Genomic DNA, 50,920 nt, shown 5'->3' with positions numbered 1-50,920 from the left:
TGGCTAAGAAACCGATTGCGGTACTGTATATGGCACCATTGGAAGAAACCAGAACGGAAGCGGAAAAACCTAATCCGTTTAGGTGTAAACCATAACACCGCCTATGCTTGGAGTCGCACAAGAATGGGAGGATGGGCAGTAGCTCAAAGCCCTATTTTAGGGACTACAATTACCATTAAAAGGTTGAGAATGAGAGGGTATGTTAGTTTAATCGAGTACTACAAACGAGATGTATAATTATTGAACCGCCGTATACGAGACCCGTATGTACGGTGGTGTGAGAGGCGCACTCCGTTCCTAATTAGGGGCGGAGCCGTCTACTCGATTAGCACCTGGCTATTTTGTACTTGTCACTTAATTTATTAGTTAATTCCTCAATATCTTTTTTTCTTGCAATTTTACCAATCCATTCTTTAGGTATTGAGTTAATGCCATAAAAAAGTCCAGCTAATCCACCAACTACGGCTCCAGTTGTATCTGTATCTTCTCCTAGGTTTATTGCTTTCAAAACAGCTTCTTTATATGATTTTGTTGTCAATAAACACCAAATTGAAGCCTCAAGTGTATGAATTACATAACCCGAAGATTGAATAGAGTTTTCTTGCAATTCTGCTAAATTACCTCCCGTTATTCTATCAAATAATTCTATTTCTTTAGGATTTATATCCATTTCTTCTGTTAGTTTTAGTAGAGAATGGTTTGCAACTTTGTAAGCATCTGTTATTGGGTATTTAATCTGAGAACTCAGAAAAGAGGCAATTTCAAGGTAATAAAAACAAGCTAAGCAAGACCTAATATGTCCGTGGGTAATACTTGAAACCTTTTTAATTAATTCATATTTTTCTTTTCGGCCTTTAATTTTCTGCACTTCAAAAAGTAACGGTAGAATTCTCATTAATGAGCCATTCCCATTTGAATTTTCTTCCCAACTTCCCGCTAATTCAGCTTTTTCTCCTTTTTTTAACCTAATTATGGCTTCTCTTGTTGAAATACCAATATCGAATACTTTTCCGTGAGGTGTCCAATGATTTTCATAAAACCATCTAACAAAACTATTCCCGATTTCTTGAAGGTTTAGTTCTTTTGTTAATTCATCTGCAAGGCAAAATGCCAAAGAGCTATCATCAGACCAAGTCCCTTCTGGTTGATTGTAAGTTCCAAACCCAATCATATCGGTTAATGGATTTTGTTTTAGATAATCTCTGCTTTTGAATTCTACAGGAACGCCAAGTGCATCTCCAATAACTAAACCCCAAAGTCCATTCTTTACAGGGTTATTTATTTCTCTGTTTGAGAGATATTCAATGTGATTTTTGAAGCTGTAAATATTTCTTTCATCATCTGCTTCTTTGTACTTCTCAAGATTTTGTTCAACGCTAAATTCATTTATTTCACAACCACTTTCATTAAGATTCAGTTTTGCTTTAAAAATTTCGTAACCTGTCCAAGAACGGTTAAAATAGATAGTATCATTATTGAAATAAACAAACCATTTATCTTCCATTTGGTTTGGAACTAACCCTAATTTTAGTTTATTTAATTGCTCAAAATTTAAAAACATAGATACATCCAGCCTTTTTGGATTATCCATTGGAATAGTTTTCCATTTGTCTTTAGTTGCTATTTCCATTTTTTTTCTGCTTGGTGCTAGCGATACGGCTATGGCAAGTAGGGCAGGTGATAAGCACTTATCTTTCCGCCAAGCCCGTAGCCAAAGCTTTTGCATTTTGTTTTTATTTTATCTACTCTAAAAGCCAAATCAAAAGATTTGGCGGACTTCGCAAACACTCCCAAGCCTTTAAAATATAACGCTTTATGCTCTATTTGCTATAGGCATTGTTGGCATTTCGTTTTTCTACTTTTCACTATTAATTCATCTATCAATTCGGTAAGTTTTTTTATCAGCGCCAACACCTTTTATGGTTAATGATTTCCATTCTTTTGGAAGAATAGGATTTTTTTGAATAATTCCATCATCGGTGATATCTAAACCAGCAAATCCAAAGAGAACACTTTGTAACATTCCACCTGCACCCGTTGCAAAATATGAAAAATTAGAAGTTGCTACCTCAGATAAGGCACCAAAAGGAGCTTGTTGATTAGGCACGTAACTTTCCTTAAATAGGCGGTAGGCATTCGTTACATCACCTTGTCTTGCATATAATACTGAAAAAATTGACTTACCCATTGCAGGACCTTCTTTTGATAATTTTGGCTCGTAATATTTCAAGTCTTTTAGTATAGATGCTTTATCATTAATTATATTTAGAGGAAAAGAAAGCAAGTTTACATCTGCCTGTTTAATGATATCCCCATTATAATTTTCATGTTCTTTAGTAGTACCGTCTTTAAGTTTCAGAATTTTAATTTTTTCTGAAACCAATTGCCACTCTGGGTTTGGTATTTCTTCAATTTCTATAGCGGCTTTTATTGCAAATTCTAAAGCAGTAATTGCCGCCCCATTTGTGAAAGCATTGTCGTTAACATTGGGTGCGAATTCATTGGCTCCAACAACATTATTAATAGAGTAACTGCCGTCATTGTTTTCAGTAACTCTACTTACCCAAAAATCTGCTACTTCTTTCATTAAAGGATATCCTTTTTGGGTAAGCCACTTTTTATTTTGAGTAACCCGATAATAGTTCCAAAATGCAATTGCTATGTCTGCAGTAATATGATGTTCAAATGGACCGGTAAGTGCAAAAGGTGGCGTTGCCTCTTCACCAGTATCATCACTCTCCCAAGGAAACATTGCCCCTTGGTAACCATAATTTAATGCTCTCTTTTTTGCAGGCTCAAGTCGGTCAGAACGATAATTAACTAAAGAGCGGGCAATATCTTGATTAAACATTAATAACGGCGGAAACATCCAAAGCTCGGTGTCCCAAAAAATATGACCATTATAAGGTGTTTGTAACGAGAGACCCATTGGTGCGATGCTTAAATCTGAATCTCCACGACCAAAAGCATACAAATGATATAATGCTAAACGCACGTCTTGTTGCGATTGCAAATCTCCCTCAATAATAATATCTCCATCCCATAATTCATTCCATTGTGCTTTATGCTGAGCAAGTAATACTTCTTTTGAATTCAATAAATTGAAGATGACCATTCTTTCCGATTCTGATTTTGGGTCAGAAAAATCTTTGGTAGTGCATTGAGCACCAGTCCATGCGAAATCTAAACTTTCATTTTTCTTAATACTATAATGAAATGATAACGAGTTTTCATAGTCTGATATAACGTTGTGAGTTAATTCTGGTCGTTCATGTTCTCTAGAAAAATTTATGTTGTGCCATATGAATGTGCCTGATGTACTGACGAGATGTTTTTCAAATGGACTTTTAGCAACAGATTGCAAAATTGGCATGGTGGTTTCAACATCTTTTAATATTTGGAATGTGTTTTTTGGACTTTGATACTCTTTAGGTGTTATTATTTTTCCAGTAACCTTTACGTCAATTTTTTTAGTAGCCTGAACACTAATATCTATATAACCAGTATACTGTAAATTGCGAAGGGCATACACCGTACAAGAAATTTTTGCTTTATCTTTAAAGTTGAAATTTGTAGTTAAGGCAGCACTTTTCATATCCATTGTTTGTTGCCAATTGGAGATATTATCTTCTGCGATTTTTTCGCCATCAATGTACATGTCAAGATTGCCAAAATTCATTCCATGAAGAATCTGGCTAACTTTTAAGTTTGGGTCAACATCATAGACATTGTTTAGTACAACGTGCTGTATTTGAAGAGGCTTAGAGGAGCTAAGCATTCCTATTCTACCATTTGCAATGGCAATACCTGTATAGTCTGAATTTTCATTTGTACTTATATGCCAGCCGTCATTTTGAGCAGTTATTATTGAACTTGAAATAATTAATACTATAAAAAATATTTTTTTCATTACTGTTTGTTTTTTAAATGAATGCCAACAATTGTATAATGAACATATGTTCATTATACCGCCAATTTAAGATATAATGAACATATGTTTTATATATCTTTTATATTTTTCTAAGAATCAAGAGGGTTTTTTAATTATTATAATTGTTGTCAATAATTGGATATACATTATTGCATATATCGGCCCTGTGTGCCTAAGATAATACTAAGGCGTTAAATTTTCTATTAATTAGATATAAATTATTGGGGTATAGACTGTAAATGCTATGTGTAAATGAAAAATTGCTCTAATCTAAAAGCAACCACAAACGTTTACAAACGTTTGTAAACGAAAGTAACTATTTCCAAACCGAATCAAATCCTACGAGCTTTTTAAGTTTGCAGTGTCAGAACAATAGGGTTCCGATAGTCTTAACTGTTAACCATTCCTGAGCTTGTATCAGGAGCTAAAAATTAAAATTATGAACGCACTTAGAAATTCAGTACAGTTGATTGGTAATTTAGGAAATGATCCAGAAATCGTAAATTTAGAGAGCGGCACCAAGCTCGCTAAGTTTACCATTGCTACCAGCGATTCTTATAAGAATGCTCAAGGCGAAAAAGTAGAAGATACCCAGTGGCACAACATTGTTGCGTGGGGGAAAACAGCAGAAATTGCCGAAAACTTTTTGGTCAAAGGAAAACAAGTAGCGGTAGAAGGTAAATTAATGCACCGGTCTTACGAAACCAAAGAAGGGGAGAAGCGCTACTTCACAGAGATTAGATGTAATGAACTATTAATGTTGGGGAAGTAATTGCCCAATAGTGTAAAAGTAAAAAGCCTTGCGTAATGCAAGGCTTTTTTTGTTATTTAGGTCCGTCGCTAGTACGATTTCTATTGCGGTTCCTATTTTTATTTCTGTTGTTAGAATTACTTGGTTTCTGACCACTGTTTCTAGAACGGCTCTGCTGTCCTTGTCTCTTTGGTCTATCATCGGTATCTGCTTCAACAGGTCTGCTACCATCATCTTTAAAAGGATGATCTGTAATGGTAGGAATAGTTTGTTTAATAAGCTTTTGGATGTCTTTTAAATACGCTCTTTCTTCTCTATCACAGAAAGATAAAGCTACCCCACTAGCATTTGCTCTACCCGTTCTACCAATACGGTGTACATAAGTTTCAGGTACATTTGGTAAATCATAATTTACCACTAATGATAAATCATCAATATCAATACCACGGGCAGCAATATCGGTAGCTACTAGAACCGTTAATTTACCGTCTTTAAAATCTTTTAAGGCATTTTGTCTTGCCGTTTGTGATTTATTACCGTGTATAGCCGCAGCATGGATGTCTGCCTTGTCTAGTAGTTTAACAATTTTATTTGCACCATGTTTTGTTCTAGAAAAAACTAAAACTGCTTTGGCATCTTTTTCTTCAATTAAATGAATTAAAAGTTTAGCCTTATCGCCTTTAGGAACAAAATAAATAGCTTGCTCTACTTTTTCAGCAGTAGCTTGTTCTGGTTTAATGGTTACCTGCTCAAATTCTCCCAATATTTTTTGAGACAATTCTACAATGGTTTTAGGCATGGTAGCCGAAAAGAAAAGCGACTGACGCTTTGCGGGTAATTTGGCGATGATTTTTTTTACATCGTGTATAAATCCCATATCAAGCATTTGATCTGCTTCATCTAAAACTACGTGTTCCAAATCTCGTAAGGAAATAAACCCTTGGTTCATTAAATCTAACAATCGACCTGGAGTCGCAATTAATACTTCTACACCTTTCCGTAAGGCATCTGTTTGCTTTCCTTGCTTTACACCGCCAAAAATTACGGTGTTTTTAATACCTGTAAAACGGGCATATGCTGTAAAACTTTCACCAATTTGGATGGCTAACTCTCGTGTTGGAGTAACAACTAAGGCTTTTATCTTTCGTTTACCTACGCCGCTATTGTTCGTGTATAAGTGATGTAAAATGGGAATACCGAAGGCTGCTGTTTTTCCAGTTCCTGTTTGTGCAACGCCTAAAAGGTCTTTACCTTTAAGTAATATTGGAATTGATTTTTCTTGTATTGGAGTAGGATTTTCGTAACCTTCTGAAGCTAAAGCTTTCAAAATAGGTTCTGCAATCCCTAATTCTTTAAATGTCATGTATTTTATAATAAGCCACAAAGGTAGGGGAATAGTTCGGATTTATAAGTTTTTAAGAGTTTGATCTATAGTATTCGTCTACCATGAGCTGTAGGAAGCACGTAGTATATGGTGCAAAGCGGAATATAGACGTGTGCCGATACGTATTTGCAGGCAGTGAAAAGGAGTAGGAGTAGGGTTGCTTAGAAGCAACTCAGTGCGGTACTCGTATCATCGTGAACTAAGCACACATGAGCTTGTACCCGTACCGCACTGGAATACTATTAATATTATGATGCAGCCGAAATTGCTGCTATACTTTAATTGTGGCTAATGATAAAATAATCAGCTTGTAATAATGGCGTTCTATTGTCAAATTCAAAATCTATAAATTGAGCGTCGTCTTCCTCAAGTTTTGTTTTTACAGTACTTCTTCCAATTTCTCTATCGGTAGCATCAAAAGCTTTTAGCTTAAGCTTTTTATCAAAAGCTTTGTCCGCGATAAGATATACGGTAACCTTTTTTATATGGGTAGTATCATTATAGAACTTTTCTGTTCTTCCAATTTCAAATGTTTTCAAAAATGTTGTGTCCGATAGTACTTTGGCTTGATTGATACTTTTATCATACCCAGAAGTTAAACCTTTAAAAGCTTCTCCAAGACCTTCACTTGCAGATTCTAAAGCTTCCTTACCATCAGTCTTCAGGGCATCTCCTGCGCCTTTTAGTAATTTAGATTTTATAGAAACAAGGGCATTACCTTCCTCTTCTGCTTTTATTTTTTTCTCTTCAGTACTCAAGCAAGAGGCTAGTAGTAAGGTCAGGCATGCTGTAATAGCAGTAAGTTTTAGGTTTCTCATTTTAGTTTGGTTTTTTGTTTGTAATCGGTTTTTATATGCTTGTCAACAAGGGTATTAACGTAATAATAGGATTACTATTTTATAAAATTAGGTATAAATTCCATAGTATTAGGGGTAACACCGCATAGTTGTGAGGCTATAGGTGCTAAACTAATCGTGCGTTTTGGCAGATTCTGCTACCAAGCGGTTAATTTCAGAGAGCTCAGCTTCTGTAAGGTCGCGGTATTTCCCAACTTCCAGATCTAACTCTACATTCATAATCCGCACACGCTGCAAACGCTTAACGCGATAGTCTAAATGATCACACATTCTTCTAATCTGTCGGTTTAGTCCTTGTGTCAAAATAATACTAAAGGTATATTTATCTATGCGCTCTACTTTACAAGGTCTGGTAACCGTGTCTAGTATAGGTACTCCGCTACTCATTTGGCGTAAGAAATCAGAATTTATAGGTTTATTGACCGATACAATATATTCTTTCTCGTGATTGTTACGGGCACGGAGAATCTTATTGACAATATCGCCATCATCCGTTAGGAAAATTAATCCTTCCGAAGGTTTATCCAAACGTCCTATTGGGAAAATACGTTTTGGGTAGTTTATAAAATCGATAATATTATCTTTTTCTACACCTGTATCTGTAGTACACACAATACCTACAGGTTTATTAAAAGCAAGGTAGGTGTGTTTACCTTTAGGCTTTCCTATCAGTTCTCCATCTACTCTAATTTCATCAGCAATAGTTATTTTGGTTCCCATTTCAGGAACTTTACCATTGATGGTGACTCTGCCTTGATCAATAAGCTTATCGGCTGCTCGTCTAGAGCAATAGCCAACTTCGCTTAAATATTTATTTATTCGGGTGGGAGTAGTCTCTGCCATTATTTTTTTGTCTGATGCGAAATTACGAGAATAAAGTCAAAGTGAAAATGATTTGATAATTTCATCTTTGAAATTACAAATTCTTTTAAAATTTTTATTATTATCTTACTATTAGAAGATCGTCAGAACTTTCAGGTTGATAATACATATTAAGAGATATTCTACCATAATTTAAATTCCTCTCAAAATTATCACCACTAAACTGAAGCATATCAGTATAGTCTTTTATTTTGGTTATAACTACTTTACCGTTCGCTCCAAATTCAATTTCGAAATCTTTGTTGACTTCATACCTAGTGCTTTTTTTTTGGATAGTAAGTATGTTTTCCCAATTATCTCGAGCAGTTTGGTTACTATTGTCGTTTTCTATTTGTTGCACCTCGAAATGCTGTTGGTAAAGTATTTCATTGATTACTTTTTGATCGTTGGATAAGATGGCTTTGCCTAATTTATCATATAATGCAATTATTTTTTCTTTTAAATCAGATTCATTTCTTAAATCTTTACCCTTACTCCAAGCCTTTGGGTAATAGGGAAGAGTAGAGTCAAAATCTAATTTAAACTCGAGAGGTTCTATTCCTGAAATTTCTGTAAATTTTATTTTTTTTAAAGTTTCTCGTGTATTAGAATCTTCTATTTCTATTATAATTTTTGCGTCTTCCTGAAACTTCTTTCCTGCTTTACCGTTTTTTAGAGGAGCAGGCCTTGCTACTATTTTGAGCATTGAAAGTTTTTTAGTAATCCAATAATTTAAAGAAAAAGTACCATATCCAACTGATTTACCCATGTAAATATCATCAATAGAGACATCGGTAACGCAACCGTATGCAAAGACTCTCAAGATGTAATTTGTTTGATTTTCAAATTTGGTTATATCTTTTTGGATGTTTGCAAGTGGTACATCATATATTGGGGCGTAGGATACCGTGATATACGCCATGTCATCGCTTCCCAAATCTGAAGCACTAACTCCATTTACTAGCACAATATCTAGTTCTGCCTCTTGGTTTTCTATGTCCCATTTAAAACGAATTCCGTCACCAAAATTTCTAGTCAATTTTGCTAGACCATACTTTTTTTCTGCAACCGCTAAAAATTCTTTTGCGGCATAATTCAAAGTATCGGAGATTATCTTTACTGTATTTCCTGAAAGTACTACAGAATAAAGAGGTACACCACCGTAATGCATACCTTCTTCTCTGATTATACCATTATGATCTTTGTGTAAATCACCTGATTCAAAATCTAAATCATCACTAGCTTCTTTTTCGATAGTTTTTACGAAATCCTCATTGTATTTATCTCTATTTTCAAGAATAACTCTAGTAAATAGTTCGTGTAATTCCGTACGAGAGTTCACTTTAGAAAAATCATATCTCTGTTCTTGACCGTAAAAAGAAAATGAATTATAAAGTGCAAAGAAAAGTAATAAAATAGTATTCTTCATAGTTAATGCTTTTTCGTACATAATAACATAGGTGTTAGAGGTTGGTAATTAATACCTATACAATTACAACCATTTTCAAATGATCACTTGTCAAGCTTATTACAAACTCTCCAAAGTATGTTTTCAATTTTAAACACACCTTAATTATTTTATTGAATAAGTCGTGGATAAATGATTTAGAGGGCACAAATATTTTAATACGATAAGTTCATAAATGCTATATTTTTTAAAAGGAATATACTGGTTATACTTAAAGTCCGGCAATAGCGGCTTCTGCGCAACGCTCGCCATCCATAGCGGCAGAAACAATTCCGCCAGCATAACCACCACCTTCACCACAAGGAAAAAGACCTTGGATTTCTGGGTGCTCTAAATTTTCTTTTCTTGGGATGTTTACCGGAGAAGATGTTCTAGATTCTACCCCAACAATATTGGCTTCTGCGGTATAGTATCCTTTCATTTTTTCACCAAAAGCAGCGAAACCACCACGTAATCTACTACCAATTAGTTTTGGTAAGAGGGAGTGCATAGGAACCGATTTTAATCCTGGTTGATAGGATGTAGCATTTAAATCTGCCGATAGTTTTCCTTCCACGAAATCCGTCATACGTTGTGCAGGGGCGGCTTGTGTTCTACCGCCAGCGGTAAATGCCAAACGCTCTAAATCTTTCTGAAATTCTAAGCCTTTTAGAACGCCATGTTTTTCATACTTGCGCAAATCTTCATCGGCATTAATTTCTACCACAATACCCGAGTTGGCATAGAGGTTGTTTCGTTTTGAAGGAGACATCCCATTGACCACAACTTCTCCCGGTGCGGTAGCTGCCGGAACAATAAATCCACCAGGACACATACAGAAAGAGTAGACGCCTCTATTTTTTACTTGCGCTACTAAACTATAAGATGCTGCAGGTAGCAATTCATTTCTGCTGCCGGAGCAATGGTATTGAATGCTATCTATAATATGCTGCGGATGCTCTACCCGAACCCCCATAGCAAATGATTTTGCTTCTAGTGCAATTTCTTTTTTATGTAACAGGTAATAAATATCTCTAGCGGAATGGCCTGTAGCAAGAATGACACGGTTTACCGCCATTTCTATTCCGTTTTGAAGCTGAATGGCTTTTATTTTGTTATTCTGAAGGGTAAAATCTACCACGCGGGTATCAAAATGAATTTCGCCACCGTGGCTAAGAATAGCTTCTCGAATATTTTGAACAATCTTAGGAAGCTTATTGGTGCCGATATGTGGATGCGCATCTATTAAAATCTGCTCCGTAGCACCATGGTGTACTAAACTTTCAAAAATTCTACGAACATCGCCTCGTTTAATACTACGGGTATACAGCTTTCCGTCGGAATACGTGCCTGCACCACCTTCTCCAAAGCAGTAGTTAGAATCTTCGCCAACAATATGCTCTTGGTTAATGGCTTTTAAATCACGACGCCTGTCTTTTACATTTTTTCCACGTTCTAGAACAATTGGTTTAAACCCTAATTCTAAACAACGAAGGGCTGCCCACATTCCTGCAGGACCAAAACCTATAATATGTACTTCTTTAGCTTTAGAGACATCTTTATAATCAAAAACGTATTCTGGAATTTCAGAAGGCTTTTCATTGATATATACTTGAAGCTTGTAATTAATATAAATTCTAGGCTTACGGGCATCAATAGATTTACGTAACACTTTTACGACGATATCTTTTTCGTCTGCACCAACATGTTTTGCTGCTTTTTTAGTAAGGATACCTTCTATAGTTTCTTCTTTTAAAGAAACGCGAAGCTGAAATGTTCTAACCATGCCACAAAATTAGTTCAATTTCTATTAAAAAGAGCACAAATATGAGCTAGGCTGTTATTGTATTGATTTTTAAAGGCCTGTTTACAATTTAAAACAAATTTTTTTAAGGGCATTATATAAGTCGGTTTAGATAATCAGGAAACAAAAAAGTCGCTTCTTAATTTCTTAAGAAGCGACTAAAAACTAAACTATACTCGATCTAATCTAATAGGAAACAGCTACGTTTTCTCTGCATTCTTGTGCAGCCGCTACCATTTCTATTAATGCTTTTTTGGTTTCCTCCCAGTGTCTTGTTTTTAAGCCACAATCCGGATTAATCCATAAGTGCTCTGGAGCAATATATTCTTTAGCTTTTGCAATCAATGCTACCATTTCTGAGCGGTCTGGAACCCTTGGTGAGTGAATGTCATAAACTCCAGGTCCAATATCATTAGGGTATTTAAACTCTCTGAAGACATCTAAAAGCTCCATCTGTGATCTGGAACATTCAATCGTAATTACATCTGCATCCATCGCTGCAATATGCGCTATGATATCATTAAATTCAGAATAACACATATGTGTATGTATCTGTGTGTCATTTTTCACGCCTCTAGCCGCAATTCTAAATGCTTTTACAGCCCAATCTAAGTACGCCTTCCAATCAGCCTTACGTAAAGGTAAGCCTTCGCGTATGGCAGGTTCATCTATCTGAATAATAGAGAGTCCTGCTTTTTCCAAGTCTACTACTTCATCACGGATGGCTAAGGCTATTTGCGTGCAAGTTTCTGCTCTTGGTTGGTCATTGCGAACAAAAGACCATTGTAATATGGTAACCGGCCCTGTAAGCATTCCTTTTACAGGTTTTTTAGTGATAGATTGTGCAAAAGAAGACCAATATACGGTCATTGGATGTTCTCTAGAAACATCGCCATAGATAATTGGTGGTTTTACACATCTACTACCATAACTCTGTACCCATCCAAAACTAGTAAAGGCAAAACCGTCTAACTGTTCTCCAAAATATTCTACCATGTCATTACGTTCAAACTCACCATGAACTAAAACATCTAAGCCTATTTTTTCTTGAAATTCTATAGTCTCTCTGGTTTCTTTCTCTATAAAGCTATGGTAGGCTTCTGGAGTGGTATTTCCTTTTTTGAAATTAGCACGTTGACTACGTACTTCTTTTGTTTGAGGAAAAGAACCAATAGTGGTGGTAGGATATAGAGGTAAATTCAGTGCTTTTTGCTGAATGACTTTACGCTGTGTAAAACCAATTAATCGTTGATCATCTGTTTTCGTTAATCCCTTTACGCGCTCTTTAACGGCTGGGTTATGAATACTTTTTGAAACTTTACGTTCTGCATTGGCAGCACTGTTTTCAGAAACCTTCTGTAAGGTTTCTGTTAAGTTTACTTTCGTAATAAAATTTCTTATAGTATTTATTTCCTCTAATTTCTGTTTAGCAAAGGCAAGCCATTGTTTTACATTGGCACTTAAGTTCACTTCATTGGTTTCTAAGTCTAAATCGCAAGGCGAATGCAGTAAAGAACAAGAAGGCGCAATATAGAGTCTTTCTTCACCTACATGTGCAATTGCTTTTTGGATTAAAGCTAACGAGTCTTCAAAATTGTTCTTCCAAATATTTCTACCGTCAATGACTCCTAAGGATAAATGTGTGTTCTTACGTAATTTTTTTGAAGCTAAAATATCATCTAACTGCAAAGAACATCGTACTAAATCTAAATGCAAGGTGTGTACAGGAAGTTCTAATACCATATCTAGATTTTCCCCAAAACAATCAAAGTAATTAGCCAGAACAATTTTTAGGTCAGGAAATTTATCGGCGATAGTTTGGTACGTGTACCGTATAGCTTCACGGTCTCTATTCGTTAAATCTGTCGCAAGAAAAGGCTCGTCAAACTGAATATATTCAACATGTAAGGCCGTTAATTCTTCTATGATTTTTAAATAGGTAGGAAGCAGATTCGCTAAAAGATCAATACGATCAAAAGTGCTTTCTTTTTCTTTACCTAATAATAAGAATGATACCGGGCCAATAAGTACCGGTTTTGTGGTGATCCCTAAAGCCAATGCTTCTTTATATTCTTTTACAATTTTAGAATTTGCATAAGAGAATGTTTGGTGGTCATAAAATTCAGGAACAATGTAATGGTAATTGGTGTCAAACCATTTTGTCATTTCCATGGCGGTAAGGTCTATCCCATCTTTTTGGATACCTCTAGCCATCGCAAAATATAAATCTTGAGGGGTAGCATTGTTTTTTTGTAACTGTTCATAACGCTTAGGAATAGCGTTTACGGTCATACACATATCTAATACTTGATCGTATAAAGAAAAGTCATTGGAAGGGATAATGTCAATGCCTTTTTCTTGTTGAAGCAGCCAATTTTCAGTTCGGATGTTTTTTGCAGTTTCTTCTAACTCGGTCAATGTTGCTTTGCCAGACCAATAGTTTTCTAATGCCTTTTTAAGCGCTCTGTTGCTACCAATTCTTGGGTAACCTAAATTTGTTGTTTTCATTACTACCTGTTTTGCGTATTAGATATTATGTCTTCACAAAATTACTTTTTATCATATTTATATCTGCATAATGTTCTTGGATAAGTTTATTTAGCTGTTTTAGTGCTATTATTTAGATAAAAATAAATATTTTTGTTGGGGAAACGTACCTCACTAGAATATTTGTCTATGGAAAATTTAGATCTAACAGATTTAGCACTGCTTAAATTGTTGCAAGAAAACTCCAACTACACCACAAAAGAGGTTGCTGCACGTGTAAATTTATCTGCAACACCGGTATATGAGCGCTTGAGAAAATTAGAAAAAGAAGGCTATATTAAAAAATATGTGGCCCTGCTAGATGCTGAGAAGTTGGGAAGAGAATTGATCGTGTTTTGTAATATTACCCTGAAGCAACATACCAAAGCAATTGGTAATAAGTTTGTAACAGATATTATTGCATTGCAAGAGGTAACGGAATGTTATAATATTTCTGGAGATTATGATTTTATGCTTAAAGTATTGGTGAAGAACATGAAAGATTATCAAGATTTTGTTATTAATAGCTTAGGTTCTGTAGAAAATATAGGTAGTGCCCATAGTACTTTCGTCATAGGCACCATAAAACATACCAATAGCGTGCCCTTGTAATTAGCTTACATAAAAGATAATTCTACGAGTTTTTCTTCAATGACCGCAAATTCCGTGAGCAGTTTACATTCATCTATAGGTTTAAAGATAAAGTGAATAGGATCTGCTTTGTGTGCTCTTACGATAGTGGCTTGGTCAGAATTACCGGTTAGAAATACAATAGGAATGTTGTATTTCTCTTTAATAATTTCTGCGACCTCTATGCCATCTAGTCCAGGGCCAATACCAATATCCATGAGGATAACATGGGGTTTAAAGTCTTCTAATACCTGCAAGGCTTTATCTGCGTTATTAGCGGTTTTAACCGTGTGTTCTCCGCAGCCTAGAAGAATTTCCTCTAGAAACATTTGGATAATAAAATTATCTTCGACGATGAGAATGCTACATTTCATAGTTATGAGAGTTCTTGAATTTCTTGGAACGTGATAATAAAAGTGGTTCCGGTTTGTAAGTTGTCTTTTTCTATGTTACCGTTTAGTTGCAACACCAATTTATGAACCAGTTTAAGTCCTAAAGTGTCTGTATCTCTAAATTTCACTTTTTTTGGAAATCCTTTTCCATTATCACCTATGTGAAGTAGGAAAGAATTGTTCGCTTGTTTTTTCAACGATATGGTGATGATGCCTATGTTATCATTGAAAGCGTATTTTAAAGAGTTGGTAACCAGCTCATTGATGATTAGGCCTAGCGGAATAGAGGTGTCAATATTAAAATAAATTTCATCGACCTCTAGGTCTAGCGTTATTTTATTCGTACTTCCTTTCATGGAAATAATCAAACCATTCACCAACTGCTTTAGGTAATCAGCATAATTAATTTTACTCAAATCATCACTTCTATAGAGGCTTTCATGTAGTAACGCTATAGATTTTATACGGTACTGGCTGTATTTGAGCATACTTTTCACGTCTTCGTCTTGAATGTAGCGCGATTGTAGGTTTAGTAAGCTGGTAATCACCTGAAGGTTATTTTTAACTCTGTGGTGTATTTCTTTTAGCAAGGTGTTTCTTTCTTCTAATCGAAGATTTACAGCATTATTTAAGGAAGAAATGTGCTTATTTTTATAGTATAAATTATGAATGGTAAACATGAAAAACAAGAGTCCTAGATTTAAAAAGATAGAAAAGTAGATGGTATTCTTTTTGTTGACCTTTATTTTGTGTTGTACTTCTGGTGAATGCATTGAGGTATACAAAGTCCAATCAGACATGCCACCGATAGTGATTTTTTTTACATTGTAAATGGGGTTATCGTTTCTATCTTTTTCGGTTAGATCTACGGTAGATTTTGTATATAATTCATTTTTATTGTGTTCGTCATAAAATATTTCATTGGTATTATTAAGGATGCTAATATTTTGAGTGCCAATGCCATTTAACCAAGTAGCAGCATTTAAATTTAAACCAACTATGCCTAATAAATTGTCGTCTGGATCAAAAATTTTTGTAAAAAACCGAACGGTCGGCCTGTAAGGCGTTTCTATAATATTGTTTTCTATGTTAAGGTCTATATTAGAAACAAATGTTTGCCCTTTTTTTAATTTTAAAGTTTTTTGAACATAGTAGCGGTTAGACTTGTCCTCTAAGTGTTTATTCTCGTAAATAGAAACATTATTATACATGTTCTCTACCTTGAGTAATTCTTTTCCGTCGGGATCAATTATGCGGGCTTGAAAATAGTCATCTTCATTTTTTAAAAAATAATAGAATATAGGACCAACTTCCTTGAAAGATTTGGTTTGATTATAATTCGCTTCAACCAGGTCTTTGAAAAAAAGTACTTTCTTCTTACTGGTTTCGTATAAATTCAACAATTGCTCATGGGCAGATTTAAGCTCTGCTTCTGAATCGGCTAATTCTATAGCTAATAAATTTTTCTCGAATTTATTAATTCTAATAACGGTAATTACCCAAATAGCCACACTTAGAATGGCAAATAATGCAATGGATATAGCAATTAATTTCTTACTCATAAACCTTTTACAGGATAAACAGCATATAATTTTTTTAAATTGGGGAGTCTTAATAATACTATAAAAATATTATATTAACAAAAAAAAGACTACAAAAATTAGAATATCCCTTTCGGTTTTTGTGGTCTTTTAAATTTTCTTTATATCGAGAATAAATCAGAATTATTTTGCAAGCTGCATTCTATCCTTGGAAACCTACATTTCGGTAGTCTTTTGTTTTAATATTCGAGCTATAATTTCAAATTTGTATAGGAACTATTTAAAATAGATAACTTTATGATTTGAAGTGATTGGAGGTTCGCTGCTTAGCTTTTGCTATTTTTGAAGCAGTACTCTTATTTTCTAAGTCAGGGAGTGCTGTATTGTAAATCGTTTTTTTAATGATTTAATAAATTTTGAAATGAAACAAGTATTAAAAATTGTACTAAGAGGTATGCTAATAGGCATCTGTATTGTAATTATAGATGTCGTAATGAATATTTTATTAGGGAGCGCTGTGAGTTTTGATGCACAGTTTGTAAATAACCTACAGTACTACTTCCTGTACTCGGTGAGCTTAACGGTCTTAAATACGCTTTTTTTTAGGTATTTAAATGATAAAGTGGTTTGGGTGAGGTTTAAAAGATTTAGACTAATTATTGGAGCTTTAGGAGGTGTCTTGTTAACTATGTTGGCTGTTTTTCTAATTCGATTTTTTATAGAGGTACTTATTGGAGGCGAAAGTTGGAGTACTTTTATTTGGAGTGAAAACCCTAGATTCTATATTTTTTGCTTGTTGATTACCTTGTTGGTCACTATCATTTTTCATGCAGTTTATTTCTATAGACTCAGTCAAAATAAAAAAGTAAAAGAACAAAAGATTATAGCCAGTACGGCATCGGCCAAGTTTGATGCTTTAAAAAATCAGTTAGATCCTCACTTTCTTTTCAATAGTTTAAATGTATTGACAAGTTTAATTGATGAAGACCCGCATCAGGCACAAAAATTCACCACCTCCTTATCAAAAGTATATCGGTATGTGTTAGAGCAAAAAAATAAGGATTTAATCTCTGTAGATGAGGAATTGCAGTTTGCAAAAACCTATATACGCCTATTAAAAATGCGCTTTGAAGACAGTATTATCTTTGAAACTCCAGACCAAGCTAGTAATCCAGAGGCAAAGATTGTTCCTTTGTCCTTACAATTATTGCTAGAAAATGCAGTAAAGCATAATGTGGTTACTTCAGAACGGCCCTTACACCTCCGTGTATTTGAAGAAAACGGACAATTAGTGGTGAGTAATAATTTGCAAGAGAAACAAGTGGTTAAAAAGAGTAGCGGTGTGGGGCTAAAAAACATCCAAGAGCGCTATAACATATTATCCAATAGGAAGGTGGCTATTCTTAAAACAGCTTCAGATTTTAGAGTAGAACTTCCGATGTTAACAAAACAGGTTTCTATGAAGGAAACTCAAGAAGATTATCTTGAAGATAAAAGATATCAAAAAGCAAAAGAACGAGTAGAGAAAATAAAAGGGTTCTATGGAAACCTGATGTCTTATTGCATTGTTATTCCTATTTTGATATTCGTGAATTACAACACTACCAGCTTCCCTTGGGTAATATTTCCGGCCTTAGGTTGGGGTTCTGGTCTTGTTGCACATGGAATGGAGGCTTATGGCTACAATCCGTTATTTGGACGTAACTGGGAAGAGCGTAAGATGCGAGAATATATGGATGATGATCAATTTTAAGCGTAAATAACAATTCAGCATTAAAAAGATACAACTCAGTATTTTGTATTTAGAAAAAAGACAAGATTAGAACATCTTTGAAGTATTAAAAACAACTAAATAATCAACAATGAACAATTCAGATACCGATACTAAATATTTTAGAGCCAAAGAACGTGTAGAAGCGATAAAGGCTTTTTATAACAAAGTTTTTAAATACATAGTAGCTATTGTAATTACCGGAAGTATTAACTATTACCTTAATGAATGGAGTAACCCTTGGTTCTTATGGGTGGTCTTAGGAGTCTCTATAGCCACAGCTGTAAAAGCCATAAAACTCTTTGGATACGACGTGCTTATGGGAAGAAATTGGGAGCAGCGTAAGATAGATGAGTTCATGAAAGAAGAGGAAACCAAGAAAAGATGGGAGTAATAATACTAAACTAAAAAAACTACAGATGAAAACATTCACGACACAAGAAGATAAGAGAAAAAGAGCAGAACAACGTATCAAAGCTTTGAAAGGATTTTATATTCACTTAACAGTATATATCCTTGTTAATATTATGATTAGTACCGTTAGCGTTGTAGGAAACATGAGCTCAGGAGATAGTTTTATAGAAGCATTTACCACTTTTGGCACCTTTTCTACTGCGATATTTTGGGGTATAGGGGTCTTTTTTCACGGAGCAAAAGTATTTGAATTTAATCCGTTCTTTAGTAAAGAGTGGGAGGAAAGAAAAATCAAGCAGTATTTAGAAGAAGATACGAATGAAATTGGTAAATACAACTAATATGGATCTTGATAAGAGAACAAAATTAGAGCGAGCTCAAAAACGAGTTGCAACAATAAAAGGTTTTTATGATCATCTTACGATTTATGTAATTATAAATATTTTAGTGTTTATTTTTAAAGGAAAATTTATCATTACCCTGTTGATTAAAGAAGCCTTGGGGAATCCTCAAATCTTAAATTGGATTGATTGGAATGTGTATGGAATACCAATTATTTGGGGAATAGGAGTATTGATTCATGGCGTCATCGTTTTTAAAATCAGACCAAGTTTTTTGACCCACTGGGAAGAGAAGAAAATTAAAAAATACATGAACGAAGAACAAGAATCTTCTAGTAGCTTATAATTAAAAAAAATAGGGATTGTAGTTTTTTGAAACCCACCAATAGCCTTTAAAATAAAGACCAAAAAAAGACCAAATGAAAACAATTATTATTGAAGATGAAAAGCCATCAGCGAGAAGATTAAATCGATTACTTGAAGATTTAGGTGTTGAGGTATCTGTGCTTTTGCATTCTGTTGAAGAGGCTATAAATTGGTTTCATAATAATGAACACCCCGATTTAATATTCTTAGATATTCAACTTTCAGACGGACTTTCGTTTGAAATTTTTGAAGCGGTTGAAGTTAAAAGTGCTATCATTTTTACTACTGCTTTTGATGAATATGCACTCCAAGCTTTTAAGTTAAATAGCATTGATTATTTGTTAAAACCAATTGATGATGAGGACCTAGAAATTGCCGTTAAAAAGTACAAATCTTTAGCGCCAAAAAAGGAGAAATTAACCCTTGATTTTGAAGACATAAAAAAGCTACTTGTTAACCCTATTGAACGCGAGTTTAAAAAACGTTTTACAACCAAAGTAGGGCAGCATCTAAAAATCATAAATGCAGATGAGGTAGAATGTTTTTACAGTGAGAATAAAGGTACCTATGCATCAACTACCGAAGGCAGAAATTACCTTTTAGAAACTACCTTAGAGAATTTAGAAGAAGACCTAGATCCAAAAATATTTTTTAGAGTAAGTCGCAAATTTTACGTCAATGTCAATTGTATAAAAGATATTGTATCTTACACAAATTCTAGGCTGCAAATCAAATTAATGAAGTTTAATGAGCAAGAAATCATCGTAAGTAGAGAGCGTGTTCGCGATTTTAAGCTTTGGTTGGAGTAGTGTGTGTTAATAAACTGGATTTAAATAGCTTAAATATTCAAAAAAGTCACTATAGGTTTTTCTTATAGTGGCTTTTTTGATGCCTTTTGCTTATTCATCTACCCGATTGTCATCAAAAGCAGATGGCAGAAGTTTCGGGATTAGTTTAATGAAAATAGGAAGCAAAACAGCACCGCCTGGTAAGATAAAAATGGCTAAGGATGGAATGCTTTTAAAGATATCTAGGAGCTGATTTTGGACTTTTTTCTTCTCCTCTTCCGTAAGATCTTTGACGGTAGATTTTGATAAAAGGGCGACCAATTCTTTGCTTTCAGAAAGCTCTTTTTGCAATCTTTTACTATTTCTTAAAATCAATTTATTTACAATTTTAGACATGCTATCGTAAAATTGAACCGCTAAATTATTGTTTTTTAAATGTGGAATTTGACGTGTATTTTGTTCAAAAAAAACAGCTACTTCTTCTATAGATTTTAGGATGGCTTCAGACGGTATTCCAAGGTCTTTTCCAATGCCAAAAATGAACTCAGATTCTTTGTATTCTAGCGACTGATCTTCCCACACTGTTAAGCAAGCAACATCTAAAAAATAGGTGTTTTCTCGCGGTGTAAAATTGTTAATTAATTTACGCCTATAGGTGCCGTCAAAACTATCTTGAGTGCTGTCAATAAATGTTAAGGACGATTCAAAAAGCTGCGCTAATTTTGCGTCGGTTTTATTTTTTTGCTTAGAACTTAAGGTATGGTAAATTATATTTATGGTAATGTACTCTAACTTTTCTGCATGCTTTTTTGGGTCTGATTTTAGTTCTAAATAGTTCTTAAAAGTTAAGACATCAATGTATAATAATGAGTTTGTAATAATGCTATTAAAATTTTTACTGATGACATTATCGTCTAAATAAATTCTAGATTCAATGAGTTTTTCGAGCTGCGATGAGGTCTTTTTTCCGGTTAAAATTTTGTTCAAAAATGAAATTTTATTGATGCCAAGTTGGTTATAAAACTCAAATATTTCTTCTAAAAAACTGGAGAAAGTTACCGTTTTACTTTTCTGTCTATAGGTAAAATATAAGGCGGTAAGTAAATTAATTTTTGCTTTTTCATCTTCAGAAAGGGGATGTTCTGGATGTATAAATTCTGGAATACTTACGTTAATTCCGTAAATGAATCCAATATTTTTTAAGTGTGCATATAGTTCATCAAAGTTATCATAGAGCTCATGATAATCTTTTACAAGGTGTCCAAATTTATCTATCCAACCTGATGCTGAAGGGTTCATTGATCAATCATTTTCAAGCTGCAAAATTACTACAAAACTAATTAGTATATCCTACTGAAGTAGAGAATCTTAGTTCCTTTAAAAATCATGTTAACATATTTTTAACATTTAAAACCAAACCCTAGTTTCATTTTCTCGTAAGTGTTGGGGAATAAATAATCTAAAAATTAAAATCATGAAAAACACAAAAATGTATTTTGGTCTAGCACTTCTTGCCGTTGCGGGTACCATTTTAGTTGCAGCAGATCATATTGATGCACCTTCTTCTAAAGGAACATCGGCAGATATTGCCGATTTCTATGCCTTTGAGCCAACTACAGGTTCAGACAATACTGTATTTATTGTAGACCTACAAACAAGCGTATTACCAGATTTGGCCTATGGAACATTTGATGAAAATGTGCTTACTGAGATTAATATAGACTTGGATGGTGACCTAGTAGAAGATAAAGTAATCCAAGCAATACCTAGAGATGGTTTCATGTATTTCTTTGGTCCTGTTGCTCCATCACAAAAAGGATTAGACAGTCAAGTAGCAATAGATGCGCCTTTAGGAAGTGTAGAAATTTCTGAGGTTTCTGCAAAAACTACGACAACAGCCTCAGGTGTAAAGTTATTTGCCGGTCCTAGACAGGATGCTTTCTTTTTTGACTTTTTTCAATTTAACGCCGTGATAGGGGGCAATGCTCCTTTAGGCTTTAAAGAGGCTTCTGAAGCAGAAGACACCTTTGAAGGGGCCAACACCATGTCTATAGTAATAGAAATTCCTAATACCATGTTAGGGACTACTACCGCTAAAAATGCTTTGGGTCTTGAAGTATATAAGACTTGGGTTACTTCAAATAAAAAACAATAATAATCTATCATTTTAAAATATAAACTTATGAAATTTTCAAATATACTATACGCGTGTTCTTATGCCTTAGCGTTGTCTTTTTTCACTTCTTGTAATAATGACGATGACAACCAAAGTACCATGTTACCCAATGCAAATGCAGATTTTTCAGGAACCTATTCTCAGGTAGATCATATGGGAAGACCCGGTATAAATACTGTTTTAAGTGCAGATGATGCTACAAAAGATAGTCAGAATAGAACTTTGCCAGCAGATATGGCAGTAGCTTTTCAGGCTAGTTTTGAAGCTAGATTAGAAGCCTACCATGATGTATACGCTACTATATTAGGCGCAGACCCTGCAGCCGTAAATTATGAAAACAATATTTTAGGTTTAGATATAGCCAGCTTAACAGGTTATTTGGCTGCAGATGTTTTAGAAGTGGCTCCTAATTTACCTACTACGTATTTTAATCCAGGTACAGATGCAGATATGGATGGGAGAATCCTTGTGCCAGACGGAGACGAAGTGGCTTTAACCGGGAGAACCATTCAAGATGATGTTATTGATGTATCCTTGATTCTTTTATTCGGAGGAATGGAAGGGGATCGTTTTAGTGGACAAGACACAGATGGTGATGGTATGGCAGATTTGCCAAGACTAACTTCTGATGGTGTTAGTATTACGGCTAACCCTACAACTACCTTTCCTTATTTAGGAAATCCTGAATAAGGTACTATGAAGAGGAACTATAAGAGGGTGTGAAAACCCTCTTATATTTTAAGAATTAAGCCTAATTACAAATAAACCACCCTATGAAATTTAGCATCCTAACCTTAATTTTTCTCGTAGTGCTTTCTTGCAATTCAAAAGAGAATAGCACCATTACTAAAGCGGAAGATTATAACGCTTACTTACCTTCTATAGCACCCAAAACAACATCAAAATATTTTGAACTTTGGAATGCTAAGATTAAACCAGACAGTATTCAAATTACCAGTTTTGGTATCGTTGCAGGGCAATATGAAGCCTATTTTAAAGCAACAGGAGATATCTCTTATTTGAAAAAATCTGAACAAGCCTTAGAAAAAGCTGTAGCTATAGCCGCCACAGGAAGAGCGGGCTACCGTAGAGCATTGGCACGTAATTATATAGCACAACATCGATTTAAAGAAGCTTTGGTCCAAGCGAAGGAAGCAAGGGCAATTGGTTCGGGATTACGAGAAACCCAGAATCTTTTATTTGATGTGCATATGGAACTAGGGAACTACACATTAGCAAAAAACTACTTGGATAGCATTACCGATATTACGAATTTTGATTTTTTAATTCGTGCCGCAAAATGGAACGATTATAAAGGAGATTTGGCAACGACTATTAATTACATGGAACAGGCGAAAGATAAAGCCGAAAAAACCTATACAAAGGCTTTAATCTTATGGTCTTACACCAACCTTGCGGACTACTACGGACATGCAGGCAGACTTTCTGATTCCTACAAATACTATTTAAAATCTTTAGCATTAGATGCAGAGAATGCCTATGCAAAAAAAGGAATTGCTTGGATTGTTTTTTCTCATGAAAAAAATCCGAAGGAAGCCTTACGAATTTTAGATTCCGTGACAAAAAACTACCATGCGCCAGATTATTACTTACTAAAGGCAGAAATAGCAGCGTATATGGATAATACGGAAATGAAACTCCTCAATATAGATGAATACATTAAGAGCGTAAAAAATACGTCTTATGGTGAAATGTACAATGGGTATACCATCAATCTCCATTTAGAGGAAACCAAGCAATGGGATAAGGCTTTAGAATTAGCGAAAAGAGAAGTAATTAATAGACCTACACCAGAATCCTATCATTTTTTCGCGTCTAGTTACTTAAAACTAGGGCAAAAGAAAAAAGCTTTAGCTATTGTCACAGAGCATATAGAAGGAAAGTCTTATGAGCCGGCATTACTTTTTACCTGTGCTGAAATTTACAAAGCCAACGGATTAACTAATAAGGCGAATGCGCTTAAGACGGAGTTGTTAGGTGCGGTGTATGAATTAGGACCAAGCTCAAAAGAAAAAATAGAATCACTTTAAAAATACCTTATGTATAAAATTTTCGCCCTATTATGTTGTTTTCAAATGGTTCAAAGTAGCTATGCACAAACAGTGAAGGGAAAACTGATGGATGCAAAAAGCAATCCTATTGAAGGGGCGTATATTTTAAATATACATTCCGAAAAGCACACCCATAGTAATGAGTTAGGGTATTTTAAATTAGAAGATAATGAAGTAGGAGATACGCTTCGTATTGGAGCATTAGGCTATAAAAAATTAAATTTTGTTATTCAAAACCTTTCGGACAACCAGCGCATCGGTATTCAATTGATAGAAGAATCTTTTGAGTTAGATGAGATTGTTATTAGACCTACACTAAATGGGTTAAATGTAGTTTCTGCAATCGATTTAAAAACAACTCCCGTAAAATCATCACAGGAATTATTGCAGAAAGTACCCGGTTTAATTATTGGTCAGCATGCAGGGGGCGGAAAAGCAGAGCAGTTATTTTTAAGAGGTTTTGATATTGATCATGGAACAGATATCGCTATTTCTGTAGATGGAATGCCCGTAAATATGGTATCCCATGCGCATGGCCAAGGGTATGCCGACTTACATTTTGTAATTCCAGAAACCTTAGATCAAATAGATTTTGGTAAGGGTCCTTATTATGCTGGTAAAGGTAATTTTGCAACGGCTGCTTACGTAGACTTTACGACTAAAAAGCATTTAGATAAGAGTATGCTTCGGTATGAAGTAGGAGATTTTGGATGGAACAGGGCCTTAGGAATGTTTAATTTGGTGAGTTCCGATACAGACCATGCCTATGTAGCTACCGAATTAACGCAATTTGATGGCGCTTTTGATTCGCCTCAGAATTTTTCAAGACTCAATCTTTTTGGGAGGTATAGTACCCAATTTGCAGACGCTAGCACACTAGCTATATCTGCGTCACATTTTACCAGTACCTGGGATGCTTCGGGCCAAATACCTGAACGTGCTGTAGCCAGCGGATTAATTTCAAGATTCGGAGCTATAGATGATACGGAAGGTGGTACCACTAGTAGAACTAATCTTAACGCTTCATTGCTGAAGGTTTTAGGTGAGGAGACTTTTATAAAATCAAATGTGTTCTATGCTAACTATGCATTTGAATTGTATTCTAATTTCACCTTCTTTCTAGAGGATCCAGAAAATGGTGATCAGATAAAACAGTTTGAAGATCGTGATATATTTGGATTTAATTCTGAATTGCAAAAGAACATGACTTGGAGCACATCTGAGGTATTGCTAAAAGCAGGAGTAGGGCTAAGGGCAGATTATAATAATGATGTAGAATTATCACACACCTTAAATAGAAAAACAACAATAGAAAACATTCAATTAGGGAGCATCAAAGAAACCAATAGTTTTGGGTATGCAAGTCTTGATTATACCTTAGGCAATTGGACTATAATTCCGGGATTGCGATTGGATTATTTCAATTTCCAGTATACAGATGATTTACAAGAAACGTATTCTAATACATCAGAGAACAAAGCTTTTCTAGCACCAAAACTAAATGTGCTGTATTCTAGCAGCCAAGAACTACAAGTATTCCTAAAATCAGGAATAGGGTATCATTCCAATGACACGCGGGTGGTAGTTGCTGCAACCGAAGAAGAAACACTTCCTGCTGCTTATGGGGTAGATTTCGGAGCACTTTGGCGTCCTACGCCTAAAGTATTTTTAAATGCAACTGCCTGGTATTTGTATTTAGAGCAAGAGTTTGTTTATGTGGGGGATGCTGGTATCGTAGAGCCTAGTGGTAAAACCGAACGTTTTGGGGTCGATGTAGGCGTGCGTTATCAATTAACCGATTGGTTGTTTTTTAATACAGATCTTACGCTTACAAAAGCACGAAGCATCGAAGAAGCATCTGGAGAAGATTATATTCCGCTTGCGCCAGATTTCACGATGGCAGGAGGGTTCAGTGTGCTTAATTTAGGACGGTTCTCAGGAGGTATCAACTATCGTTTTATAGATGACCGACCAGCAAATGAAGATAATTCAATTGTGGCAGAAGGATATTTTGTAAGTGATGTAAAGCTTGATTATCAAGTTTCTAAAAATTTAGGAATTGGTATTGCGGTAGAGAATCTATTGGATACAGAATGGAATGAAACGCAATTTGCAACAACATCAAGGCTTCAGAATGAAATAACACCCGTAGAAGAAATTCATTTTATTCCTGGAACGCCATTTTTTCTAAAAGGAAGTTTAACCTATACATTTTAAATAAAACGCAAAAGGCAGTGGTTGCTTTTGTTTTTAGGTTGAAGCCTCGTAATTGAAAAATTACGAGGCTTTTTTGTTGAAGTGTATTATTTCTAGGATAAACGGTAAAACCTAGTTTAGAAATTTCTCGTAAGTAGTTTTAATTGAGATACCTACTATTAATTTTTAACCTATGAAACTATGATTTATTTTATACTCCTCTTAGAATTATACATTGTACTGCATTTAAGTCTAGTAGTGTACCTAGCGCAAAAAAAACTTAATGAAGAAATTAAGTTGGCTAATTTTTATACGACTAAAACCAAAAAGTAGTACTAAAGGAAACCCATCAGCGTAAGAATTAATTTCAGTTTCTATAGCGATATAATTCATAGCTTTGGCGGGTCAATATTTGTTGGAGGATGCGAGGAAATGAGATTGCAATTGTTTTAGTATTACTATTCTTTTTTAAAGGATACAGTCAAGAAGTTGCGCAGGATTCTACAAAAAATCTGAATGTAACCATCTTCCCTGTGGCTTTCTATACAGCAGAAACAGATTTTGGCTTTGGAGCTTTAGGAGTCGCGTCTTTCTGGATGAAAAATCAACCTAGAACCACAAGAGCTTCCTCTTTACAATTAGGAGCTAGTTATACCACCAAAAATCAAATATTAATATATGTTCCTTTTGAGCTATATACGCATGAAGAAAAATGGCGGTATGTAGGAGAAGTGGGGTATTATAGATATGTCTATAATTATTTTGGACAAGGAATAGATAGTAAAGAAAGTAATTTGGAAACTTATGAGGTGAGTTTTCCAAGAGTTCGGCTTTCCGTTTTAAGACAAGTACTTCCTAATATATCTGCAGGCCTTAGTTATGAATTAGATGATTTTAAAAATTTAAAAGCAGCAGAAGGTGGTGTTTTAGAAACTTCGGAGGTTATAGGTAAAGAAGGTGGCGCAGTTTCTAATATAGGTGCCGTGATACATTATGATTCTCGAGATCATATTTTTTATCCTACCAAAGGGTTCTTTATCCAAGCCAGTTATTTTGTTTCTTCGAGTTTATTAGGTTCTAGTTTTAATTATAACAAGTTTATTCTAGACAATAGATTTTATCAAAAAGTAGGTAAAAATCAAGTGTTGGCTGCGAATTTATTTTTAGGTACAGCCTCAGACGGGATGCCTTTTTTAGATCAATTTACCTTAGGAGGTAAAAGAACACGAGGCATCAATAGCAGACGTTATCAAGATAATTCGGAAGCTAGTTTTGCTTTAGAATATCGCTTTCCTATCATCAGTAGGTTTGGTGGTGTCGTTTTTGGTTCTACAGGTACGGTTGCTCCTAATTTAGATGATGTCTTTTCATCACCTTATAAAAATTCAGGAGGTGTAGGACTTCGCTATATCATCAATAAAAGAGATGGCGTTCGTATTCGTGCCGATTACGGAATCTCTAGCGAAGGCGGTATTTTTACCTTCACCATCAAAGAAGCTTTTTAATTACATAAATTTTCGAATCAATACCGGAAGCAGCAGCAAATCTAAAAGTAATGCTGTAAATAATGTTGCGCTTATAAGCAATCCTATAATTAAACTAGGGTTGTGAATAGAAAATAATAAAGTCATAAATCCAAAAAAGAGGAGTAGCGTTGTGATAATCAACGCTCTACCTGTTTCTAAGAAGGTAGTTTCTAAAGCACGTTCTTTGGTCAACCCCTTAGAGATTGCAATTTTATACTTGCCTAAAAAATGTATGGTATCATCTACAGCAATACCAAATACAATAGCAAATACAATAGATACAGGGGCATCTAACGGAATGTTTAGAAAGCCAAGTAAAGCACCAGCAAATAGCAGCGGAACCATATTAGGGATCAAAGAGATGATGACGAGTTTTATGTTTTTAAATAAGAATGCCATAATAATCCCCACCAATAGCAAGCCCATTAGCAAACCTTGAAATAAACTAGCTTGAATATAAGAGGCATTTTTATCCATGAGCATACCCTTACCCGTAACTCTAAAGTTTACGATACTCGTATCGATATGTGTAGCAACAAAAGCATCAATCTTATCATAAGTTTTTACCAGACTATCAGTGCCAATATCAAGAACATTAGCAATAATTCTAGCTTTGGTTTTGCTGCTATCGGTGAATTTATCTAGTTGTTGTCGCGCATATCTAGAAGCATCTTTTTTATAGATGTCAAATTCGTCTTGCGTATCGGGTAAGACAAAATAAGCGGTCTTATTTAAATGGTTTGCTTTGTTTAGTGCTTTAAAAATCGAATTTACGGAGCGTATGTTATCTACATTTTCTGTTTCTTGAAGCAATTGATTTACTTTTTCAATTTCTTGGGCTACAGCAAAATCTGTAATCTTATAGCCTTGTTTTGTTTGTACGGCCAGTTCTATGGTTCTAAAACCAGAATATTCATTTTGAAAAAAAGCAAAATCTTCTGCAATCTTACTGTTGTTAGGAAGGCTAGTTTTAAAAGTATAGTTGGTGTTTACTAGGCTTAGGCCATATACACAAACTACCGTAAAAATAATACTGACGCTTACGATGCTCTTTGGTTGCGCTATCGTAAAAGCATTCATTTTCAGCAGATGCTTTTGCCAGAAAGTCGACTTGCTTTTTTTAGGGAGGAGGGTTGAATTTTTAAATATCAGGACTAGAGAGCTGGTAAAGAAAACTACGGTAATATAAGCGATAAGTACACCGATGGCAGAGTTTACGCCAAAGTCTCTAATACCCACCAATTTTGAAAATAGCAACGATAAAAATCCTATTGCCGTAGTTACTGAAGTTAATAAAGTAGATAAACCAACTTCTTTTAGAGACTGTACAATTGCAGTTTGTCGTGCAACTCCTACTTTAATTTTTTCCAGAAAATTATCAAGGATATGAATAACATCCGAAGTACCCACAATAAGCATTAGAATAGGGTAGAAGGCCGCCAAAGCACTGAGCTCTTTGCCTAATAAGGACAGGGTGCCAAGGAAAATTAACAAGGCTACAAATATGGATATTAGGGTGATAAAAACAATTGCGGTACGTTTATAAATGATGTAGAGTACAATAAGGACCAATATTAAAGAAACAATGGAAGTAACCGTTAGTTCTCTTTTTTGCATTTGCACTAAGGCTTCATAGAATGAGGTTCTCCCCATTAAGTGGTTGGAACTAAAGTTATGTTCACTTAATAAGGTTCTTGTGGCATCTAATAAAGCTACAGATTGCTGATAATCTAAATTGTCTTTGGTCTCTAGAAAAACCACTAAGGAGTGTGCATTTTCATCGATAAAGGAGCCAATGAAAAAATTGTCTTCTTGTATTTTTTCCCAATCAGCGGTATATTGTGTTTCGTCATCAATATGCAATACAGGGAGTTTTGTATAGCCAAAAGAAGTTTTTAGCGGATAGGATAAATTAGTTAAGGAATTAGCTTCCGTGACATGAGGCAATGCTTTTGCAGCAAGGGTAAACTTATCAAAATTTTCTAGAAACTCTTTGTCAAAAATACCTCCTTCATTTTCTACGGCCACCAATAAGAAATTATCATCGGTAGAAAAATCTTTTATGAATTCTTCGTAAAACAACAAATCATCATCACCTGTTGGGAAAAACTGACTAAAATCAAAAGAGAACTTTAAATTAGGAAGCAAAAAGCCAGACCCAATAGATAGGAGTATAAAAACACCTAAGATGATTTTTTTAAACGAAAGAATTTTAAGCATATAATGAATTCATAATGCCCAAAATGAAACACGGTACTGGGCATTCAAAATTAATGAATTATAAGTTAGTCCAGTTATCTAAATCTAAGGTCCAATCATAGCTTTTATAAGTGATTTCGATATCCTTTGTGGTTGGAATGATTTGATTTTCTTTTAAAATTTTTTTCACGCCTTTTTTAGATCCAAAATCGCCTCTAAACCAACTAAATAAAGAAGTTACAGCTACAGATTTGTTTTCAGCAGTATATGTCGTTGTTTTTACTAAATACTCTTGGGTTCCTTTATTAAACTGTTCGTTTATGTGCTCTGGAGAATAAATAGCTACAGGAGGGCAATCTTTAGCGCCACAATTAAGTGCAAAATGCACTCGATAATCACGAGTATCTACTCTTAATTTTCTTTCAAATTTATTAGGGAACCATTTGCGAATTAATCCTAAGCCTAAAGGCCATTGAGACTTTCTAATAATACCGTGTTCAATCTTTGCAAAAGACACCGTTTCCCCTGCAATTGTAATCTGCTCGCGGCTAAAAAAATCTCTACGGTCATTGTATAACTCAGGCGTATCACTTAAAATAAGTTGAATGTATCCGTTGTAAATATTCACCCAAAACGCTAGTTTCTCCTGATCTGTAGGTAATGCACTTTCTAAATCTTCTAAAGAGCTGTTCGCAAGTTGTTCCTGAATAGCACTTACGTCTTCTCCGTTTTTTATCTTTAAAAGAAAATCTTCAGAAAGGGTATTGTAATCTTTCCCTTGCTGTGCGGTCATGGATACCACAGTAAGAATAATAGTAAATAATGTAGTGAAAAATCTGATATTTTTTGTTTTGCGTTTCATTTGAACTGATATTTGTGTTGTATCTTGCTTTATTTACGAGATAATAGCGTTATATGTTTTGTCGTAAATAAATAAAACCCTTTCGTATAAAATTACGTAAATAGAAATGTTACAGTACCTCAAATAAATAAGTTGTAACGCTTTTTGAATTGAAAGACGTTTTTTATGATATCTATTATAATACCTGCACATAACGAACAAAAAAACCTATTAAAACTTATTCCCTTTTTAGATGCGCTTTGTCAAGAAACACCAGCAGAAGTATTGGTTGTGCTTTCTGCAGCAAATACAGAGGAAATTCGTTTTTCTAGTGATAAAATTAAGGTAGTGCAATGCAATGAAAATGGTAGGGCTGTTCAAATGAATTTTGGTGTGACACGTGCAAAAGGAACTATGTTTGCTTTCCTTCATGCTGATGTACTGCCGCCTAAAAATTTTCTAAAGGATATTGAACATACTTTAAGAGATACCTATCAAGCAGGTTTCTTTTCTTACCGATTTGATAGTGCGAGCAAGCTATTAAATGTAAACTCTAAATTTACAGCCAAAGATGGCATTTTCACGGGTGGGGGAGATCAATGTTTATTTATCGAGAAAACGGTTTTTAACCAACTTGGTGGTTTCGATGCAAAACAATTAATCATGGAAGATTTTGAGTTTTTCAAGCGTATGAAAAATAGAAAAGTCAAGTATAAAATTATTAATAACGACTTACTAGTTTCTGCAAGAAAGTATGAGTCCAATTCCTATTTAAGAGTAAACATGTCTAATTTACTATTGGTGGTATTATTTAAAATGGGATATCCTTCAGCCAAATTACAATCCCTTCATAATAGATTGCTACAAATGCCTTACCACACTAAACCTGAATAAAATTTATGGCAAAAATAATCAACGGAATTCAACAAATAGGTATTGGCGTAGCAGATGCTAAAAGTGTGTTTAATTGGTATCGTAAATATTTAGGGTTTGATATTCTGGTCTTTGAAGATATTGCTACGGCTGATTTAATGACGCAGTATACCAATCATAAAGTAGAACGTAGGCATGCCTTATTATCCTTGAATATGAAAGGTGGCGGCGGATTAGAGATTTGGCAGTTTACAGGCCGGATTCCTACAGCTTCAAAAACACCTTTTTTAATGGGAGATTTAGGTATTAATTGCATGAAAATTAGAGCAGCAAATGTGCTAGATGCGCATTCTAACTTGAAGGCACTTAATTTAGATACTTTAGGCGCTTTGAGTGCTACCCAAGACGGGAAACCTCATTTTTTCTTCCAAGATCCTTGGAGTAATTTGGTGGAAGTTGTTCAAGATGATTACCTGTTCTCAGAAACCAAAAGCATTTCTGGAGGGGTAATAGGAACCATAATTGGTGTTTCTGATATGGACAGCGCATTGCCTTTTTATCAAATGATTTTAGGGTACGATGTTCAGGCTTCTGACCGTTCGGGTTCTTTTGAAGACTTTAAAGAGCTTCCAGGTGGTACGCATGCCTTTAGAAGAGTTCTTTTAAAACATCAGAAGAGTGCGGTAGGTGGATTTGGAGAACTATTAGGTCCTACGGAAATAGAATTAATACAAGTAATAGATCGGAAACCTATTAAAATCTATAAAGATAGATTGTGGGGAGATTTGGGCTACATTCACCTTTGTTTTGATATTAATGGTATGAAAATGCTACGTGATGAAGCAAAAGATCTTGGATTTCCGTTTACAGTAGATAGTGCTGATAGTTTTGATATGGGAGATGCAGCGGGTCATTTTAGCTATATAGAAGACCCAGACGGTACCTTAATAGAATTTGTAGAAACGCACAAGGTGCCCATCCTAAAAAAGCTTGGAATTTTTATCAACTTAAAAAAAAGGAATCCGCTTAATCCGTTACCTAAATGGCTAGTAAAAGCTATGCAGGTACATCGAGTTAAGCGGAATCTATAAGTCTCAATAGACTAAGAACTCACTACTCCTAAGGTATATAATTGTTCTAAGTTAGGCGTTTCACTACCTCCTGCAGGCTCTAAAGTAATTCCAAAGGCCTCAGACTCATTAGGGTTGTTTAAGGCAAATACTTTCGTATCATCCGTAATGAAATCTTCTAACAGTCCCATACTCGTAGGAGTTAAGGGGTTTAGTTTTAAAGACCATACTTGATATACCATTCCGTCTGGCGGTTCTGGTAGTCCTTGGGCATCAATAAATACTTTTTGTTCGCTCTTATTCCAATAGGCTTTTGCATAGGAATTAGGGTCTACGGCTTGGCCACCTAAGGCAACAACCTGGATGTTTTTATCCCGAATGGTGCTTAGTAATTCTTCTGTTTTCTCTAATGATGTTTTTGCTTCTTCAATTTTTTCCTCTAAAGCGCTATTGACTTGCGTAGAGTTATCTAAATTTGATTTTAGCGTATCATTTTGGGTATACATCCAAAATAGGCCTACGGCTAATAAAATTGATGCTGCCCACCCGATGTAAGCACTCCAATTTGTTTTCTCTGGTTGCAGTGTAATTACTTTTGGAGCTTCTGCTGCAGCTATTTTAGCTTTTACTTTGGCCAAATGAATCTGTGCACCTTCTTTAGGCGCAGCTGCTTTAGTCAATGCTAAAACCGCAGCTTCAATGGCTTTAATTTCGTTTTGTATTTCAGGATATTCTGCTGCGTATCTGGCGATATCTAAGTTTTCTACCTCCGATAAGATACCAGCAACGTAGAGTTCTAGAATTCCTGATGCTATATATTTTTCTGTATCCATGTTATATTGCTATATTTCCCCTAATTTGTGCAATGCAACTTCTGTTTCTTGTTTTTACCGTTCCTATGGGTATCTCCAATTCTTCAGCAGCTTCCTTTTGCGTATATCCTTTAAAGTACAACAAGTCTATGATTTGAACACATTTTTCTTTAAGGTTCGTTAATAAGCTTTTTATACCAATGGTATCTACTTGAGCGTTAAGGTCATTTTTGTCTTCTAGGATATTTACGAAAAAATCTGAAGATAGGTTTTGTTTGCTGTTTTTGTGGGATTTAGAACGCACTTCATCGATTGCCGCATTACGTGCAATATTCAACATCCAAGTGAAAAATCGCCCCTTAGAGATATTGTAACTCTCAGAGTTATTCCATGCCTTTACAAAAACATCTTGGCAAATTTCCTGAGCTATATCTGTATTCTTAACAATGTTAAAGATAACACCACATATATTATCAGCATACATGCTATACAGCTTTTCAAAAGCCTTAGCATCTTTCATTCGGAACTTTTCTACTAATTCTTCTAATTCCATGGACTAGGTTTACAAATTAAAGATATAAAAAAAAGCTGCCAAAGAGCAGCTTTTAATTTTATTATAGTGGTAGTTTCTTATTGAATTATACCGGCACAACTAACACGAGCACCTGCGTCTCCACTAGGTTGAGACGTAAAATCATCTACTCCTTGGTGAACAATTACTCCTTTACCAATAATGTTCTTGGTATCATCATCACAATCAATACACCATTCATCTGTACTAAATTCTACCTTGGCATTTCCATCTGTATCTGCCATAAAGTTTCCAATATCACCTCTGTGATATCCCGCTTCATCACCCCATTTTCCATGTTGTTGGAATGTTGGGTTCCAATGGCCACCTGCAGATTTTCCATCAGCAGAAGAACAATCTGCCGTTTCGTGAATATGAATAGCATGTTCTCCCTCAGATAATCCAGCTAATGTAGCCACCATCATGACTTCGCCCTCTTTTTCGGTAAAAGTAACTTCGCCTTTAACTTCAGAATCACTTTTAGGTTCTAAAGAAATGGTCATGGTTTTTTCTTCCATGGTATGATCCATCTCATTAGACTTGTTGTCCACGCTGTTTTCTATTTCCTCAGAAGTATCTTTAACTTCCTTTTTTGTGTCCTTGCAGCTATAAGATAAACTTATGGCAACAAGTGCTAGGGTACCTATTATTTTTTTCATGTGTTGTAGTTTTAATGTAGTGTTTTACTTAGTACACAAAACTAAACCTAGTAAAAGAAAAGAAGTGCTCTAATAGCGATTATTAGTAACGCAAATGAATTACCTTACTATTATTTCTTAACGAATAAGACATCACCTTTAATAGCTACCTCGTCCCAAGTTTTGCTAACCCCATCTTTACCTGTATGTAATGCTTCGCATACTTTGTTTAAAGATGCAACAGCATCCGTAGCGTTCCAATTCTTTAAATCCATTACCCCATTAAAGGTATAGCTTGTGTCAGAATTCATGGTCGTTTCTAATGGAATTGAGCTAGTTGCTCCGTTCATTTCAATTTCCAATGAACATGCTTCTCCATCCACCTTAAAAGTGCCAGAAATTAGTTCTGTATTCTTCATAGCACCAAAAAAGAATTCTGTAATTTTTGGATCTCTTGTGCCAGTAGGATCATTTGTAAATAAGCTGCTTACAGGAATTCCAAATTCTAAACCATTTAAAGCTTCTAAAGCAGTAGCGGCAGGAGTAGCATTTTTAATATTGATAGCTTTAAAAGTCCCGCCAACAGGAAGTTTGTCTGTTGTTTTGTAAGCTGTAAAGCTCACTTTTGTAGAGTCAGAAACTATAGTATACATTTCTGTTGCAGTAACCGTTTCTTTTTCTTCTGAAGTAGTTTCTTTTTTAGCCTCTTTACAGCTGTAAGAGAACATACCTATTGCGAACGATAAAATTAAAAGTGTTTTTTTCATTACTGTAAATTTTTTATTTGATAGGATAAAATTACGCTTATTTTAGGGCGTATTCTAATTCAAACCCCACAGATTTCTGAATGATTTGTTATTTTTTCTTTCTTAAATCAGGACTGTAAAATATACCAACTTGTATGCGGTCATAATTAGCACCAGAAAAATGATTCTTTAGATATCCACCCTGTACCGCTAAATTTTCGGTAACGTTAACGCCTAGGGCACCATATAGTCTATTTTGACCAAAGGCATCATCTTGTAAATTAATAAAGACTTCATCGTACACATTCAAAAAGAAAATATCTGTTAGGGGTAAGGTTACTTGCAAACGGTACCGGGCCCTGTGCTGCGTAGCTGTTTCACCCATAGATTCCAAAAAGCGTTGTTCTAATCTATAGCGGTGTTCAAAATGAAATTCACCCACTTTATTCCTTAAAATAAATTGCTCAAAAATTCGATGCTCTTTGCTGTTTTCTTCATTAGGAAGTTCATCAAAAGAGCCATCTGTTGTAATATAACCATAACCAAGCGTTGCTATAGCTTCAGGATTTATATGATAATTTAACCCAGTACGCAACAGTAGTTGATTAAAGTTGCTTGTCGTTTCATAATATCTAAACTGTGCTTCGGTATGGATACTTAGCTTATCGCTTACCTTATTGGTTCCAAAATACATATACCATGCCCCCCAATTATCTTCGCCTGTTTCTTGGGCATTGATAGCTGTTGTGGTAATTAAAATCGAAATAATACATAGAATTTTTTTCATAGCAAAAATGGTCAGGTTGAGTTTGGTAGAAACCTGACCGGTCTGTTTTAAATCCTCTCGACACTACTCAAGGAAAATATTAATTAATAGTAATTTCTTTAATAGCTTTAAAAGGAGAGTTATTTACTTGCTCCATACTTGTTTTGTAGCTTTTCCAATCGTCATTAAAAAATGCATTCGTCTTTTCTAAGGCCGATACTAATTCTTCTTTCGCAAAAGCCATCAAATTAGTTTCTGTAATGGTCATCCCCGTTTTTCTACTCCCAACATAGCCTTTTGCATTACCGATACGTTGCATAACTGTCATTTCAGGATTTCGGGTAATACCTTGTCGCTTGTCTTCTTTTCCGATATATAACGCTATTACATCCTCTATTTTCTTGATAATTTCTTTAGAGGCTTTAAGTTCTGCTTCGTATGTCTCTTTGTCCAGTTCTTTTAATTCTTTCTGATATTTACGAGCCGTATTCTTACTTTCTACTAATTGTTTAACAGCATCTGCAGCCGTTTGCATATACGTTTCTATAGTTTTGGAGTGCGTATATACTTCATTGATAGATGCGGTAGAGGTTTCTATTCTAGGATCAGATTTTACATCTATGGTAGTTTCATTAGTTATCGCACCAAAAGACATTTTAATAGTATAGGTGCCAGGCTTAACATCCGTACCACCAGCTTCGTTTTTACGCTTGCTGATTTTTCTAGAAGGTCTGTCTGGACCTTTTTCATCCATTCTCCAATAGATACGGTGGAATCCTGCTTTTTCCGGGGTTTTGTACTTTAAAGTTCTAATTAATCGGGTACCGTCATAAATATCAAACTGCACGGAATCTTTCTTTTGTACGCCAGTGAGTTCTTCTTTCTTTTCCGTTGCCTCATCTGCAGTATCATCATCGTCCTCTTTATCTGCCTTATCATCTTCGTCTTTATCCTCTTTTTTTCCAACGGATTTTTTCTTGCCTTCTTTTAGATAATAAGTAATCATGGCGCCAGATTTTTTGTTTTCACCATTGAACATAGCATCAGCTCCAAATCTACTACCACTAGCTTGTTGGTACGCTGCTTGGTATGCTGTAGGCGGTGTAAATAATTGGGCGTCTTTTTGAAGAATAGTCGCGTCTGCAGCTAAGGCTCTTAAAGGGCGAATATCATCTAAAACCCAAGCAGCACGACCAAAGGTACCGATCACCAAATCATGTTCTCTTGGTTGTATCACTAAATCTTTTGTAGAAACAGTAGGAAAACCTTCCGTCCATTTTTGCCATTTATTACCCGCATTTAAGGAAATATACAAACCGTCATCGGTTCCTAAAAACAATAGATTTGGATTTTCTAAATCTTCAACAATAGAAAGGGTATAGCTTTTAACATCAGTAGCATCTACAATACGTTCCCATGTTTTTCCGTAGTTTTTAGTACGATAAGCATAAGGAGTGTAATTAAACCTGCGGTAATCATTCGCTATTAAAAGTGCTTCTCCTTTATTTTTGTTCGATGCTTTTATTTGCGGAATCCAACTTCCTTTTGGTAAGCCTTTTATATTCGCTGTAACATCGGTCCAAGCAATTCCTCCATTTTGAGTAATATGCACACGCCCGTCATCAGTACCAATCCATAACATGTCCTTTTCAAGCGGAGAAGGCTCAATAACAAGTATGGTACAGTGGTTTTCCGCCCCTGTGGCATCCATGGTTAATCCGCCGCTCTCATCTTGTTTTTGTTTTTCAGGATCGTTGGTCGTTAAATCTGTTGAAATAACACTCCACGTTAAACATTTGTCGGTACTTTTATGTACAAACTGACTTCCAAAATAGACCGTACTTGTATCAAAAGGATCTTGCCCAATAGCAGAGTTCCAGTTAAAACGTAATTCAGTTTTAGCATCAGGAGGGGTAGGGCGCACTATGTAATTGTTGCCTGTTTCATGATCATAGCGCGATACATAACCCTGCTGACTCATAGCATACCCAAAGCGAGAATCTTCTAGATCTGGTACTACATCAAAACCATCTCCAAAAGCAATCTCTTGCCAGTAGCTGTTGCGGATACCTTGTGCCTTCCATACGTAAGCAGGACCTCTCCAAGAGCCGTTGTCTTGCATTCCTCCATAAACATTGTATGGGTATTCATTATCTGTATTGATGTGGTAAAATTGCGCCACAGGTATATTCCCCACAAAACGCCATGATTTTCCACCATCTTTGGTAATGTTCATTCCGCCGTCATTACCATCCATCATAAATTGGCCGTTTTTAGGATGAATCCACCACGCATGGTGATCTGGATGAACTCCATTATCCACGCCGTAAGCCGGCATTAACTGGGTAAAGTTTTTACCTCCATCTTCAGATACATTGATATAGGTGAACACAGAATAAATTCTGTTTTCATTTTGAGGATCTACATAGATTTCAGAATAATAAAACGGGCGGTTCCCAATATCTTCTTTATCGTTTATTTTTTTCCATTTGAAACCACCATCTTCAGATTTATAAAGGGCATTCTTTTTAGATTCTATAAGGGCATAGACAATATTTGGCTTGCCAGGAGCTATCGCCACTCCAATTCTTCCAAGTTCGCCAGCAGGCAAACCATCTTCTTCTGCTAATTTCTTCCAGTTTTTACCACCATCATGGGTCATATACAAACCACTGCCTTCACCACCAGATTTAAAAAACCAAGGATCTCTTTTGTGCTCCCACATGGCAGCAATTAATTTATTTGGATTGGTAGGGTCCATCACCAAATCTGCAATACCTGATTTGTTATTGGTAAATAGTATTTTAGACCACGTAATTCCGCCATCGGTAGTTTTAAAAACACCACGTTCTGGGTGTTCTCCCCAAGGTGAACCAATAGCACCCACATAAACAATATCTGGGTTGGTAGGGTCAATTACAATTCTGTGAATATGTCTTGTTTTTTCCAAGCCCATAGATTTCCAGCTTTTTCCGCCATCTAGAGATTTGAAAATACCATAGCCACCATTTAAGCTATTTCTTGGGTTACCTTCTCCGGTACCCGCCCATAAAACCGATGGGTTACTCTGTTGAATGGCAACGGCACCAACAGAAGCAGTCACTTCTTTATCAAAAATAGGTTCCCATTTAATGCCTCCAGAAGTAGATTTCCAGAGTCCGCCAGAAGCGGTACCTACATACATAATCTCAGGATTTGAGTGTACAGCATCAATAGAAGTAACACGTCCGCTCATACCTCCTGGACCTATATTTCTTGGTTTTAGATCTTGAATCAGATCCATGGTAAAATCTTGTGCAAAGGTTGAAAATGAAGCAAGAAGCATCATTAGAAAAAGCAGTTTTTTCATCTGTCGTAGTTTAGGTTTAATTAGTCGGTTTAAATATACCAAAACCAAAAGGAAGAATTCTTAAAAAGATGTTAAGGAGAGTTGTGTAAACTATAGGAAATAAGGCTATTTCTTAATGAAAATGCCAAACAATTCACGGTCTTGTCTTGGTGGGATGGAATTATAAGACGGTTGAAAAGTTTTTTCCGTAAAGAAAGGAGCCAGGTACGATAGGTACAACTTTTTATCGCCACCAAAAGGTCTCTTTTCTAAATCGTCCGTTAGTGGAATAGCAAACCAGAGTCCCACAAGTTTTCCTTTTTCTTTTAAGAGTGAAGCCATTTGCTGTGCATAGGCAGAGCGGTTTTCAGCGGTAGGTACAAAGGAGCAGAAGAAGGTTTGTTCGATAATGATATCAAATTGCCCCTCAAATTCAAAAAAATTAGCGTGGTGCAAATGGGTATCTGGAAAAGTCGGATTTCTTTTTTTGAAGTCTTGTAATGGAATTTCAGATATGTCTAGAATATGAACATTTGTAAAGCCTTTTTCAATCAGGTATTCTGCTTCATATCCATTCCCTGCACCAGGAATCAATAGCTTAATATTTTTATCTTCAAGCTGGTCAATATAGGTTTTAATAGGTGTAGCGGCAAAACCAATATCCCAACCTGTTTGTTTTTCTTTATAACGTGTAGTCCAGTATGATTCTTCTTGATGGCGCATAGTACTTACCTATTTATATACCTTCTAATGCCTATAAAAATAAGAATAAAAACAGAGAAGCCTATAAAGAAGGGAACTATATAATGTTTTAGGCCAATCACTAGCATTAAGGCTATTAATAGCAATTGAAAACCGAGACCAAAAGTAGAGACGGCCGTCATTAGCCAATTAGGGAGTTTATTACTTTTAACGGCATCTTTATCTAGGATGTAAATAATCTTATCAAAAGCACCATAGAGTGCCTTATACATAAAAAATAAGATGTTTACATTTTGCTGTTTTTCGCCCGCTAAGGCTATGGGAGTGCTGTCTTCAAAAATACGACTTGTGGTATCTCCGTTGTGTTTGTTTCTCAAGATTACATAATAGTAATTGTATAAGGTTCCTTGCAGTTGAATTCCTATAAATGCTAAAAAGGCATACCCAAGTGACCCCTCTGTTATGTACCAGATGGTACCAATTAATAAGAGATTTAATAGTATGTCAGAAACAGAATCAAGATAACGGCCGGTATAGGAAGGTGTTTCTTTTATACGCGCCAGTTCACCATCTGCTGCATCTAGAATAGATTTAAGTATTAAGAAAAATGCGGTAGCCCAATAATAGTGATGAAAAATACATACAATAGCTATGAGTCCAGAAAAGACAAAAGCAATGGTTACATGAATGGGCGTAAAAGATGTCTTTTGTAAGGATTGAGCAATGATTCTAGCACATGGTCTTCCATAATCAGACAAGTCTAAAAACTGATTCTTCTGAGGTAATTTTGACATTTAAAGAGTCGCACTTGAGAAGAAAAACCAATAACGGAAACACGCTTGCTTAGTCCACTTCTCAAAGTGGTTGTCGCAAAAGTAACATTAATTTAACATTTTCTAAAAGTTTCCTTACGTTTTAATCCCCATTCTACCGCCTAGCCATGCCATTGGAATGTAAGCCACCAAAATATCTAAAATGGTAAACCATGTAGGGGATGGGAGCATATACGTATTTACGACTCCGCCTATCAAGAAAAAAACACCTATGATCAATGCTGCTTCTATGTGGTAGGTGATCGCTATTTTGGCGGTAATAAATGCACCTGCTAAAGTTCCTAGCGCATGAGCTAAGAAAGGCATTAAAAAATGTTTGGGGGTAAACAAATGCATGGAAGCTTTTAAGCCTTCCATAGTAGTCACATCTACATCGGTTGGTGGGGGAATAATAAAACCGCTACTCATAATAATTCCCATATTTACCATACTACCGATGAGTATTCCAGCAGCTACGGCTAGAATATTTCTTAACGTCGGATTCATACAAATGGTTTTTTGGTTATTCTTTTATAAGATACTGATTTTTTTACTAAAGAGGAAGGGAACAGTCCTACCATCTCGCGTAGTAGGTTTATTTTTTAGTTGGATTTTTGTTAATGCTCCGCAAATCTACCAGTTATTCTACACGCATATTCTCAAGCGTTAAACGCAAGACGCTAGTTAATTCTCCTTCTACAGTTTCAGCAACAGCATTCATGGAGATATTTTTGCGTGGAGTTCGTATTGTGATGCCCGTAGTACTAATTTGATAGCTGGTGTTCTTATTCGTAAATGATAGGGTGTTTTTACTTTTATCGTAAACAAAGTTATCCTCGTAGAAAAGTTCTACTGTTTCCTCTTTTTCCGTGAAGGCATAGTATAGACGATTTGAAAAAGCATGAATCAAACTCATTTTTTTGCCATTTTTAAATTGAAAGGAAAAAATGGTTTGTATGTCAAATCCACTATCGGGTAAAACGCTATACTTGGTTTCTACCATTTGATTATTTACCCGTTCTTTTTCTACATAATCTATCAACATACCATTAGGATTCATAGATTCTTCACTTATTTTAATAGCAATGGGTTTATTATCTAGGACTTTAAATTCAGAGAATTGATGCCAGCAACAACCACTTTTGGTCATGGTATGTATAGTTTTAGTTTTTTCCGCTATTTGAAACATGCCACAATATTCATAAGATAGTCTTGTAAATTCAGGACTGTGAACAAAAGTCTGATGCTCTTGCAGGTAAATTTGATAAGAGGGGCCGCCGTAGCAACTATTACGCCCATCCATAAAGGCAACGTCTTCTAGCCCGTCAAAATTAAAATCTTGAAAAATCAGAAAGTTTTGGCGGTCATAAGGCAATGAAATATTATTGTCGGTTTCAATAATCAGTTCATCACTTTCTATAAATAGTACTTGTTTATCCGTTGAGGTATTCACAATAGAAAAGCTTCCTTTTTTAAATGTATCATTTTCAAACCCTTGTTCAATTGCTATAGTAGCATTATAGGTGCTCGAAAAATCACTTATCGTATAGGTGCGTTGTGCTAAGGTTAATACCGGTAGCATTCCGAGAAGTAGTAGTAAACGTTTTTTCATTTTGGCGGTGCAAGTTTAGAGGGCAGACAGTAATCCGTCAATTCTTATTCTATAATTAAATGTACTTGGTAGATTTTGCTCAGGCCATTTTTACTATCTTCTAGATAGGTTTTAAATGCAGCCATTGATTCAAATTCTCTAGGCATAAGTGTATTTCGTTTGCTGGTAAAATATAATTGCTGCTGTTGTGCATCATAAAAAGGGCAATAGTCCATGTATTTAGTATTGATAGGAATTCCTAGATTCTTTGCTTTTTGCCAGACGCCATTACGGTCTTTTTTTGCAAGATAAAGATCGCCACTTCCTTGCCCGTCAGCTTCGTTGTATCTAGAAAAGATTATAAAATCTTCCTCCTCAGCAATGAAGGCATTAAATTCATAGCCAGCGCTATTAATGTTTTCATTCAATAAAACGGGTTTAGAATACTTGCCATTTTCCCAAGTGCACAGGTACAGATCGTCTTCACCTAAACCTTCGGGGGCTACCATGGTAAAATATAAATTATTGTTCTTACTTACAGAAGGGTAAAATTCATCTAAGGCAGAATTTACAGGAGCTCCTAGATTTTTAGGACTAGACCATTCTGCGGTGTTATTTTTTCGATCTACATACCAAATATCAAAATCTTTTTTTTCGTTAGTAGTGTTTTCTAAAGGCCGGTCTGAAACGAAAAATAACCTGTTATTATCATAGGAAAGAAAAGGTTCTAGGTATTTGTAAGCAGCATTAAAAGGTAGTAATTCTGGTGCAGACCATCCTTTTTTTTCTTTTTTAATATAGGCGAGTTGTGAGAGTTCTTGACCAGGGCTCTGTACTGTAAAAAAAGCCTCTTGTCCGTCTTTTGAAAGGCAAAAATCACGCACGTTCGTAAATTCATTCAATACCGCATCAAATGGAGTGATAGCAGCTTCTGTCTGCGCAAAAAGTGCTGAGGTTATAAAGAGAGATAGTATAAAGAGTCCGTTATTCATCATGCTTTAAAGGTAACGGTTTTGTCTCATTTGGTCTCTGCAAATTAAGATTAGCCAGGGAGTACTTTCCCTCTTTAGCATAGTGGCACTAGCAGTATAGCGCTGTAGAGGCACTATAGAACGGTTATTTTAATTTAAGGATGCTAATTTTTCCTGCGGCATACAATTCTGATAAGGAAACTTTTTTTCCTTCAAAGACAGGTAAAGAACCATCAAAGGTGATTCCTTTTTCGGTAATAAATCTATAATTATCACGGTCTTGCAGAATCCCCAGATTATCTATCGTTAAAGCTACTTTTTCAACATAACTAATGGCATTTAGTTTATAAGCTTCTTCTAAGGTAATTGGATTGTCTAAATAAGAAAAGAACAATTTTGTACCACCACCAGGCTTGCCAAACCAAGGCATTGCTTCTCCTGATTTTATTTTTATGCCCTCGGGAATTTGATTGATAGTAAATACCTGTTTTTCAAAACTATCAAATTCATCAGGAAGGGATTTTCGCTCAAAAGGTTCCTTTTCGTACCAAAAATAAACTGCTTGGTTCTGCCATGAAGGATCATGTTTGTCTTCTAACGCGTCTGGGTTGTGGTAATGCATCAGAAGATCTGCACCTAGATTAAAGGTGAGGATGGACTCATTAATCAACCAATCAAATTTTTCAGCATCAAATTTCATAGTATACTTTCAATGTTTTAAGTGTGCAACCACGCTTTATTAATGATAAAACTATCCTTTTAAAGCTGTAGTTGCTATAAAAATAGAAAAATTCGGGAGATATGATCAACTACTGGTAAACGAGTTTCTTCCAAATTTCCCTATACTCTTGTTACTTATCAGCCTTTTTAATTTAGCTTTTCATGAGTTCTATTAAAGCTTTATCTACATGATGCGTACAAGCAATTTTAATTCTCTTTTCTTCTTTTTCTAAAGTACTCGCAGAAATTTCAGTGCTATAATTTTGATTAGAGATTTTTTTAATCAGCGTATTATTTTTGAAATAAAAGTGATTTTCTATTTTAGCTAAGGCTTCATCCTTAGGAGATTCTTTTTCTATAACCAGAATGGTCTCCATAGTCTCACTCATGTAAATTTCAAAGTCGTTTTTTGTGGTTTCATCCTCATTTTTTACAGCAATTAATATAGGGATACTTTCTGCAGAATTATAAACGGTTAAGTGCTCATTACCATTTACTACATTAAGTTTAAAACCTGGATGCTCTTGCCAGAAGGCATAATCTATTTGTTCGTAGATATCAATAATGGCTTTAATTTCCGGAGAAACTTCATTCTTATAAGAAAAATTGTTTTGGGGCCCGAGAGCTTCAAGAGCGGCTAGTTTTTCTAGTGCTTTATCTCTTTTATTTAGTTCTTCCTGTACAGATTTTAATGGTATGTTTTGTTTTGGTGCTTGCTCATTACATGAGAATGCTAATGCAAGGCATGATAGTAGTAGGGTTTTTTTAATCATTGGTTCATTAATTTGGGGTGTGGTTCTTAGTGTATGATTTCTAGGTTTGTGGATTCTTTTAAGGTTTTAATTTTAGCAATAGAAATAGGGTTGTTGCTAAGAATAATTGTGGTTAAACTGTCCATTTTTGAGAGTTGAGTGAGGTCTATCTCCGTAATATTATTGTAGGTAAAGTCTATCCGCTTTAGATTTTTCATCTTCCAAACAATTTCAGGAATCTGGTTGAGGTAATTATTACTAAAATCTGCCGAAACATAGTCTTGTAATTTTTCTTCTCCAGTAATCTTTAGACTTGTTTCTAATTGTTTTAGAGTACTCGTTGTGCTAGAGGTCATGGTGTAGTCTCCTGTACTAAGCGTTTTAGAAACTAAAGTAAATAGGTCTGTTTTGTTATTGTATTCGTTTCCTAGGTTGGGTTTTACATAGAATTGAAACAAAATGAAGCCTCCGAAAATAATAAGTCCTATTCCTAAAAAGCCATAAAAAATTCTAGCACCATCTACGCCTAAGACATTTTGAATAATTCTATGTTTTAGTTTTCGATGCGAATAGTCTTTATGCTTATTTTTAATAGAAGCATAGATGGTATAGCCACCAGCTAGTAGTGCAATTATGGCGAGAAGTAGTATGACGGTTTTGGGTTCCATAAATTATAATTCTAAGACCATGGCATCAAAGTATGACACTAGTCGGTTTAACAACTAGGATGGTCCTAATGGATGCACTATAATTTTAACGCAAAACTTCGGATAAAATTCTAAGCAAGAGGTTATTTTATAAGGATATCTATTGGGAATAATTTTCTAAATCGCTCTGGGAAATTAGCTGTTAAGCTCATTTCTTTTTCCGTAAACGGATGAAGGAACTGCAAGGAATAGGCGTGTAGGTACATGCCTTTGCCTTTTAAGATTAAAGATGCTGTGCCATAGTCTTTATCTCCTAAGATAGGGTTTCCTATGCTAGCAAGGTGTTTGCGCAATTGATGCCTTCGTCCGGTTTTAGGATCTAACTGTACTAAATTAAGCATACCAAAGCGTTCAGAAGGTGCTGATGCTAGTACGGAGTATGTAGAGCAAGATGGTTTGTCATCTATTGTAGTGCTTATTTCTCCTTCCGCATTCATAGTGCCTATGGTTACGGCATAATAGGTTTTAGCTACTTCTTTATCTTCAAACATTTTGTTTAAAGCACGGATGCTACTGCTTGTTTTTCCGGCTAATAAAATACCGGTGGTGGCATAATCTAAGCGGTGCACTGGTTGTGGTTTTGTTGCATCAGAGAGGGTGCTAGGTTTAAGGTTTTGCACCAGTGCATTCGCAATGGTTTTAAAGCTATTACCGCTTACTAAAATACCTGCTGGTTTGTAAATAATGGCCAAATAATCATCTTCAAACAGGACCTTTAATGGAAAAATTAATGTTTTGCTAGCAGTAGTTTCTTCAGGGATGTATAATGCTATTCGCTCGCCGCCATGAATAAAGGTAGCGGTAGTTGCTAGGGTACCATTAATAGTAAGGTGCTTTTTTTTAATCGCTTTTTTTAAAGCAGATTTGGTTATGGCAGCACTGAATATACCCACGCCGTATTCTTGAAACCGAATAGGAGTAGCGAGTGGTGGGACGGTATGGGTTTCTGTTGGTTTGATAATTTAATTAACCGTTAGATTCATTTACTTTATAGACATAATTTGTAATGCTGTTTACACAGCATATTGCAAATATAAGATCAGCAAAAGTATCGTTTTTAATATCAATTTCGGTTGTTCTAATCCTTCCGATAAATTTAGAATTGCAAGATAGCATTAATCCAAAACCATTGGGGGTTAAACGTACTTTAAGATTCTTGTCTTCATAGTATGGTTTATCGGAGGTAGCTTTACATTTTATGGGATTGATAAATCTCCAATGCTCCTCTTTTTCAGTATCGATAATATCAAAATCTAAATAATTATTTCCTTGTAGGGTGATTTCTTTATGGTGAAAGTCTAGCACAAATAGCTTTTCTTTTATGTTCTGCTTTGAAATGTTCAGAGAAGCTATTTCATTATTAAATTCATTAGTGATTTCAATTCGTTTCAAATTTCTAAGAAAGAAATTGCCATACACCAATTTAAGATTAAAGTGATGTAAATCGTTTAATGCTATAAAATCTGACATCGTAGGGTTTGTATGAATTGAGAACGTTTTTAAGTATAATTAAAGGAGGTAAAGCTGACTTTTCAATTACTTTCAGCATTACAAACTAAAAATCAAAAGCAGATTACAGTTTAGGAATTAGATTCATCTAGAGCCAAATTTTCGTCATCAAGTACCATTTCATGCGCTACGTTTTCGTGTAATTCCTTTAATAACGAATACGTAAAAGCCATATTATTTTCTTTGCTGCGTCTTGCCCAAAAACAGTAGGTATTAATAAGTCTACTGTCTACAGTAGACCTAGTGTTTTCATAATAGGTAGTGTAGTTTTCGTCACTTAAAACCGCTCTAATTTCATCAGTAGTTTTTTCTGAAATCGCATTTAGAAAGTCTCCATTACTTTCTTCATAATAATATACATCATTAGCCTTTTCGGCTATTTTATATATAGTAGCTAAAAAATCTTTATCATCTTTTATATCTTCATACGATAATAAGAGGCCTTTAACTGCAGCATAAGCGCCAGAAGCTTTATACAAGTTATTTTTTCTTAATAAAGAATATGCCATTTCTTTTAGTTCTGGAGTACACAACTTTTCTAAAGATTCAGGACTTCTATCAATTTTAGAAACCATATGAACTACAAAACTTGATTCAGAATCAAAGATATCTAGGACATCATGAGAGGCAGGGTAGAGTACGCTACTATTTTCAATACCTCTATAGACGTCATACTCTTTTAGATTAAAGTCATCAAAAAAATATTGAACTAGCTTTCTATTGTTTAAAAAAAACCAGGAAGTGCCTTCCAAAAGAAATAAAAGCTTATCCTTATCCAGATAATAGGTCTCTCGTTCATTCTTGAAATAATCTTGAAATCCAATCAAACCTTGATTAAAATTCTTTAAGGAATCTATTAATATTTGTTGGTCTTTGGTTTCTTGTTTTAGTTTAGCTATTTCGTCTTTAGTTGCTTTAGACTGACAAGAGAGTAGGACGACAACGAATAAAGCAATACTTATTTTTTTTATCATTTTGGGGGGGCTATTAGAGTTATGTGGTTCTGGGCCACAAGGATCTCCTAATGTAAACGTAATGTAGAAAAAAATAGTATATGATGCCTTTTAGCGCTTCCAAAGTTACAGCTTAATCAGATGTTTAGCATTTAGAACTCAGCTTTGGTAATTTGAAGCCTGTTATTTTATTTAATTTATATACCATATCGTTTTAACATTCTCTAATTTTACCGCTCAACATATTTAAGGCTTCATGATACAGTACAACCCCAAAGATTGGATAACATTTATTTTTAGATTTCACAAATCAGATACCTTTAGAAAACTCATTCCTATGATGATTTTTATTGGCTTTTATACGTATGGAGTTGGGTATTTAGAATTAGAATACTGGAAATTGTCCAGTAAAAACCATTTATCCAATATAACCGTGATGCATAGTATGTTGGGGTTCGTGATATCTTTATTATTGGTTTTTAGAACCAATACGGCATATGACCGTTGGTGGGAAGGCAGAAAATTATGGGGAGCCTTAGTGAATAATAGTAGAAATTTAGCGCTTAAATTAAGTGTTATTTTAAAGAATGACCAAGACCGGTTTTATTTTAAACGTACCATACCTAGTTATGCCGCTATCTTAGTAAAACATTTAACCAATAAAGAAACGGGCTTACAGCTTTATGATGATTTAGACCTAGAAATAGATCATCACAAACACCGCCCTAACCAAGTGGCGAAAATGATTTACCAGCGCGTGTATGATTTGTACGAGCAGAAAGTAATTACGGGCGACCAGCTTATTGTTTTAAACAGCGAAGTGCAATCCTTTACGGACATATGTGGCGCTTGCGAACGGATTAAAAATACCCCTATCCCATATTCGTACAGTGCCTTTATTAAAAAGTTTATTTTTTTCTATGTGATGACCTTACCTTTTGGTTATGTGTTTAGTTTAGGGTATTACGCTATTCCAGTAGTTATTTTTGTGTTTTATGTATTAGCAAGTTTAGAGTTAATTGCAGAAGAAATTGAAGATCCGTTTGGGTTTGATGCCAATGATTTACCGATTAAAAAAATAGCGGAGAATATTGAGAAACACGTGGGAGAGCTGCTTTAGAAGGAGTTTTTTTAGTGAAGTAGTTCTGCTAATTCAAAGTTTTTTGGTGCGCGCTCAGAGTTTATAAACTGATTAGCACTTATATATAACGTAGCAAGTAAGGTACCATGTAGTGTTATTTTATAAATAGCAATAGGGGTTTCTATAAGAGGCGTATTGGTGATACCTACTTTTTTATAAGCAATTTTTTTACCCTCTATAGTTCTTAATCTTTTTAAATACGTAGCAATTTCTAATTCAGATTTTACGGGAATAGGGCTCGATGCTTGGCACCCAAATTCTCCATAATCAGCTGTGGTAGTTTCTTCTTCAGATGTTGACATTTCAGTCATCATTTTAAATAGCGGATTTTCCTCAATTTCTTCCATAATATTTTTCGATTTCTTCTTTGGTTTGGAATTGAATAATTTCGAAATAATGAGGACAACAATTACAACTAATACGATGATAAAAATTCTTTTCATAGTCTGATTGTATACAGTAGCTAACGTTTATTATGTTATAAATAGTGTATTAAGATTGATGCTAGGGTCTTTACGTTTCACAGAGTTCCTCTGATACACAATAGTAAAGGCATTACAGCACTTTCTTTACTCCAACGGCAACTCCAAAAGAATGATTAAATAAACTCTCACCTTCTGCTCTGATGATTTTGCTCCAGCCTCTATCTATACCACCCACTACTTCTAGAAATAGCTTATTTTTTACATTATACTTCACGCCAAGGCCAAAATTAGAACTCAAGTCAGACGTGCTGCGCAAGTCATCTTTAATGTCATTACCCATTTGTGTAGCAGATATAGTATAGCTGATGCCTGGACCTATTGCAATGAAAGGTCTCAGTTTATTTTCTTTCATTAGATAATACCGCAGTATTAAGGTGAGGCTGATATATTCAAGCTTTGTTCTAAGACCATCTATGCCGGAGCTAAGTTTTTCTTATTCCTCAAAATTACCACCACCTTTTCCAATGTAGCCTAGTGAGCCCTCTAGAGACCACCGCTCAGATAACCTATATTCTGTGGTAAAACTGATAATAGGTCTTAGTAGTTTTTCGGTACTAGACTCGGCATATTTCAATTTGGTACTATTTAAACCGGCTCTTGCTCCTAATTCAAAGTTTTGAGCATGAAGCGAAGCGGAAATTAAGGTGAAAAGTGCTAGGAGTGGAGTTTTTGCATTTTTTAATTTATATCTTTTAATTTATAGGAATTGTGATTTATTAATTACCGAATTTAAAACAGTCTAATGTTATTATATCAGGAAGTCATAGGATGAAACTTAGCTTTAATTAACCGATTGCTTAAAATTACTTTGTTGCTTGACTTTTAAAAAGTAACTATAAACTGTTCTATTTTTTTGGGAAGCCAACAAATATTAATTTTAGTTTAGTAAAGTTATGTGTTCTAAAGTGTAGACTTCCCCTTCTTAGGACACCTCTAATTTCGATAAATAATTATTATTT

46 protein-coding genes and 2 pseudogenes are annotated in these 50,920 nt (G+C 35.1%); 15 read left to right on the top strand and 33 right to left on the bottom strand.

Translation table 11 applies throughout. From position 1 onward, the window contains the following. Positions 1 to 237, top strand: a pseudogene (locus tag BLQ19_RS19545) (group II intron reverse transcriptase/maturase); the annotation flags it as partial. Positions 238 to 325: 88 nt separating this feature from the next. Here BLQ19_RS19545 and BLQ19_RS19540 read toward each other — a convergent pair. Continuing rightward, positions 326 to 1,726: an ADP-ribosylglycohydrolase family protein gene (locus BLQ19_RS19540; RefSeq protein WP_254788454.1), complete on the bottom strand. Its 1,401-nt coding sequence runs from the start codon at positions 1,724 to 1,726 to the stop codon at positions 326 to 328. A 147-nt stretch (positions 1,727 to 1,873) separates the two neighbouring features. Next, positions 1,874 to 3,910 (bottom strand): kojibiose hydrolase, encoded by a 2,037-nt coding sequence (locus BLQ19_RS19535; RefSeq protein ID WP_074539457.1) that lies wholly within the window; start codon positions 3,908 to 3,910, stop codon positions 1,874 to 1,876. Positions 3,911 to 4,370: 460 nt separating this feature from the next. Between BLQ19_RS19535 and BLQ19_RS19530 the strand changes: the two genes are divergently transcribed. Then, positions 4,371 to 4,703 carry a single-stranded DNA-binding protein gene (locus BLQ19_RS19530; RefSeq protein WP_029445655.1) on the top strand — a complete coding sequence of 111 codons (333 nt, stop codon included), beginning with the start codon at positions 4,371 to 4,373 and terminating at the stop codon, positions 4,701 to 4,703. Between the two features lie 52 nt (positions 4,704 to 4,755). Here the strand turns inward: BLQ19_RS19530 and BLQ19_RS19525 are convergent, their stop codons facing one another. From BLQ19_RS19525 to metE, 6 genes are all read right to left on the bottom strand, one after another. Beyond that, the gene (locus BLQ19_RS19525; protein ID WP_029445656.1) at positions 4,756 to 6,045 is read right to left on the bottom strand and encodes a DEAD/DEAH box helicase; all 1,290 of its coding nucleotides are present in this window, start codon (positions 6,043 to 6,045) and stop codon (positions 4,756 to 4,758) included. Between the two features lie 299 nt (positions 6,046 to 6,344). Further along, on the bottom strand, positions 6,345 to 6,884 hold the full coding sequence (locus BLQ19_RS19520; protein ID WP_074539456.1) for a hypothetical protein: 540 nt from the start codon (positions 6,882 to 6,884) through the stop codon (positions 6,345 to 6,347). Between the two features lie 150 nt (positions 6,885 to 7,034). Beyond that, entirely contained in the window at positions 7,035 to 7,766 is a 732-nt protein-coding gene (gene rluF / locus BLQ19_RS19515) for a 23S rRNA pseudouridine(2604) synthase RluF (protein WP_024479736.1), read from the bottom strand. A gap of 100 nt (positions 7,767 to 7,866) precedes the next feature. Then, on the bottom strand, positions 7,867 to 9,213 hold the full coding sequence (locus BLQ19_RS19510; protein ID WP_139150293.1) for a hypothetical protein: 1,347 nt from the start codon (positions 9,211 to 9,213) through the stop codon (positions 7,867 to 7,869). Positions 9,214 to 9,463: 250 nt separating this feature from the next. Next, on the bottom strand, positions 9,464 to 11,017 hold the full coding sequence (locus BLQ19_RS19505) for an NAD(P)/FAD-dependent oxidoreductase (protein ID WP_074539454.1): 1,554 nt from the start codon (positions 11,015 to 11,017) through the stop codon (positions 9,464 to 9,466). Between the two features lie 204 nt (positions 11,018 to 11,221). Continuing rightward, positions 11,222 to 13,543, bottom strand: a complete 2,322-nt coding sequence (gene metE / locus BLQ19_RS19500; RefSeq protein WP_074539453.1) for a 5-methyltetrahydropteroyltriglutamate--homocysteine S-methyltransferase — start codon at positions 13,541 to 13,543, stop codon at positions 11,222 to 11,224. Positions 13,544 to 13,711: 168 nt separating this feature from the next. Between metE and BLQ19_RS19495 the strand changes: the two genes are divergently transcribed. Continuing rightward, entirely contained in the window at positions 13,712 to 14,173 is a 462-nt protein-coding gene (locus BLQ19_RS19495; protein ID WP_024479739.1) for an Lrp/AsnC family transcriptional regulator, read from the top strand. A gap of 5 nt (positions 14,174 to 14,178) precedes the next feature. Here the strand turns inward: BLQ19_RS19495 and BLQ19_RS19490 are convergent, their stop codons facing one another. Together BLQ19_RS19490 and BLQ19_RS19485 are read right to left on the bottom strand one after the other, a co-directional pair. Further along, positions 14,179 to 14,565, bottom strand: coding sequence for a response regulator (locus BLQ19_RS19490; RefSeq protein WP_034665558.1), 387 nt, complete (start codon positions 14,563 to 14,565; stop codon positions 14,179 to 14,181). 2 nt (positions 14,566 to 14,567) lie between these two features. Further along, entirely contained in the window at positions 14,568 to 16,145 is a 1,578-nt protein-coding gene (locus tag BLQ19_RS19485) for a sensor histidine kinase (RefSeq protein WP_074539452.1), read from the bottom strand. A gap of 400 nt (positions 16,146 to 16,545) precedes the next feature. On the opposite strand from BLQ19_RS19485, the gene BLQ19_RS19480 reads away from it, so the two are divergent. From BLQ19_RS19480 to BLQ19_RS19460, 5 genes are all read left to right on the top strand, one after another. Beyond that, positions 16,546 to 17,877 carry a 2TM domain-containing protein gene (locus BLQ19_RS19480; RefSeq protein WP_074539451.1) on the top strand — a complete coding sequence of 444 codons (1,332 nt, stop codon included), beginning with the start codon at positions 16,546 to 16,548 and terminating at the stop codon, positions 17,875 to 17,877. A gap of 109 nt (positions 17,878 to 17,986) precedes the next feature. Further along, positions 17,987 to 18,289 (top strand): 2TM domain-containing protein, encoded by a 303-nt coding sequence (locus BLQ19_RS19475; protein ID WP_034665566.1) that lies wholly within the window; start codon positions 17,987 to 17,989, stop codon positions 18,287 to 18,289. A 25-nt stretch (positions 18,290 to 18,314) separates the two neighbouring features. Then, positions 18,315 to 18,650, top strand: a complete 336-nt coding sequence (locus tag BLQ19_RS19470; RefSeq protein WP_074539450.1) for a 2TM domain-containing protein — start codon at positions 18,315 to 18,317, stop codon at positions 18,648 to 18,650. 1 nt (position 18,651) lies between these two features. Further along, complete coding sequence (locus BLQ19_RS19465; protein ID WP_074539460.1) at positions 18,652 to 18,996, top strand: 2TM domain-containing protein; 345 nt, start codon at positions 18,652 to 18,654, stop codon at positions 18,994 to 18,996. Between the two features lie 73 nt (positions 18,997 to 19,069). Beyond that, on the top strand, positions 19,070 to 19,825 hold the full coding sequence (locus BLQ19_RS19460) for a LytR/AlgR family response regulator transcription factor (RefSeq protein WP_024479746.1): 756 nt from the start codon (positions 19,070 to 19,072) through the stop codon (positions 19,823 to 19,825). Positions 19,826 to 19,915: 90 nt separating this feature from the next. Here the strand turns inward: BLQ19_RS19460 and BLQ19_RS19455 are convergent, their stop codons facing one another. Continuing rightward, entirely contained in the window at positions 19,916 to 21,103 is a 1,188-nt protein-coding gene (locus BLQ19_RS19455; RefSeq protein ID WP_029448352.1) for an LETM1-related biofilm-associated protein, read from the bottom strand. Between the two features lie 175 nt (positions 21,104 to 21,278). Between BLQ19_RS19455 and BLQ19_RS21665 the strand changes: the two are divergent. From BLQ19_RS21665 to BLQ19_RS19430, 4 genes and pseudogenes are all read left to right on the top strand, one after another. Beyond that, positions 21,279 to 22,670: pseudogene (locus BLQ19_RS21665) on the top strand (DUF4331 family protein). 83 nt (positions 22,671 to 22,753) lie between these two features. Continuing rightward, positions 22,754 to 24,031 (top strand): tetratricopeptide repeat protein, encoded by a 1,278-nt coding sequence (locus BLQ19_RS19440; RefSeq protein ID WP_074539449.1) that lies wholly within the window; start codon positions 22,754 to 22,756, stop codon positions 24,029 to 24,031. A 9-nt stretch (positions 24,032 to 24,040) separates the two neighbouring features. Continuing rightward, a complete protein-coding gene (locus BLQ19_RS19435; RefSeq protein WP_025614359.1) occupies positions 24,041 to 26,269 on the top strand; it encodes a TonB-dependent receptor in 2,229 nt (742 codons plus the stop codon). Between the two features lie 401 nt (positions 26,270 to 26,670). Then, a complete protein-coding gene (locus BLQ19_RS19430) occupies positions 26,671 to 27,753 on the top strand; it encodes a BamA/TamA family outer membrane protein (RefSeq protein ID WP_074539448.1) in 1,083 nt (360 codons plus the stop codon). Here the strand turns inward: BLQ19_RS19430 and BLQ19_RS19425 are convergent, their stop codons facing one another. Together BLQ19_RS19425 and BLQ19_RS19420 are read right to left on the bottom strand one after the other, a co-directional pair. Then, positions 27,754 to 29,994, bottom strand: a complete 2,241-nt coding sequence (locus BLQ19_RS19425; protein ID WP_083332306.1) for an efflux RND transporter permease subunit — start codon at positions 29,992 to 29,994, stop codon at positions 27,754 to 27,756. It lies immediately after the preceding gene. 58 nt (positions 29,995 to 30,052) lie between these two features. Then, positions 30,053 to 30,835: a DUF547 domain-containing protein gene (locus BLQ19_RS19420; protein ID WP_083332305.1), complete on the bottom strand. Its 783-nt coding sequence runs from the start codon at positions 30,833 to 30,835 to the stop codon at positions 30,053 to 30,055. A 165-nt stretch (positions 30,836 to 31,000) separates the two neighbouring features. Here BLQ19_RS19420 and BLQ19_RS19415 point away from each other — a divergent pair, with 165 nt between their 5' ends. Together BLQ19_RS19415 and BLQ19_RS19410 are read left to right on the top strand one after the other, a co-directional pair. Next, positions 31,001 to 31,708: a glycosyltransferase gene (locus tag BLQ19_RS19415; RefSeq protein WP_074539447.1), complete on the top strand. Its 708-nt coding sequence runs from the start codon at positions 31,001 to 31,003 to the stop codon at positions 31,706 to 31,708. A gap of 5 nt (positions 31,709 to 31,713) precedes the next feature. Next, positions 31,714 to 32,778 carry a VOC family protein gene (locus BLQ19_RS19410; RefSeq protein WP_074539446.1) on the top strand — a complete coding sequence of 355 codons (1,065 nt, stop codon included), beginning with the start codon at positions 31,714 to 31,716 and terminating at the stop codon, positions 32,776 to 32,778. 11 nt (positions 32,779 to 32,789) lie between these two features. Here BLQ19_RS19410 and BLQ19_RS19405 read toward each other — a convergent pair whose 3' ends face one another. The 17 genes from BLQ19_RS19405 to BLQ19_RS19325 form a co-directional block, all read right to left on the bottom strand. Next, on the bottom strand, positions 32,790 to 33,590 hold the full coding sequence (locus tag BLQ19_RS19405; protein ID WP_074539445.1) for an anti-sigma factor: 801 nt from the start codon (positions 33,588 to 33,590) through the stop codon (positions 32,790 to 32,792). A gap of 1 nt (position 33,591) precedes the next feature. Beyond that, positions 33,592 to 34,122 carry an RNA polymerase sigma factor gene (locus BLQ19_RS19400; RefSeq protein WP_024479758.1) on the bottom strand — a complete coding sequence of 177 codons (531 nt, stop codon included), beginning with the start codon at positions 34,120 to 34,122 and terminating at the stop codon, positions 33,592 to 33,594. A gap of 77 nt (positions 34,123 to 34,199) precedes the next feature. Further along, positions 34,200 to 34,799 carry a superoxide dismutase family protein gene (locus BLQ19_RS19395; protein WP_074539444.1) on the bottom strand — a complete coding sequence of 200 codons (600 nt, stop codon included), beginning with the start codon at positions 34,797 to 34,799 and terminating at the stop codon, positions 34,200 to 34,202. Between the two features lie 110 nt (positions 34,800 to 34,909). After that, on the bottom strand, positions 34,910 to 35,545 hold the full coding sequence (locus BLQ19_RS19390; RefSeq protein WP_074539443.1) for a hypothetical protein: 636 nt from the start codon (positions 35,543 to 35,545) through the stop codon (positions 34,910 to 34,912). 88 nt (positions 35,546 to 35,633) lie between these two features. Beyond that, positions 35,634 to 36,311 (bottom strand): DUF2490 domain-containing protein, encoded by a 678-nt coding sequence (locus BLQ19_RS19385; RefSeq protein WP_074539442.1) that lies wholly within the window; start codon positions 36,309 to 36,311, stop codon positions 35,634 to 35,636. A 79-nt stretch (positions 36,312 to 36,390) separates the two neighbouring features. Next, positions 36,391 to 39,639, bottom strand: a complete 3,249-nt coding sequence (locus BLQ19_RS19380) for a WD40/YVTN/BNR-like repeat-containing protein (RefSeq protein ID WP_074539441.1) — start codon at positions 39,637 to 39,639, stop codon at positions 36,391 to 36,393. A 105-nt stretch (positions 39,640 to 39,744) separates the two neighbouring features. Continuing rightward, a complete protein-coding gene (locus BLQ19_RS19375; protein ID WP_025614367.1) occupies positions 39,745 to 40,341 on the bottom strand; it encodes a methyltransferase domain-containing protein in 597 nt (198 codons plus the stop codon). 5 nt (positions 40,342 to 40,346) lie between these two features. After that, a complete protein-coding gene (locus tag BLQ19_RS19370) occupies positions 40,347 to 41,114 on the bottom strand; it encodes a CDP-alcohol phosphatidyltransferase family protein (RefSeq protein WP_074539440.1) in 768 nt (255 codons plus the stop codon). A 114-nt stretch (positions 41,115 to 41,228) separates the two neighbouring features. Then, entirely contained in the window at positions 41,229 to 41,639 is a 411-nt protein-coding gene (locus BLQ19_RS19365) for a hypothetical protein (RefSeq protein ID WP_074539439.1), read from the bottom strand. Between the two features lie 133 nt (positions 41,640 to 41,772). Further along, positions 41,773 to 42,744: an XAC2610-related protein gene (locus BLQ19_RS19360; RefSeq protein ID WP_074539438.1), complete on the bottom strand. Its 972-nt coding sequence runs from the start codon at positions 42,742 to 42,744 to the stop codon at positions 41,773 to 41,775. A 44-nt stretch (positions 42,745 to 42,788) separates the two neighbouring features. Beyond that, positions 42,789 to 43,718: a TolB-like translocation protein gene (locus BLQ19_RS19355; RefSeq protein WP_024479767.1), complete on the bottom strand. Its 930-nt coding sequence runs from the start codon at positions 43,716 to 43,718 to the stop codon at positions 42,789 to 42,791. Positions 43,719 to 43,839: 121 nt separating this feature from the next. Further along, positions 43,840 to 44,394: a glycohydrolase toxin TNT-related protein gene (locus tag BLQ19_RS19350; RefSeq protein WP_074539437.1), complete on the bottom strand. Its 555-nt coding sequence runs from the start codon at positions 44,392 to 44,394 to the stop codon at positions 43,840 to 43,842. A gap of 172 nt (positions 44,395 to 44,566) precedes the next feature. After that, positions 44,567 to 45,187, bottom strand: coding sequence for a hypothetical protein (locus BLQ19_RS19345; RefSeq protein WP_074539436.1), 621 nt, complete (start codon positions 45,185 to 45,187; stop codon positions 44,567 to 44,569). 26 nt (positions 45,188 to 45,213) lie between these two features. Then, positions 45,214 to 45,834 (bottom strand): leucine-rich repeat domain-containing protein, encoded by a 621-nt coding sequence (locus BLQ19_RS19340; protein WP_074539435.1) that lies wholly within the window; start codon positions 45,832 to 45,834, stop codon positions 45,214 to 45,216. 122 nt (positions 45,835 to 45,956) lie between these two features. Next, on the bottom strand, positions 45,957 to 46,766 hold the full coding sequence (locus BLQ19_RS19335; RefSeq protein ID WP_083332304.1) for an RluA family pseudouridine synthase: 810 nt from the start codon (positions 46,764 to 46,766) through the stop codon (positions 45,957 to 45,959). 73 nt (positions 46,767 to 46,839) lie between these two features. Next, on the bottom strand, positions 46,840 to 47,343 hold the full coding sequence (locus BLQ19_RS19330) for a hypothetical protein (protein WP_074539433.1): 504 nt from the start codon (positions 47,341 to 47,343) through the stop codon (positions 46,840 to 46,842). Between the two features lie 110 nt (positions 47,344 to 47,453). Next, on the bottom strand, positions 47,454 to 48,356 hold the full coding sequence (locus BLQ19_RS19325; protein ID WP_074539432.1) for a hypothetical protein: 903 nt from the start codon (positions 48,354 to 48,356) through the stop codon (positions 47,454 to 47,456). A 235-nt stretch (positions 48,357 to 48,591) separates the two neighbouring features. Between BLQ19_RS19325 and BLQ19_RS19320 the strand changes: the two genes are divergently transcribed. Further along, positions 48,592 to 49,455 carry a bestrophin family protein gene (locus BLQ19_RS19320; RefSeq protein ID WP_074539431.1) on the top strand — a complete coding sequence of 288 codons (864 nt, stop codon included), beginning with the start codon at positions 48,592 to 48,594 and terminating at the stop codon, positions 49,453 to 49,455. 11 nt (positions 49,456 to 49,466) lie between these two features. Here the strand turns inward: BLQ19_RS19320 and BLQ19_RS19315 are convergent, their stop codons facing one another. The 3 genes from BLQ19_RS19315 to BLQ19_RS21365 all read right to left on the bottom strand — a co-directional run bounded on the left by BLQ19_RS19315 (position 49,467) and on the right by BLQ19_RS21365 (position 50,535). Beyond that, positions 49,467 to 49,919, bottom strand: a complete 453-nt coding sequence (locus BLQ19_RS19315; RefSeq protein ID WP_139150292.1) for a hypothetical protein — start codon at positions 49,917 to 49,919, stop codon at positions 49,467 to 49,469. A gap of 112 nt (positions 49,920 to 50,031) precedes the next feature. After that, positions 50,032 to 50,376, bottom strand: a complete 345-nt coding sequence (locus tag BLQ19_RS19310; RefSeq protein WP_083332303.1) for an outer membrane beta-barrel protein — start codon at positions 50,374 to 50,376, stop codon at positions 50,032 to 50,034. An 18-nt stretch (positions 50,377 to 50,394) separates the two neighbouring features. Next, a complete protein-coding gene (locus tag BLQ19_RS21365; protein WP_175444450.1) occupies positions 50,395 to 50,535 on the bottom strand; it encodes a hypothetical protein in 141 nt (46 codons plus the stop codon). Between the last annotated feature and the right edge of the window lie 385 nt (positions 50,536 to 50,920).

Origin of the sequence: Cellulophaga baltica, from assembly GCF_900102165.1 — a bacterium.
GTDB classification, from domain to species: Bacteria; Bacteroidota; Bacteroidia; order Flavobacteriales; family Flavobacteriaceae; genus Cellulophaga; species Cellulophaga baltica.
The sequence above is the reverse complement of the archived record's forward strand: the minus strand, read 5'-3'. Positions and strand labels throughout refer to the sequence as shown.

Bases quoted from the DNA above. Each gene is read 5' to 3' on its own strand.
- BLQ19_RS19540 (WP_254788454.1), bottom strand. From the start codon at position 1,726: ATGCAAAAGCTTTGGCTACGGGCTTGGCGGAAAGATAAGTGCTTATCA.
- BLQ19_RS19535 (WP_074539457.1), bottom strand. From the start codon at position 3,910: ATGAAAAAAATATTTTTTATAGTATTAATTATTTCAAGTTCAATAATA.
- BLQ19_RS19530 (WP_029445655.1), top strand. From the start codon at position 4,371: ATGAACGCACTTAGAAATTCAGTACAGTTGATTGGTAATTTAGGAAAT.
- BLQ19_RS19525 (WP_029445656.1), bottom strand. From the start codon at position 6,045: ATGACATTTAAAGAATTAGGGATTGCAGAACCTATTTTGAAAGCTTTA.
- BLQ19_RS19520 (WP_074539456.1), bottom strand. From the start codon at position 6,884: ATGAGAAACCTAAAACTTACTGCTATTACAGCATGCCTGACCTTACTA.
- rluF (WP_024479736.1), bottom strand. From the start codon at position 7,766: ATGGCAGAGACTACTCCCACCCGAATAAATAAATATTTAAGCGAAGTT.
- BLQ19_RS19510 (WP_139150293.1), bottom strand. From the start codon at position 9,213: ATGAAGAATACTATTTTATTACTTTTCTTTGCACTTTATAATTCATTT.
- BLQ19_RS19505 (WP_074539454.1), bottom strand. From the start codon at position 11,017: ATGGTTAGAACATTTCAGCTTCGCGTTTCTTTAAAAGAAGAAACTATA.
- metE (WP_074539453.1), bottom strand. From the start codon at position 13,543: ATGAAAACAACAAATTTAGGTTACCCAAGAATTGGTAGCAACAGAGCG.
- BLQ19_RS19495 (WP_024479739.1), top strand. From the start codon at position 13,712: ATGGAAAATTTAGATCTAACAGATTTAGCACTGCTTAAATTGTTGCAA.
- BLQ19_RS19490 (WP_034665558.1), bottom strand. From the start codon at position 14,565: ATGAAATGTAGCATTCTCATCGTCGAAGATAATTTTATTATCCAAATG.
- BLQ19_RS19485 (WP_074539452.1), bottom strand. From the start codon at position 16,145: ATGAGTAAGAAATTAATTGCTATATCCATTGCATTATTTGCCATTCTA.
- BLQ19_RS19480 (WP_074539451.1), top strand. From the start codon at position 16,546: ATGAAACAAGTATTAAAAATTGTACTAAGAGGTATGCTAATAGGCATC.
- BLQ19_RS19475 (WP_034665566.1), top strand. From the start codon at position 17,987: ATGAACAATTCAGATACCGATACTAAATATTTTAGAGCCAAAGAACGT.
- BLQ19_RS19470 (WP_074539450.1), top strand. From the start codon at position 18,315: ATGAAAACATTCACGACACAAGAAGATAAGAGAAAAAGAGCAGAACAA.
- BLQ19_RS19465 (WP_074539460.1), top strand. From the start codon at position 18,652: ATGGATCTTGATAAGAGAACAAAATTAGAGCGAGCTCAAAAACGAGTT.
- BLQ19_RS19460 (WP_024479746.1), top strand. From the start codon at position 19,070: ATGAAAACAATTATTATTGAAGATGAAAAGCCATCAGCGAGAAGATTA.
- BLQ19_RS19455 (WP_029448352.1), bottom strand. From the start codon at position 21,103: ATGAACCCTTCAGCATCAGGTTGGATAGATAAATTTGGACACCTTGTA.
- BLQ19_RS19440 (WP_074539449.1), top strand. From the start codon at position 22,754: ATGAAATTTAGCATCCTAACCTTAATTTTTCTCGTAGTGCTTTCTTGC.
- BLQ19_RS19435 (WP_025614359.1), top strand. From the start codon at position 24,041: ATGTATAAAATTTTCGCCCTATTATGTTGTTTTCAAATGGTTCAAAGT.
- BLQ19_RS19430 (WP_074539448.1), top strand. From the start codon at position 26,671: ATGCGAGGAAATGAGATTGCAATTGTTTTAGTATTACTATTCTTTTTT.
- BLQ19_RS19425 (WP_083332306.1), bottom strand. From the start codon at position 29,994: ATGCTTAAAATTCTTTCGTTTAAAAAAATCATCTTAGGTGTTTTTATA.
- BLQ19_RS19420 (WP_083332305.1), bottom strand. From the start codon at position 30,835: ATGAAACGCAAAACAAAAAATATCAGATTTTTCACTACATTATTTACT.
- BLQ19_RS19415 (WP_074539447.1), top strand. From the start codon at position 31,001: ATGATATCTATTATAATACCTGCACATAACGAACAAAAAAACCTATTA.
- BLQ19_RS19410 (WP_074539446.1), top strand. From the start codon at position 31,714: ATGGCAAAAATAATCAACGGAATTCAACAAATAGGTATTGGCGTAGCA.
- BLQ19_RS19405 (WP_074539445.1), bottom strand. From the start codon at position 33,590: ATGGATACAGAAAAATATATAGCATCAGGAATTCTAGAACTCTACGTT.
- BLQ19_RS19400 (WP_024479758.1), bottom strand. From the start codon at position 34,122: ATGGAATTAGAAGAATTAGTAGAAAAGTTCCGAATGAAAGATGCTAAG.
- BLQ19_RS19395 (WP_074539444.1), bottom strand. From the start codon at position 34,799: ATGAAAAAAATAATAGGTACCCTAGCACTTGTTGCCATAAGTTTATCT.
- BLQ19_RS19390 (WP_074539443.1), bottom strand. From the start codon at position 35,545: ATGAAAAAAACACTTTTAATTTTATCGTTCGCAATAGGTATGTTCTCT.
- BLQ19_RS19385 (WP_074539442.1), bottom strand. From the start codon at position 36,311: ATGAAAAAAATTCTATGTATTATTTCGATTTTAATTACCACAACAGCT.
- BLQ19_RS19380 (WP_074539441.1), bottom strand. From the start codon at position 39,639: ATGAAAAAACTGCTTTTTCTAATGATGCTTCTTGCTTCATTTTCAACC.
- BLQ19_RS19375 (WP_025614367.1), bottom strand. From the start codon at position 40,341: ATGCGCCATCAAGAAGAATCATACTGGACTACACGTTATAAAGAAAAA.
- BLQ19_RS19370 (WP_074539440.1), bottom strand. From the start codon at position 41,114: ATGTCAAAATTACCTCAGAAGAATCAGTTTTTAGACTTGTCTGATTAT.
- BLQ19_RS19365 (WP_074539439.1), bottom strand. From the start codon at position 41,639: ATGAATCCGACGTTAAGAAATATTCTAGCCGTAGCTGCTGGAATACTC.
- BLQ19_RS19360 (WP_074539438.1), bottom strand. From the start codon at position 42,744: ATGAAAAAACGTTTACTACTACTTCTCGGAATGCTACCGGTATTAACC.
- BLQ19_RS19355 (WP_024479767.1), bottom strand. From the start codon at position 43,718: ATGATGAATAACGGACTCTTTATACTATCTCTCTTTATAACCTCAGCA.
- BLQ19_RS19350 (WP_074539437.1), bottom strand. From the start codon at position 44,394: ATGAAATTTGATGCTGAAAAATTTGATTGGTTGATTAATGAGTCCATC.
- BLQ19_RS19345 (WP_074539436.1), bottom strand. From the start codon at position 45,187: ATGATTAAAAAAACCCTACTACTATCATGCCTTGCATTAGCATTCTCA.
- BLQ19_RS19340 (WP_074539435.1), bottom strand. From the start codon at position 45,834: ATGGAACCCAAAACCGTCATACTACTTCTCGCCATAATTGCACTACTA.
- BLQ19_RS19330 (WP_074539433.1), bottom strand. From the start codon at position 47,343: ATGTCAGATTTTATAGCATTAAACGATTTACATCACTTTAATCTTAAA.
- BLQ19_RS19325 (WP_074539432.1), bottom strand. From the start codon at position 48,356: ATGATAAAAAAAATAAGTATTGCTTTATTCGTTGTCGTCCTACTCTCT.
- BLQ19_RS19320 (WP_074539431.1), top strand. From the start codon at position 48,592: ATGATACAGTACAACCCCAAAGATTGGATAACATTTATTTTTAGATTT.
- BLQ19_RS19315 (WP_139150292.1), bottom strand. From the start codon at position 49,919: ATGAAAAGAATTTTTATCATCGTATTAGTTGTAATTGTTGTCCTCATT.